We start from the raw sequence: 57,671 nt of genomic DNA, 5'->3' as shown, positions 1-57,671 counted from the left end.
TTCCTCCGCGACCGTTCTGCTGAACGCGTCGATCTCGGACTTCTTTCATCTGCCCTACGGGCTGGCCGCGAACGTCGGCGTGGCATTCCTGGCCGGGTTCTGCGCAGCCCTGCTGCCGGCCGGCCTGCTGCTGCACCGCTGCCGTCCGATCACCGCGTTCTACGTCAGTTCGGCAGCGCTTGCGGTACTCGGTATCGCCGCGAGCCTCAGCCCGGCGTTCTGGGTGCTCATCGTCGTCCGGTTCCTGCAGGGCGCGGTGTCGGCCGTGCTGGCGCCACAGCTGTTCCGGATCGCGCGGCAGCAGTTCTATCCCGCCCACCACACCGCGTTCCTCGGCACCTGGGGGCTGGTGGTGTCGGCATCGGCACTGTGTTCACCGCCGATCACCGCGGTGCTCAACGACACGTGGGGGTGGCGGGCCTTCCCGTACGAGACGGTGCTGACCACTGTCATGTCGATTCCGCTGCTGGCGTGGGGCGCGCGGGCGGAGGGACCCGAGCCAGACGCAGTGCCCGACAGCTTCCGCCGGGGTTCCGGTTTGGTTGTCGGTTCCGGGCTGGCGCAGGTCGCGATCTTCCTCGCGGTCGGGGCGACCACCGACCTCGCGACCAAGGTCCTGTTGAGCGCGCTCGCGACGGTGCTGGGCGTCGCCGTCATCGGCGCCTGCCGGTCATCGGCCGGCGACGGCGCCCGCCGCCCGATTCTGTATCGCAGCTTCCTGATGGTCTTCGTGGCGGGCATCGCGACCAATGCCTTCACCTTGGTGGTGATCTACGTCCTGCAACGGGTGCAGTCGTTCAGCTCCTACCGGGCCGCGCTCGTGCTGCTCCCCATGGCGGTGGTCGCGGGATTGTTGCCGATCTCGAGGTTCGGCCGGCCCGGCGACAACGCGAAGAACATCCGGTTGGTGGGTTATGGGGCGGCGTGCCTGGTGCTCGCCGGTTGCTGGGTCGCGGCGACCGCCGACCATGTGGGTTCGTTGCTGATCAGCGCGACGGTGATGGGCGGCGCCATGGGTTTCCTGTGGAGTTCACTGGCGACGAACGTGCTGACGAACTCCGGACGGGTCACGTTCGATTCCGCGGTGTACCACTACCTGCGGGCACTGGGGGCTGCCATCGGGGTGTCGTTCGGGGCGACGGCAATCGGCGGCTTCGACAGTGCGCACGGCCTGTTCGTCTTCGCCGGGGTGCTGGTCGCCGTCGTGGGCCTCGTAGCGTCCGTCGCGGCGCGGCCGGCCCTCTTCACTCGTGTGGACGTCGAACGGTGATGCACGACATCGCTTTCGCGTGGCCGCCCGGGCAGCTCACCGCGGACCCGCGCCTGGCCCACAACGGGATCTCGAAAACCTATGCGCGACAGGTGTTCGAGAACCTCGTCGACATCGACCCGGTGACCGCGCAGCTGCGGCCGTGGCTGGCGTCGGCCTGGTCGCGTCCCGATCCGCTCACGGTGGAATTGACCATTGCGCCCTGCGGGCGGTTCTCCGACGGGGTCCGGCTGACCGCCGATCTCGTGCGAAACAGCTTCTGTGACATCATGACTGATCTTGCGGGTAGCACTCCCCTACCGTCGGCGGTTGCCGCGCTCACCGGGCTGTCAGCTGTGGAATCGCGCGGCGAGACGGTGGTATTCCGGTTCGAACGGCACAATGCCGCGTTCCTGCACAGCCTCGCCGGTGTGAACTTGGCGGTCAGCAAGCCGTCTGCCGGTGACATGCGGCTGGGCACTGGGGCATGGGTGCCAGTGGACGCGGGGTGCCTCGCCAATGGCAGGGACCGCCTGCAGTTCTACGCGGGTTACGACGGGCTCGCCGATGTGCGCGCCGGTGCCACTGGCGGCTTTCTGACCGCCGAGATCCACAACCCGGGAATCAGTTACGGCTTGTGCCCCAACGTCTCCCGTGGTGCGCTCGCCGATCCCCGAATCCGGCGCGCCCTGTCGCTGCTGATCGATCGCGAGCGACTGCGCCCGATCCTGCAGTCGTGCGGCTACTCCGGGGCCAGCTCGGTGCTGACGCCGACCGCGCTGCACCACCTCGACTGCTCGGCGCAGCTTCGGCACGATCCTGCGACGGCACGGTGGCTACTCGACGCCGCCGGCGCCGAGGGATTGCGGTTCGAGGTGGTGTTCAACAGCTCGTTCTCCCCGATCGATGCCGAACTGTTGGCCGCGGTTGCCGACCAGTGGGGCGACCACGGCATCGAGTTGGCAGTCTGCGACGTCGACTTCGGCGAGCTCCGGTCACGGCAGCAGACGGGGGCCTACGATTTCCGGTTTTTCTATTACACCGCAATCGATCCCGACGCGCTGCGGTATCAGTTCGCGGTCGATCAACGCAACGCGATGTGTCGTACCGAACGCGATCACCTCGACGACCTGCTCGACGCGCAACTGCACTGTGCCGACCCCACAGAGCGCCGAAAGCTGGTGCACGACATCCAGCGACGGATCATTCACGACGGGCTGTGGCTGCCGATCGGCAACGTGCGCACCGTCGTCAGCCACCGACCGGACAGCGTGTCCCGACTCGCCCTCGACGCCGAGGGCCTGGCGCGCTTCACTCATCTGTAGAAAGGCACGCACCGTGTCAGACCACACCACCACCGCACCGGTCGTCATCGTCGGCGCCGGCCTCGGCGGCCTCGCCGCAGCGATTGCCTTGCGACTGGGCGGCCACCACCCCATCCTGGTGGACAAGACCCGTGAGCTCGGCGAAGTCGGCGGCCCGCTCGGCATCTCGCCACCGACGCTGCGGCTGTTCGGCAAGTGGGGCATGCTCGAGCAGTTCAACCAGATCTCCACGGCGACGCGCTATTTCGAGACGCACGACCAATCCGGTCAGGTCGAGTCCGTCACCGACTACGCAGCACTCCCGGAAATCGGCTCCGAACACGGCCGGTTCGGATACGCCGATGCCCAGTTGTCACCGCGCACCGTGCACCGGGCCGATTTGCATGCACTGATGGTGGCTCACATCGGCCGGGACCGAGTTCGCCTGCGCCACTTGCTGACCGGGCTCGTCGAGCACGACGATCACGTCGCGCTCACCTTCGCCGACGGAACCGTGCTGAACGCTCCGCTGGTCGTCGGCGCCGACGGACTGCGCTCCACCGTGCGCGGGCTTTTCAGCGATGACGAAATCCACTACTGCGGTTCGGTGATCTTCCGCGCGGTCAGCCCCGTCGACCGCATCGGGAACCGCCCCAACGACCGTCTGCGTTCGTGGCATTCGGCCGATTACGCCAAACACGTCATCGCGATGCCGGTGCGCGGAGGCCGGCAGGTAGCGGTCGACGCCACCCTCGGCATCGATGAACCGCCGCTGCATCTGTGGTCGGCACGTGCGGATGTGACAGCGCTGGCACGGCAATTCGACGACTTCGAGCCCGTGGTGGGTCAGCTGATCCGCGGTGCAACCGGTCCGGTGTACATGCACCCGGTCTACGACCGCGATCCCATCGAGCGCTGGACGTCCACGCGCATCGCCCTGCTCGGTGACGCCGCGCATCCGATGACGCCGTTCGGCGGGCAGGGCGCCAATCAGGCGATCCAGGACGGTGCCGAGCTGGCGCGTCAGCTGACCGATGCTCGGGACGGTGACGTCGCCGCGGCACTGCAGCGCTACCAGGCCGTCCGCACGGAACAGACGGCGGAGATTCAGCGCTCAGCGCGACAGCTCGCCTCCCGGCGCGCGACCAGCGCGCTACGACTGACCGAGGTACTGGTCGATGGCAGCTAGCATCGCCGGGCGCTGAGTCGCGCGGAGAAGATCCTGGCCTGCCTATCGCTTGTGGCCGACGCCGACACGAGCAATCCAGTCGCGGAAGAACGCACGCCGCGTTTGCTTCTCGTCGCCGGTCACGTCAACCCAAATCCCCGGCTCGTACGTGTTGGTCTGCGCAGACCCGGACCGAACGATCTCCAGAGAACCGTCGGTGTGCTTGATGTAGCGGTCGGCAAAGCGGGCAAACTCATCAATCGCACCGCCGTCCCGCGTTACGTGGACGGTCATGAGGGCAATCCAATCTATCGAAATATGTCTTTATCGTTGACCAGCTGGCGCCAATGAATTTCCCTGCAGCCAAACAGGTTCAGGACGAGTCAGGCGCGGCGCCACTTGACGTCAGCGCTTCAGGCCTCGTCGCGAAGTTCCGATCCTGACCGCGAATCGGCCACACTCATCAACTCGGCGACGAAACGACTTCGAACAGCCGTATGCGAAGTACCGCCGATTCACCCACCCTACGCCGCGTCGGGGACCCGTGGGCTCATTCCGGCGGCGCAACGGTATTGGGACCACTCGTCGCGGCGTGGCTGTTCGAGTCGGTGTGAGGACTCAAGGCCAGCACATAGATCATCACCACCGCCGGCGGCGCCAGCAGCGGCAACCACGGTAGGTCCAATTTCACCGCGGTGGCGACCACGCCGGCGAGCGTAAAGCCAAGCATGGCAATCAATGTCGGCCTGGTCATGGTGGCCACACCGGCACCCACCGCATGCCGCAACAGTAGGTACGCAGCCGCGGACAGTCCCGACAGTGCCGCGACCAGAGGCGGTGAGTCGGACACCGCCAGTGCCAGCACCGTCAGCAGCACAGCCCCCGTGGCCGCAGCCCGAAACACAACTCCGGCAACCACCGCCGCCAGCGCCACCATGGAGACGATTACCGCAGTGCCATGGGCCTGGACACCGGCGACCGCGACCATGAGGACGCCGAAACCGGTCGAAAGTGTCAGCGCACCAGGCTGATTCCGCCGGGTTGCCACGTCGGTCGTCATCGCGCGACCCGTCGGCGCATCGGCATCAGTCGCAGCGCCTGATCGAGGGTGACAGTCGACGGCCACGGCACGACGTCGACTCCGACGATGCCCATGTCGCGGTACATCGCATGACGCTGCAGCGCCCACATGCGGGCCAGTGTCGAGTCCTGCTCGGCGTCGAACGGGGGCCCTTCCAGCACGTCGACCGCGACGACGGTGTGCCGGCGGTTGCGCAGCTCGGTGAGCGCCAGGGCGAAGGCGGTGTCGAGCAACGTCGAGAAGGCGAACACGATCGCGCCCGGCGGCACGGCTGCGCGCGGCGCCAATGTGCCCGTGCTGATTTCGAACTCGTTGCCCACAGACAACGCGGCGTCGAGCACGCGGTAGAACTGGCGCTGGCCGATGTCCGCACCGATCCATCGCGGTCGAGCGCTACCGAGCGCGACGATGCCGGCGCGGTCGCCGTTGCGCAGTGCACTCTGCACCACCTGCGCGGCGCCGAGTACGACCCGCTCCATCGCGGCGGAGGCCGGGCCGGAGGGCTGCATGCTGGTGTCGATGAGCACGACGACGTCCGCAGCGCGGTGGGTCAGCCGTTCGGTGACATGAAGCCGGCCCCGGCGGGCGCTCACCGGCCAGTTGATGGTGCGCAGCTGGTCACCGGGAAGGTAAGCACGGACATCCGCGTACTCGACGCCCGGCCCGACGTGACGGGTGAGGTGCGTACCGAGCCGGTCGGGCAGTTCGATGCGCGGTATCGGTGTCGATTGCGGTGGGGCAACGGGAAAGACGAAGACTTCGGCAGCATCCACAGTGCCGGTCCCGGCCAGCAGTCCCCCGCCGGCCACCGCGTCGACCCGAGCCTGGATCGGATACCTGCCCCAGCGCTCGGCCCGCACCGCGACGGTCTTCAGCGACACGGCACTCCCCTCGAGAACTTCGACGTCCATTCCTGATTCGACGGACACCGTCACCTCGGCCGCGATGGTCGGCGCGTCCGTCGTCACCCACACCGTCAGCTGCGTCTCGTCGGTCTCGAAGCACCGGGTCAGACCGGGCCGCCCATGTACGTATGCCTTGGCGGACGGGCGCTGCCAGCTGATCGAGCACAGCACACCCAGCAGTGGCGCCGCGAAGGCGACGAGCTGCCACCGGCCGAGCACCGCCGCGGCGAGGGCGACACCGGCGCAGGTGGCAACGGCTTTCGTGAGCGACGAGGCGCGCCAATGCAATTCGACTTCACGGGGTACGGCCGCGGTCGTCACGACGGCCCACCACGCGTCCGCGGCACGGGCAGGCGTTGCAGTAGCTGTGCCACGATGTCGCTGCCGTGGACACTGCGGACCCACATCTCCGGCTTGAGACTGATCCGGTGCGAAATCACCGGAACGGCAAGCGCTTTGACGTCCTCGGGAATCACGTAGTCCCGGCCGAACAGCAGGGCACGCGCTCGCGCCAGTTGAACGAGGTCGAGCTCGGCCCGGGGGCTGGCTCCGACGACCACCTGAGGGTGACTGCGACTGGCCGCCGCCAGTGACACCACGTAGTGCAGGACGTCGTCGTGCACCGTCACCTGCTCGACCGACTCGCGCATGGCGAGCAGATCATGGGCATCGACAATCTGTTTCACTGTCGGTTCGGCGGATCCGCGTTCGAGGCGGCGACGCAGCATCACCGTTTCGTCGGCACCTGACAGGTACTTCAGTTCGACTCTGACCGCGAACCGGTCGAGCTGCGCCTCCGGCAGCGGGTAGGTGCCCTCGTACTCGATGGGGTTGTCCGTGGCGAGAACGATGAACGGCGCTGGCAGTCGGTGCGTTTCGCCATCGATGCTCACCTGGCTTTCTGCCATGGCCTCTAGCAATGCGGCCTGCGTCTTCGGCGGCGTCCGGTTGATCTCGTCGCCCAGCAGCAGGTTGGTGAAGATCGGTCCGCGCCGGAACTCGAACCGGCCGGACTGCATGTCGTAGATGGTCGAGCCGAGCAGATCGGCGGGCAGCAGGTCGGGGGTGAACTGCACACGGGTGAAGGCCAAGCCCAGCGCCCGGGCAAAAGACTTGGCAATCAACGTTTTTCCCAAACCCGGGAGGTCCTCGATGAGCACGTGGCCACCTGCCAGCACGGCCGTCAGGATGAGGGTCAGCGCGGCACGTTTGCCCACCACCACGCGTTCGATCTCGTCGAGCACCGCCTCGGAGTGGGCCGTCGTCAGCTCTGCCGGCATGGTCATGCGCGAGCCAGCTTCGGCGTCTCGCTGGTCGTCATAGCCGCTCCAATCGGTGCAGGATTTCATCGAGCGTGGCCCGGCCCGGGCCGGGCTCGCCACGGCTGGACCGACGGACATCGTGCGGGTCCACCCACTGCCACAACTGATCCCCGAAAACCATCCGCCCCGTGGCTCGCATCGCGGCCGGGTCCCTGGCCTGCTGCGGGCCGGTGGCCATGAAGAACTCCCGCGCCAACGTGGGCCGCAGGTGGTGATCCCAGTCGCCGCGCGTCGTCTCCGACCATTGGATCAGTGTCTCGGTGCGAACGATCCAGTCCCGCAACGACTCTTCCGCGTCGTTCACGGCCGGTTCGACAAACCTCGGTCCGCGGGAGGCCAGTCGGCGGCGGACAGCCCACAGCACGAGCGCCGCCGCCGCTGCAGAGACCCACCCGACGGCTCGGCGATCGCCGAGGAGCAAGGTGAGCAGTTCCGCCCCGATCACCAGCGTGATCCCCACGACCACAAGCCTCTTCATGTCAGGCTCCGCAGCTCGTCGAGTACCCGGAGCAGCGCGGCTGCGGCAATCTCGCGATGCCGCTCGGTCATGACGTGCGGGCTGAAGCGCGCCTCGGCGAACAAGGCGACCAGCTCGGTCGCGCTGCCCGCGTGCAGCGCATGATGTTCGACGGCTCGGGCGAGTACTTCAGACGGGGTGTCCGAGTCCTGCGGTGCGGCGCCGGGAGCGTCCGCGAGGGCCCGCTCCATCGCGGCGTAGCAGGCGATGATCGACTCGCGCGGCCCGCGGCTGCGGTCGCCGATCTCGGCAAGGCCGAATTCCGCCGCGCGCGTGAGGGATTCCGGTGTGGACTCCGCGACTGTCGCGTGCGGGCCGTCAGAGACCGGCAGCTGGGGTTCGGCAGCGCGCCGGCTCCTGCGGACCATGACACCCCCGACAGCCCACAGCAGCAGCATCACCACGGTGGCGGCGAGCAGGTAACCGAAAACGCTGGAGTCCCGTTGCCGGGGCGCCGTCGGCTGCGGTGTCGGTGCCGGTAATGGCTGCGGCGATGGCACCGCGCCGATCGGCGCCTTGTTCTGCGGGGGTTCCGTGAAGGGCAGAACGGGAAGCTGCAGCAGCTGCAGATGCGACAACACGAGGAGGATCACCAGCAAGACCAAGAGTGCGGTGGCGCCGATCAGCAACAGGCGGCGGACGGGCTTCCACGTGAGCTTGCCGTCGAACGATCCCGGCAGCTGGAAGGCCGCCGACGCACCGGTCGTCCTGGGACGCCGGAGCGAGGCGATGAAGGCGATCGCGACGATCAGCACCGAGACGACCAGTAAGGAGTCGATGCCCACCTGGCTCGCGGCGCTGCTTGCCGCCTTGTCGGGGTGTGGGTGATCGCTACCTGGCAGGTACCCGCGCAGCGCCAGGGAAACGACGAACAGCAGCGCGATCAGCGCGACCACACGCCCCGACGCCCTGCCGCTACCGTTCATCGGTACACCGCTCGATCGTTTGCCCTGTCTCCATCGTGGCACGTCACAACAAATTCGTGGCGACGTGTCGAATTGACCTAGCGCCTCCGCCCGCGTTTGGCCCGCCCAGCCCGGCCGACGGCGATCGACAGCGCGACGCCGGAGGCCGCAGCCAGTTCCGCCGAGCCGAGTAGCGCCTCGGTCGACGGCTGGCGGCCGGTCAGAATCCACACGGCGGTAAGGCCGACCACGGCAAGCGACGCGGCGCTGACCACCACCGTGACGAGCGCCCCCGCGCGGCGTCGGGCGTGTCGCAACGCGCGTAAGCCGGACTCGAGAAAACCCAGCGCGAACAATCCGAGCACCAACGTCGAGATCGCGAAAGCCGTTGTGTATGCCGGCTGTCGAGACTGAAAGGTGAAGCGATATGTCGCAGTCGGAACGTCTGCTCGCATGACGGTGACGATTCCGGTGAGCCTCCCGGCCAGCACAAGGGGGTGGACCGGCGGCGGCATCGCTACCGTCCCATTCGGGGACAGCCGCTCGACTTGCCGCAACAGTCGCACGCCAAGGACATCAAGTTCCATACCGACCGCGTCACCGTCGGGATGCGAAACCGCGATAGGGATCGGCTGAGTCAGATCAACCACTGGTGTTTGACCAGTAGCCGGGTCGACGCCGGCGACAATGAGCGTGCCCGGCTGAAAGCCGACCCCCCGTGCAGAGACATCCTCCGCGACGACCGCGAACACGACAGCCAACACGGCCAGCACCGTAGCGATGAGGTAGGGAATGCGGGGCGACGGATAGCTTTTCCCAGCAGAAGGAGGCGGCTGTTGCCCGGGCCCTCCCAGCGGAATCGAGACGAGCTGCCCACCCACCAGACCCTGGATCGGCGAGACGTACTGGACCGGAACGGTTGCGCCGATGTCGACCGGCCCCGTCGTAGGACGCGGGTATGGATCGGTGTGTTGCGCCGCGGGCGGCGTGACTGTGCCGTCCGGATAAACGGGAGCCGGACCTTCTTTGGCAACAGGCCGCTGCGATGTCTTCCTACCTACCGCCCAATCGGGGACAGTCGGGCGCCATCCAGGGCGTGGCGGCGGCTCTGGCGGTGGCGCAGCACGCGGCACCTCAACCTCAACCGTCGCCAGCGTGGTCAAAGGCGGAGGCCGGTCACGCGAGTCCGGGGCGGCGGCGCCGAGGCAGACGACAGTCTTGGGATGATCCACCACGCGAACCGGACGGTGTAACTGGTCGAGCAACGAACCCACCAATGGGGTGCGGGCGGCGCCACCGATCCGGTAGACGCATGCCACCTGATCCATCGTCAGCCCGGCTCGGTCGACCGTCGCGCGGAGTTCCGCGATCGTTGCCTCGATGTCGGCACGGATCACCGATTCCAACTCATTGCGAGTGACCAGCACCTCGTCAGTCAGTCCGGGTATGCGGATGGTTTGCTGGTTCTGCGCAGATAGGTCTTCTCGAAGTTGGCGGACGCCGAATTCGAGTGCGCGGCGCCGCGCACCGGCTGCGTGGTCGAACGGTTCGGGAGCAGAATACGTCCGCCACAGATCCGGCGCGACAGGCTCACAGTGCCGGGTGCCGAGATAGTTCAGCAATCGACTGTCGAGGTCGAATCCCCCGAGTGGGTCGATCCCTCCGGAGGCGAGCACCTCGAACTCCGAGCCTTCGTGTCGGAGCACAGTGGCATCGAAGGTGCCGCCACCCAGGTCATAGACAACCAGGAATTCTTCACCGCCAATGGGTATGAGGCTGGTGGCGTCGTCATCTTGATGACCGGAAGCGGGGCGTGCGTAGTGCGCGGCTGCGGCAACGGGTTCAGGGATGAACACGGGCTCGGGCAATTCGATGCCCAATCCGCGGGCAGCAATTTCCACCGCATCGCCGAGCACAGCAAGTCGCGCGTCCGTCCAGGCAACCGGGTGAGTGAGCACCAGAGTGGACGGTGGCGTGTTGTTGTGCTGACGCACCGCTTCTCCGATGATCGCCTCATACACCGCTGCGATCAGATCGGCGGGCCGAAATTCCTTGTCTCCCAACAAAACGCTCCGACGGCCGACACAACGCTTCGGTGTCGGTTCGTAACGGTCCGGCTCGTCTGCCGCAGCCCTGTCGGCGCGCTTACCCACCAGCAGCCCGGACGGGCCGGCAAAGACCGACGATGGCATGGTCGCCGCGCCGTCTGCCAACACCAAACCCGATATCGTGCCGTCGGGTCCGCGAACCGCCGCAGCAGTCGCTGTCGTCCCGAAATCCACCGCGAGGACCCAGGCGGCTGCGGACGACGCCGGCGCAGGGCGGGCCGCTGCCATAACGCTCCTCGGAGTCAAAGCGGACTTTCAGGTTATGTCGTGTAGGTGGCTAGTACCGATCTGCATAGCCCACCAATGTGGAGGCCTCCTCCAATCCGGCTACAGAAACGCTAACAAGCGGGTCACCGCCGTGGCGGTGGTTCCGGCGGTTTTCCTGAGCGGGTTGGGCAAATGAAAGTCGACTCTCCGCGAGGCGGACGGTAAACCGCCACAGTCACTATGGAGACGACCACGTTGTGGCAGGATGATGGACATCCGTCTGGCCGCAGGTTTTGGGGAGAGTTCGGAATGCAGCTGAAACCGGCGTTGCATGCGCTCTGTTTAGCCGCGGCGGCAGCTTCCGCTTTCATGCCCGCAGTGTCGGCGCACGCAGACGCGCTCAGCGAAGCCGACGACTACGTCGGCCGTTCCGCACAATCGGTGTGCGGTGGCCTTGCCGCTGCCGCCGACAGGGATGCTGTCGGAACCGAACTGGCGGCCATAATCGACGACAGCCGTAGGTACGCCGAGCAGCCGTTCAGCCGCGCCCAGGCCGAGTACATCCTGGCGGGCGCGGTCAACAGTAATTGCCCGACATTTCAGCCCCTACTCCAGTCCAACGGCGTTTACGACGCAGCCAACAGTTACGCGGCGGCCACTCGGCGGGGCACACAACAGGGCGGAACCTCGACACCGCCCGACCTGCCCGGCCTCGCTCAGGCCGTGCCAGGCCAACCCTGTACGAACACAGAGACATTCGTGTTCGGGATCACGCACGACGGCCAGACGCTGGCGTGCCTGCCGAGCCCATCGCCGTCGTATGGATTGAGCGCGCCGGTGGTGGGCGTTCGAACACTGGGGACCGCGTGTCCGGACAACGGCCAACTCGCGCAGGCTACTGATGGCGAACCGATGATGTGCCTGGGCACACCCGGCTCGTGGATGGTGTACCGCGATCTTTGATCAGCAGTGCCCGGCAGGCCACTGCCGAAGGTTCGCCGCGATCCAGTTCGCGATCGCATTGAGCGCGATTACGCCATCGTCAAATGAACCCGTTGCCGGTTCGGCGGCAACGGCGACCGTCAACGCGCCGGCAGGCGTTCTGATGATGCCGAACTGACGCACCAGATACTTTCCAGCCGGCGACGGACCCCACCCGCCTTTGAACGAGGTGCCCTGGATTGTGCCCAAGCCCCAGTGCTGGCTGACCTCGATGTGCGCCATCAGGTCCAGCACCGATGCATTGCGCGAATCACAAGCCGCCATCGCCAGAAAACGTTCCTGGTCGGCCAGAGGCCAGATGGTCTGGCCGAATGCGGAATACTCCGGCCTGGTTCGGCGGGCCTGGACGACTGTCTGGTCACCCGCTTCCCGCAATATCGCGTCAACTTTCTGTGCCGCGACCTCCGGCTCGCCAAGGTTGGCCCAAATCTGTTCTGCGGCAGCGTTGTCGGAGGCGGTGATCGCCTCCGACATGGTCGTCGTCGGCGTAGCGGTGTGCTGGTCCCGCATCGCCGCCATCACCACGGGAACTTTCGATGTGGACCATGCCGGACCCGAAGTCCAGTGCCCGAACACTTGAGCGCCAACCGCAGCACCGGTAGGACCGATGGCCAGACCGACATCCGCCTTCACCGATTGAGCAAGCGCGGCAAACGATTCCATCAACCCGTCAGCTGCAGCGGGTGCAATGGTTACGCTCGGCAAAGCGGTGGTCGAGTCCGTGGATCCGCCACTGCCACTTCTGCCGAATTGAGGAAGGGCACAGGCGCTGGCGAAGGCCAACGCTGTACAGCATGCCGCCAAGGCACCGATCTTCCGTGGCGTCGAAGCCGATCGGTACTGAACACCCCGCCGTGGATAGAGCGCTGGCTCAATAGATGAAGACGCGGGCATTCTTTCCGCCAACGCACGTTATCCAGGCTTCACCGTCCTGAGCGGCACATGTCATCACGAAAATCTCGCCTCTGCATTCACCACCGGTCGCGCTGCACGGCACCGTACCTTCAGCGGTGACTCGTTTGGGCTCTTTGGTGGGCGCCCCCACCTGTTCCCAGTACGCTTCAAGCACTCGCCCGGTGAAGACACATGACGTCTCCTTGGAACCGCGAAGCGAATGTGTACCAAATCCGTCGTGGCCCTTCACATGGAAGCCATCCGCACACCGCTGACCAGCACCGTCGGGATCGGCCACCGCTACCGGGATGTCCGCGCCCGGCACAGAGTCGGAACTCGCCACCGTTGAAGTGGACCGAGGCCTCGATGACCCGGCGAAAGGATCGGCACCGTTGGTCGACGAATCCTGCTGAGTGAACATCGCCCACACGATGGCAACGAGCAAGATGACCGCGCCGAAGACACCCAATCCGATCACCAAGGTCGCAGTCGAAATGCGAGCAGGCCGCTTTGCCGGTTCTTGCCAAGGGATCGCCGCAGGCGGCGGTTCGTCCAGCGGCAACTGGCTTGCAGGTGCCGCTCGAGTGGCGTCGGACCATGCCACCGCCTCACTCGAACCACCGAGATACTCGCCTTCTCCGGAGCTGGGAAAGTCATCGTGATAGGTCATATTCCGTTCCTGTCCCTGCGGAGAGTCCTGACGGCAAGCGTGGATGCATGTACTTGAGTACGCAGTAGCGGCTTACATTCACAGCCAAACTATTGCGGCGCAACAGGTTCCGGCGGCGGGTCCGGCGGCGACGGGTCCGGCGGAGGCGGCGGTTCGGGCGGTGGCGGCCCGGGCGGTTCAGGCGGCGTGTCCATACCCGGTGGTGGCGGGGGTTCCGCTCCAGGTGGCGGCGGAGCTTCTGCTCCCGGCGGAGCGGGCGGCGGAGCAGTCGAATCCGGCGGCTCGGGTCCGGGCTGTGGCGCCATGGCACTCGTCGGGAAGTAGGCCCACTGAGTGAATTGCTTGTGATTCCAAGGTGTGGCGCCGGCGCCGACTTTGATCGGGACGCCTTCGGTCGCGGCTTCGAAGCTGGTTCCGTCCGGCAGGGTGCCCGTCGTGTGGTGGTCATTCCAGCCCACCGCCAGGGTGCCGGGCGGCACCTCGGAAGGGCTGTTCACGACAATCGCTCCACGTGCCTGCAACCAACTGGCCTCATTGGGGGTAGCCATCCGGCTCTGACTCGGAGCGGCACCGGTAAACGCGTTGACGACCATCGACACCAAACCGGAGCAGTCTGCTCCGCCCTCGCCATGCCCTCCCCAGATATAGGGCTTGCCCGCCATCGAGTGCGCCATGTTGATCGCGGCCGACACCGCACTCGAATTATGCTGAACGGCTTGACTTTCGGGAGGTGGGGCACTGACAGGCGGCTCGGTCGTAACCTTCGCAGCATCTGCCACACCGTCCCCGACCGGGCTCGAGACGGACTTGGCCGCATCTGCGACAGGATGACTGGCGGGAGCGGGCACGTCAGTCGTCGTTCCCGGCACGAAGGTGTTCGGCCACGCCCCCGGACCTTGATTCTTCAAGGTCTGCTCGGCAATCAACATCTGCTGGTGCGGCGTGGCGAGATCCGCGCGTGGCGCGAACTTCAATCCGCCGCTCTCCTCCCACGTGGACTGCGTGAACTGCAAACCGCCGTAGAACCCGTTACCGGAGTTGATCGACCAGTTTCCACTGGATTCCTTCTGCGCCATGGCTTTCCAGTTGGCGTGCCACTGCTGCGGCGGTTCGTGCACGCCCGTATCCAGAAGCGCTGACGGTTTCGCGACGGTCGGGTCTACCGGTTCGGCCTGGTCACCGGATGTACCGGGCTCCGGCGCTGGTGCGGACGAATGCTGCGGCGGCGACGGATCCGGGTGAGGGTGTGGCTGAGCGGGGTGCGACACCGCTCCCCGAGACGGTGCCGCCGGGACGTCGGCACCGCCCGTCGCCGCTGCTGTGGATGCGACCGCAGTTTGGGGATTGACCGCGCCACCAGCTGACTTGGTGTGGTTACTACCGACGTCCGCAGTAGGCGAGGACGCATCCGACCGATTCGCAGATGCGGGCCCGGAGTCAGGGCCGACCGGCTCGACGACAACTGACGGATTCGGGCCGGCTGCCGGAGTCGACGAGGCCGGAGACACGGTCGACTGGTTCGCCGGTCCGGCTCCGCTCTGCGGCGTCACCGGTTCGACGACAACACCCGAATTCGCGCCGGGGTCCCCGGGAGTCGTCGAAACCGCCGACGAGGTTGACGGGTTCGTCGGTCCGGAAGCAACCTGCGGCGCCACCGGTTCGACAACAACACCCGAATTGGCGCCGGTGTCCGCTGCCTGGGGCGCGGCCACCTGGTCGGGACGACTTGTGGCGCCGGCGAATTGACTGGAACCATCGCCAGGGTGGGCGGCAGCGGAGCCCGCCGATGACCCCATTGCATGGTCCATGGCCGATGCGAATCGACCATCCGGTGAGAGAGCAGCCGACGTACTCGATGCCCCGGCGCCTGTCACACCGGGAATGGTGAGTACTTGACCGTCGACGATGAGGTCGGGGTCAGAAATCCCATTTGCCGCAGCAATTCTGGTGTATGCGTCGGGGTCCCCGTAAACACTTTGTGCGATGCTCGACAAGGTTTCACCGCGCTGCACCACATGCGTATCACTGGTACCACCGTCTCCGCGTCGGGCAGCGAGGAACATATCCGTGGTAGGCGCATGGGCATTCAGCGCGACGGGGACGACAACCGGACCTGGAGTCGTGACGCCATGGTGCGTAACCGGTTGATCGGTGACCAGTAGTTGGTTGTCGCCGGCTGCCCACGCTTGTTTGAACACATCAAGGGGCACGACTTCGTCACTGCCGTCAGGGTTGCCGGGGTCTGAAAGCGTGACAAGGTGGCGCGAGTCGTCGATTCCGGTTATCAGCAGGGCGTGGTTGGCGCGTCCGCTGGGATTGGCATCAGTGTCGTGACCATGCCAGATCTCGTCCGCATCGACACCGACGATGAGGGCCCGGCCGTCATCCAGGTAGTGCTCGAGATCGGACATGTTTGCGTTCGACGCGACATGCGACGCCACCCCGAAAGAGTCGAGTACTTTCACCGCATCAGAGAGCGTTTCACCATGTGCGGTAACGGGTTTTCCCATCGCGGCGAACCGCTCCGCCACTACCGACTCGTCGAGAAAGCGGTGCCCGGTAACCTGTGACAGCACTTCGGTGAGCGAGGCCGGTACACAGTACCCACTGCTGCGCTGGAAGAACCAGTCGTCGCTGATTATCGAGGGATCGCCATGAACGAGTCCCGGGTGCACGGCGCCAGTGTGCTGCAACGGCAAATCCAGTAAGGCCTCGTGCGCGCCGGCATTCCAATCATCGCTCTGGTGGAGGTCGGCATAGTGTACGTCGGGAGTGGCCGACCCCCCATGAGCATCACCATGGTCGATTTCGTGCGAATCCATGAAATCAGTCATCGGCGCACCTCTTCGGCAGATGTGAAGTTCACGAGGTTTGAGCGCGCAATACCATTGCAGGACAGTCGATCAGCCATTTCAACCAGCTCCTGAGGGCGGACCGGCCAGCAGCGCCGCACGCCGGACGCGAGATGCTTCTCGGAGCGGGTCGAGCTGAGCCTTGACCTTGTTGAGGCGGAGCAGGTCTGCGGCCGCGCGGTCACGGGCCCGGCCCAAATCTTTCCGGGCTTCCGTTGCGGTCTGCAGAGCATCAGACATGGCACTCGCGATAGTTTCCTGGAGGGTATAGGAAGCTTGTCGGAAAATTCGGTCCAGATCAAGAGAAATTTCGGCATTTGCACTGTTGAGGCATTCATTTATCCACGCACGCAGGCTGACGACGTCGCTCGCCCTTTCACGGAACTTCTTCTGCAGACGCCACCACACCACACCGACGGGCAACGCTGCCACGGCGCCGACACCCACCGCGATGATGCCGGCCCCCGCCACGTGGAGGGCTGCCGCCAAGCCGGGGGTGATCAACATGCGCGCGGTATTGGTGCCCATCATCGCCGTCGTCAGGCCCATCATCGTTGCCGACGGATCCTGAGGCGGGCCCGTTCGCTCCCGAAGAAACTCCGCGGGCGTCTCGCCGCGGGCCGGCAGCCGGTCGGCCAATGTCATTACCTCGCCCTCACTGCCGACAATTCCAACGAGCAGATGACGCGTGATCTCGGTGATGTGTTCGCGCACTGCGTCGTCGATCTCGTCTTGCAAGGCACAGAGGTCGGACACGATCGCCGATTCGATCTCCGGGATCATGTTCGGCTTGATCTTGTCCTTCATCGTGGCGTCGTAGCGGTCGCGCAACTGGCTCACCCGACGACGTAGGCGGGTGCGCGCCTCGTCACGCGCCGTGTCGATCTGCTTCGACAACTCCATCCGCCATGCCGAGTTGGCCTCGGTGAGTTCTGCGATCTGACGGGTTATCGCCGCGAGCGCCGCGTCGTCTTCTGGCGCGGATTCGAGCGTGCGTTTGCGTTCCGCCAGAATGATTTCGGCATCGGTGATGGCGGTGGCGATCTCCCGCAAGGTGTTCAGTTCCTCGAGCCGATGGTGCATCGCCGAGATTCTGTGCAGCTGGTTCCAGAGGTCTTCGATACCGCTGTGGCGAGCAAGGGTGAGATTGCCGCGGGCGGCGGCCATATTCGCCAGCCTCGAGCTGATGGGCACGAACACCACGTCGTCGAATCGGCCCGCCGGGAATCGGCGGAAATCGCCGCGGATCGTTTCGGCGTTCTCGGCGAGCACCTGCTCCCAGTCGGTGTACCTGTCGATCTTGGACAGCACGAACACGATCTGATCGATGCGAGTTGCCGCTTCTGCGAGGAATTTGCGCTCAGCAATCGAGATTTTCGCCGCCGCCGAGCAGACGAATACCAAAGCCGTCGCTTGCTGTACTGCGGTCAGGGTCAATTGCGCCAGGGCCGAGTCGATTCCACCGACGCCGGGCGTATCGAACAATGTCAGCCCGGACAGCCGCGGATCGGCCACCATGAGTTCGATCCGCTCGGGACGCTCATTGCCGCCCTCGCCGAGGAGTTGCGCCAGGTGTGCCTCGTCGCCGCTGGTCGTTCGGCCGTCCGCGTAACGGGCGCGCACCGACGGGTTTCGGTCGCCACCGATGGCGATATAGGCGGCTGTCGGCCTTGCCGGCAGCAGGTCAGCACGCCCGAGGAGGGCGTTGATCATTGATGTCTTGCCGGTACTGGGTTCGCCTACCACGACGATGTTGGCCCGAGTTCCCGCAGATGCGCCCGCATTTCCCGACAGCCGCTGCAGCGCCGCGCCCGCACCGACGTCCGGCAACAGCGTTTTCAGCGATTCTCGCAGCGCTGCCAAATCGAAATCGGCGGGTGCAGTCATGATCGCGCACGCAGTTCGGTACTCAACTGGTATGTCGACCAGTGCGCAGTGTCCGCGAGTTGGCGCACAAGCGCATTCGAGGAGGTGTTGGCGTAGGCACGCCACCATCTGCTGGCGTCCATCGCCATTCCGGCCAGGTGCTCACGAGAAGTATCGGCCGGCGCGCCGAGACGTGCAGCCGGTTCCGTCTCCTCCCACAGGCTCAGCGCCGTCTGCATGGTGTGACTGTCCGGCAACGTACACCGGCCCGAGTACAGCGCGGCCAGACACCGAAGTTCGGCCAACGTGTGCATGGCGGGGTGATCGCGCAACTGTTGAATCCGCTGCCGTACCGCCTGCCGTTGAGGCTTGGAAATCGCTGCCGCGGTGAGCGATCGATCCAACTCGGCCAGTGTCCGGGTCGCCTTGAGGACCGCCGCAGGCCGCGCATACAGCACGTTGAGCCGGCGCCACAGCGACGCGATGCCCGAAACCGACCGCAGTTTGCCATGCATCGCGGCCGCTGACGTCCCCGCGTCGGCCGTCTCCGTCAGCATCCGGATCCCGAAGAGATCAAGGCGGTCCAGCAGCACTCGCGCAGCCCCCGGCGGCAGGGCATCGATTGCCTCGAATGCGCCGGCCCACATCAGGGCCATTTCCAGGTCAGCCTCGTCGATGCCGGCCAGCGTCCGGATCGAATCAGCTTGGGACTCATCAAATGCGCCGGTTTCGGCGGTCTCGGCGATCTTGCCCATGACGGGCAGCACTCCGGCCAAGCCCGCCGCCAGATCAGCGGCGTGCCGGGTGGCAGTCGCGACGGCGAGCGGCCACGGATCGTCGCCGTCGCCGTACTGGTCGGCACGGCTCAGGATGCCCATGGCGTTCGGGAAGTCGAACGCGCCGCGATTCTTGGCGTAGAAGTCGTTGATGATCTTCGCTTCATCGGCGTGCACGATCTCGCCGAGAACGAACACCATCACGTCGATCTCGCCAGATGCGAGAAGGCGTTCGGTTTGGTCGGCGAGGCCGTCATCGCCGGACAGCCCGGGAGTGTCGATGACGATCACGCGCCGCAGCGGCGCGTACGACAGCGACACCTCCAGCCGGTCGATCTCGTCGACTGGCACGCCGAGCTCGTCGGGCAACTCGCCCTGCGGCCCGGTATATATGGGGACCGCGGCGCCGTCTCGGCGAATGACCCGAGCCTGGTTGGCCCCGTACTGATACCAAGTGACCACCCGCGTGCATTCGGTGGCACGCGTCGGCGCCACCCGGGCTCCGATCAGCGCGTTCACCAAAGTGGATTTACCCGCGTTTGTTCGTCCGACGACGGCGATCCTCAGCGGCTGCATCAAACGCCGCGCCATGGCGTTGATCCGGTCGTTTGCGGGACTGTCGAGCTGCTCTGCGACATCGGCCAGCAAAGCGCCAAGCTGCGCAAGCAAGTCCGCGTCGGAGGCATCAACACCGTCGGCCACGGCCGACGACTGCGTTGCTGACCCACTAGCGCCGGCCACGGAACTCGCCATCCACGATTGGTCGATCCCAGCTCATGGACACGTCGCCTCGAACTTGAAGTCCTTCTTCACCACCTGCTTGGTGGACGGGTCTATCCCCTGCGCCATGCCGACGATGCTGTACGTGTTGCCGGATTTTCGCGCTTGGGCCGGCACCGTGCTGCCATCGTTCTGGACCTGCAGGGGCACGCCCTCGACAACGCCGAGGTCCACCCTGACGACGGTGACATTCTCGTCTGGCGCAACCTGCGCGGTATAGCCCGGATCCGGGCCCACCTTTATGGTGCGGAAGCCGTTGGGCTCGTCGGTGCATTGCACCGGACCGGTAGCGGGCAGCGCGCTGTCACCCACAGTCACCTTGGGCGCCGAAGCTGCACCGGATCCGCCGGGCGCGCTGCTGCCGTTGGCCCCCGAGGAGCCGGACACACTCGCAGACGTACTGCTGGTGGCGCTCGTGGTGGTTGTCGTTGTGGTTGTCGTTGTCGTCGTGGTGGTCGTCGTGCTCGACGTGGATGTCGTCTTCGGCGGTGGCGGTGGCATCGGCTGGGTGCACGCGGCGACACCGGCGGCCGTAACGACAGCACCGACCACCGCAAACAGAGTGCCCACACGCCTCGGAGCCGCCATTCGCTTTCCTCCGTGTTACCGCCCAGAGCTCACCCGCGTCAGCCTGATTATGGACGAACCAGCCCTCGCGGCGCCCCGATCTCACCAACTTCACCCACAGTGCAATTGCTTGCTGGTTTCCCAATAGCAAAAATCCTAATTGTTATGCAGTCAATACTGCAGGATGAATCACATAGAAATCTCTCTTTTGCCACTTTCGGCGGGGTCCGAAACGGCGACATGTCAGCCACGTCGCTGATGCAGGCGCCCCGGCGCGCGGGCGAGTCGTCCGTCTTATCGAGATATTTCGCCGCGGCAACGCAGCGGGCACGTCGAGGAGAATGCCCGGCATTCGCAGCTGGGCACATGCCCCTTGTCGAATGCCGCCAGGCCCGGCGACGATAGACGTGGCTGACATCACCGGTACATCCCAACCTGCAGCCGGCAAAGATGGGGAATTTCTCCCCATGCGTATGAGCCAATGAACAGTCGATAATTGCCCGTTGGGGCAGGCCGATGGTCTCGCCATGGCCCGGTAGAGACCCGCGAAAGGACGCCACGGTGCACCACGACCACCGACGCAAGGACATTGAGTCGTGGCGCGCCAAGGCGAGGACAGACCGCAGCAATAAGTTTGCTGGATGTGCCGGAATTCTCAGCGTGAGCAAAGCCGATCGGGCTTCAATTAGCAACCTGACTGAAATTTGCTGACTGCGGCATCGCCGCACATGACAGGACATGGAGGATTCAACGTGTCGTTGAACAGATTCCGCGGGGTGCCTGTCTGGTATTTCGATCGCCCGGCAGTTACCGAACTGACGCCCGCCGATCACCGCACTGCGTTGGTCGGCTCGCCATAGGGACCGGATCGGCGACCACGAATGGGAGTTCCGAGACCACATCGGGCACAGACAATCCGGGCCGATGACGATCCGCCGGCTAGCACGAACGCACCGCGCGAAACGATGCTCGACTCCGTCCTTCAGGAGAAGCTGCGCGCACCTGAGGCGCGGGGGCTGATGCGTGAGCGGCTTGAGCGGCCCCTCATGTCCGCTGCCCCGGGAGGCCTCAATGTGGTTGTCGCCCCGGCAGGATCGGGAAAGACAACACTGCTCGCCCGAGTCGCCGCACAGATACCGGTCCCGGTTGGCTGGTACCGGGTCACCGCCGATGACGCTGCCGAGGACCGTCTCGTCGCCCACCTGCGGCGCGCTCTGGCGCCGGTCACGGAATTGGCCGACGCCACGTCGATGACCGACGTCCTCACCGGACTGGACCGCTGGAACGGGCCGGCGGGCGCATTGATTCTTGATGATCTTCACGAGATAGCCGATACTCCAGCCGAACGCGCGCTCGAACGCCTCGTGTCGCTGCGCCCCCCGCGTTTACACCTCGTTTTCGGTTCACGCCGGGTGCCTGGCGTCAACATCCCCCGGATGCGGGTTTCCGGATCGATACAGGAGGTCGGCAGCGACGATCTGCGCTTCCGGTCTTGGGAAGTCGAGGAACTGTTCGCGTCGGTGTACAACCAGCCACTTCGGCCTGAAGCGGCTGCGGCATTGACCCGGCGCACCGGCGGTTGGGCTGCCGGGCTCCAGTTGTTTCATCTGTCGACCGCTGGCCGCACCGTCGCCGAACGGCACCAGGCAGTGCTCGACCTTGCCGGTCGGTCGAAACTGGTGCGTTCCTACCTGACGCGCAATGTACTCGCCGAGCTGGCCGAGGATCGTCGTGTATTCCTGGTGAAAACCTGTACCCTGGGCCGACTTTCGGGTGCAACGTGCGATGAGTTACTGAACAGCAAGGGAAGCCACCGAATTCTGGAACAACTAGAGGACTCCCAGCTGTTCACGTCGACCGACGACGGCGGTTCGTTCTACCGCTACCACGAAATCCTGCAGACCCATCTCGAACTCGCCCTCGTGGAGGACTTCGGCATCGACGAGGCCCGCGCGCTGTACCACCGCAGCGGCCAGATTCTCGAGGCGTCCGGCGATCTGCGCGCGGCGGCCCGCGCCTACGCGAAGGCGGGCGACTGGGCAGCGCTCAGCGAGTTGTTCGGCAGCGACGGCGGTAGCGGCATCGACGCCTCGCACATGGACGACGACCATCTCCTTCCCGCGAGCACCTGGCACCACGACCCATGGCTCGCGTTGGCGAACGCGCGGCGACTCGTGCGAGAAGGTGCTCTCGAGTCCGCCGCCAACGCATACAAACACGCGCAAAGCCTGTATGAGGAACCCAATTTCCACCAACTCTGTAGTGACGAGCACCGCGTCGTCGCCATGTGGCTTCCTGGCGATCGGGGTCAGAGCAGAGTCGATCGGTCGCCGGCGCCAACCCACTGGAGTGCGTGGCTGCGGGCGGCCATCAAGCACGCTCCGGATTTCACGACGATCGTTGAACCCACAGGCAGCAAGCAGAGCCGAGCGCGTCTGTGCTATGCCCTCGCAGCAGTTCTTGCCGGCGAAATCGACCGTTCCCGAACGGCTCTGGCAGCGATCTGCGACACAGCTACCGGTGATTCGTTGGCCGCGATCGGTGCCGAGCTGACGCTCACGGTAATCAGTGTGCTCTCCGGCGAGTCCGAATACACGGAGTCAGCATTCAGTGACGTCGCCGCAAAGGCCGAACAGCAGGGACTCCCATGGATCGCCCGGTTGGCCAACGGATTTCACCGAGCCGCATCCATCTCGCCGGAGAACGTGGCGTGGTGGTCGAGGAGCTGCCGCGGTAACATCAGCCACTGCGAGGAAGTCGGTGATGCGTGGGGGGCGGCACTACTCACGGTCGCTGTCGCGATCAGTGGAAAACGGTGCGGGTACGCGGCTGCTGACGATGAATTTTCCTCGGCAGCAATACGATTCCAGGATCTGGACGCACCGCTTCTGCAGCTGTGGTGCGAACTGCTGCCCTTGCGCGGTGCGGGCACGGGCGATGATTTGCGTCGAGTCATCGCGAACAGCACAGCAGTAGACGCACGTAACGCCCATAGGCTGCTGTCGGTCATGATGACGACCCGTAAGACGAACGCCGCCGTGCCGCCCCGTGTCGACGCGACCCTGTCGACGCCCCAGCACGCGGTTGTCGACCCCGGCACCACGCCATCCGTCGCCATCAAGTGTTTCGGAAGCTTCCAGCTCCATGTCGACGGTCAGCTGCTGGATCTCGCCGCGCTGCGCCCGCAGGCGCGCAACATCCTCCAGTTGTTGTCCCTGGCACCGAATCACGATCACCGGTGCGAATTCCTGGAAGACGTGCTGTGGCCGGGCACCGCGCATTCAGTTGCGTCGCACCGTCTTCAAGTGGCGATATCGAGTGTGCGGAACGCAATGGACCCGTACGGAATCAGCATCGAACGCACCCGCGAGAAGTACCGAATGTCGTTGCCCGACAATGCCACAGTGGACGTCGTGGCATTCGACGAGCTGCTGTCGAGGGCGTCGGTCACAGCAGCGCAGGGTGACGTCGGCGGCCGAATCGCGGCACGGGAAAAGATCCTCGGCCTCTATGCGGGTGACCTGCTGACAGATTTCCCGCCTGCCGATCACGTCGACGCGGAGCGATGCCGGTACCGTCGTGGTGCAGCGGCCGCCGCCGCAGCCCTCGCCGCCGACTACCACACGCTGGGCGAGAACGACCTTGCCATGAAAGTCGCCCGGCGGTCAGTAGACCTTGACCCCGAGGACGAGTCCGCGTGGCTGCTCATCGCCGATCTGCATGATGCTGCCGGCGATCATGTTGGCGCAGAACATGTTCGCCGTGAACATGCCCTGATTCAGGCTGATCTGGGGGCTTGACCGCTGCCGGCTCCTCATATCAGCCGCGCCGCGCGGCGACGACTTCGATCCGATGTGGCACATGCGCGGGTTTGGTGGAGCCGACCAATTCGTCGAGACGACGACGATCAATGGCACCGGGATCGTCTGCGACGACCAATACCAGCAGATCGGGCACCGGCTCCCCACCCGCCTCAGAGTCGGGGGTCACCGACCATGTCGTCGCGCCCGATTCCACGATCTCGACATCGACCTCGAACGCCGCTCTGACTACATCGCGGATACTGCGCGCATTACCGCGCTCCGCCAGCACGGCAGCACCCATTTCGATGCACGCTCGTTTGCGTGCCGGACCGCCTTCATCGCTCAACGTCAAACCTATCCAGCCGCCGAGCCAGTCAAGCATGTCTTCTGGCGCGGTGCGCGCATCCAGATACGCCGGAAAACAATCCAGAATCGCGAAGATTGGCGCCAGTACATCATCGAAGGAGGCGCACAGCTGTTGGGCGAAAAAATCGCCCAGATACACCGACGGCAACGTGCCGCCGAGCGGGTGCGGTGTGGCCATCGCCGGTAACTCGCCGCTCATAAGATGCGTAACGATGGTTTCAGCGCGAATACCAGGCCGTTTCGCGGAAGCATGAGCCGCGGCACAGGCTCATCAGCGGTGACTCCCGAGGCATCGTCGGCCTCGAATAGTTTGAGATCGACTTCCTGGCTCAGATCGACCCCACCGACCCAAGCCAACGCAGCTGACACCTCATGGGGCTGGACGGCCCGGCCCAACGGCCAGCCCTGTCTATCCGGCCCCCCTTTGAGAGGATGGAACAGTAGGTTCAACGCTCGAATCACATTGTCACGCAGATGTTCCCGATTGAATCCAGGCAGCGCACTCAGCCGAACTGCGATTTTGAGCCCACGGTAGACCGGGGGCTCGATCACGAGCCGAGTGCCGACGACGCGCCGTTGATCGAGATATTCGGCAACCCGCCGCACGGTATCGGGCAGCGGGTTCAGGTCGTCACGGCGTACCTGCCCGAAGGTGTCACTGGCGACATTCGGAACCACCAGGACCCGTACGACGCCGGCCTGACCTTCGTGCGTGGCGGTGAGGCACTCGGCACGGCCGATCTCAGGAGCCACTTGCAGAGTGAGTTGCTCAAAATCCTTCGCCGTCACGGCCTTCCCCCGCGTCTGCAACAACAGCGGGCCGCGGGCCTTCACCTCATCGATGGTCTCGGCATCGGCGCCACCCACCGCAGCCCGTCGGTTCTGCACCCGCGACACGTACGGCACGCTCGTCTTGAGTACCCGAATCTGGCCAATACTGACATTGCCCTTCCGGCCGCCGCCGGTCCGGTACGCCGCCATCTGAAGAATCGCAGATTTCGGCGGAATGGCACCGTACTGCTTTACCGTGCCATCACCTTCACGGACCGCGGGACCAAACTGCACCTCGCCGCCGACCTGGCTGATGGTGAAGCACGGGGTGGATTCGTCCGCTCCGGCGAAATTGTCGACCTGGTGCCACTCGGTGGTTCCGTTACTGTCGGTGACCGTAAGCGCGGTGCCGGTCCACGGCAGCGCCGGCTGCTCCTGCAGGGCCAGACGCTGTCCCGGGGTGCCGTCAGAATTGCCCAAGACCTCGTCACGAACGACACGCGCGTGGATGATCCGGGCCGTCCCACCGACTGTGCATGCGCTGATAGAGCTGATCAGTGGCGATTCCCGATACGACGGCCGGAGTGGTGACTTCTCCAGTAGTCGGCATCGGAGCCACCCCTTGGGCAGGCCGCTGATCCCGGCCGGCGTGCCGTGGCTATGGCCTCGTGGCACGTGCAGAATCACATCGCCGGGGCGGTTGAACGCGCGGGTTTCGTCACGGTCGACTTCGCAGGGCTCCCACGTCGATCCCCCGGTCCAGGCCTCCCACACATACGGCGGATTGTTCGGATCGACACCCACGCCCGAGACTCTGCAGTCGAATCGCAGCAGTACCGCACAAGACGGCACCGCGTCACTCAGCCCGATCAACAGGGCGTCGCCCGGGTTGGGCGTGGCGGAAAAACTGGTGAACGCAGGGCCCGACCCGTCATTGCGGCGCTCAATAGCCTCGGCGCCCTGCGCGACCGTCGCCACTCGCCCCTGATCCAGGGAACAGGGCACGATATCCAATTGTTCGGTTGTCGAAAACACAATGGGCTCTTCGACATCAGTGCGGTCGGTGCTCACCTCCGTCTCCGCTCGGACCGTCACCACCTGGGGCTGCGGGGCCGCCAGCCAGAACGTCACTTCAGCCTGAGCGGCACCCGGCGGCCGCAACTGCAGGCCGAGGAGGTCCAGGAATTTGATGTAGTGACGATCGGGAACGCGGTTCAATCGATAGATCAACTGGTCGACCATCATCGCGAAGGTTTCGATCAGTGTGATCCCGGGGTCGGAGATGTTGTGATCCGACCACTCGGGGCAGCGCAGTCGTACCAGCCTGCGCGCGTCGTCCACCAGTTCCTGGAACGTCCTGTCGTCCAGATTCGGCGCCTGCAGCATGTCACAGCCCTCCCGAATGCAGTTCCGCAACTTCTTTGTCGGCAACACGTTTGGGCTCGTCTGGAATGACGTAGAACGGGAAGACCAGGTTGCGTTCATCGTTGTCGCCACGGATCACGTAGACCACGTCGATGTAGAACGTGCCCAACTCGGCCTGATCGAATCCGACACGGACGTCCTCGACATCGATACGGGGCTCCCACCGGACCAGAGCGGCACGCACATCACTCGCGATTGCCGCGGCCGTTACCGCATTCGTCGGGGAGAACAGGTGATCCTGTACACGGCAGCCGAATTCAGGACGCATCGGCCGCTCCCCCGGTGACGTACGCAGGATGATCTCGATGGCCTGCTCGATGTCTCGCGCCTGCGTCGCCAGCGCCACCCGGCTGGTCGCGTCGACGCTCAACGGAAAGTTCCACCCCGCGCCGATGAAATCCGCAGACATGTCGTCAATCCCTCTTCCCGACTCGCGCTGGTGGCATCATCTCGGCACCCTTCAGTTGATCTGGACAGTCGTGCCCTGCACTGTCACCGGCCCGGCAGTCTTCAGCTCCAACTGGCCGGCTCCCCCTTGCACCGAAACTCCTTGTTGTGCAGTCATCTTGATCTGGCGCCCCTTCATCTCCAGATCTCCGGACGAGGATTCGATGACGATGCCGTTCTTTCCATCGATCTGTACCGTGCCATCGCTGTGCACTGTGATCTTCGTACCGACCGCGTCCAACGTGACCCGCAACTTGCCATCGCCGGTCTGCACGTCGATGCCCTCGGTCTTCCCACTGTCATCAAGGACGTCGATACGGTGCCCGTTGCGGGAGATGAACGATCGGCGGTTGATGGCGCCCGAGCCCGAATCGACGACGGCGATGCCGCCGCTTTTGGGTTTGTCAACCCCGTTGAACAACCCGCCGATCACGTAGGGGCGCGCAGGGTCCTGTTGCTCGAATGCCACCAGAACCTCGTCGCCTACTTCGGGCACCACCATCGCCCCACGATCTTTGCCCGCGCCCGTCTGGACGGTGCGGGCCCAATCACTGACGTAGTCGTCGGACAGCCAAGGAAAAGTCAGCTTCACCCGGCCCTGATGTTCGGGGTCGTTGACGTCACTGACCTGCGCGATGACAACCCCTCCCGCCGTCCGATTCCGGCCCGCCGCGCCGGAAGTCAGACCGTACAGACTGCGCTCCTGGCGGCCGGTGACGGCGAATGCGGTGGTGTATCCGGTGGTCGGCTCGTAACGATGCCGCACGGTTGTCAATGTGTACTTGCCGTCGAATGGTTTACCGGCGTGCTCGATGCTGATCGCGACGTCGGGGCGGAGCTTTGGATTCCCCCTTGCCACAGCGTCGATTTCGGCAAACGAGCTGCCGATTTCTTCGACGAGTGCTTTGACAGCAGTATCGGCCTCAGATTGTTTTCGATACGCGATATCGGAGGCAACGTATTTCGGGCTGCCGAAGGGCTTGGCCATGGCCGCCGGGTCCGCCGAGTCCAACTTGACGTTCTTGGTACCTGCATCGGCGGTGCTGACGATCTTCTTCTTCTGCGCGATGTCCCACCCCCGGACCTCGACCTTGCCGACCTGCTCGGCCGCGGTGATCACTGCGCGGAATCGCAGGATGTCCGCACCTAACTGCAGGACAAGCGGATTGGAACCGGGATCACCGGATGCCGAGGGCGCCGTGTCAGCTGTCTCGCGGGGCCCGAAGTCGAGCTTGTTGTCCCGGACGGCGACTTCGTACCCGATCTGCTTGGCCATGCCCTCGAGGAATTCCCAGTCGGTCTGTCCGCACTGGCCGATGTGGTCGTGCACCGTCGAACTGGACTTCACCTGGCCAGTCGACAGCCCCGCGCGCTGAGCCACTTTTTTGGCCGCATCCGACGCTGTGGCCTGGGTGTAGGACTCGGTATGCCGTCCTCGGAACAACCGGTGCGCCGGATCGTATCCGCGTATCACAGTGAATGATCCGGTTCCGTCAACCTCGGCTTCCAGCGAGGTCACTTCGGCCGAAATCAGTTTCTCCGGCGACGGAGCGGCATCGGTGGCGACAGAGATTTCGACCTTCGAACCGATCTCCACGCCGGACTTTTCAACGACGATCCGGCCGGGATCGCGGAAGCGCAGCATGAACGCATCGGGTAGTCGCAGGCTGCAGTCGACGTACGCCGATACCAACAATGCTGCCGCGTCACCGGGCAGGTCACTGCCACCGACCTTGACCACAAAGCTTGCGCTGCCCGGCATTCGAGTTACCGACCTACCCCAGCAATGATTCCATGCTGGGGAGCAGAACCTGTGCTCCATTGCGGATACGCATGGGATCATCGATGCGGTTGTAGGTAGCCAGTGGCCGCCACAATGCAGGGTCGCCATACTCCCGATAGGCCACAAGAGCCAACGTGTCCCCTTCGATCATGGTGTGTGCGCGATCGACCGCGAGCACGCGCGAAGTCGGGTTCTGTCCACCCTCCTCGGAGGGCATCTCCTCCAGGTTCACCGTGCAGACCGCACGAATCGGCACTCCATTGGACGCGAAGCGCGTGTATTTGGCGTTCACCTGGGTGACCACCGCCGGAAAGCTGGTGACGCCGCCCCATTCGAAGACCACCAGCGGCGGCATCGGATGCTTGTCCTTGCGGGTCTTGTCCAACGGCACGCAGCAGCCGAACAGCTTCTCGACCGAATCCACCACGCTCACATCGGATTTCAGCGTCGAATCGAAGAACATCTCCAACGTCATCTTGCAGGCGTCAGCACCCTTGTATTCGGGTGGTCCCGCCGTCTTGGCGCCCTTGGCGGGTTTGCGCTCCCATTTCGCGGATTTGCTGATCGTAACTTCTTTCGGGTTGAACTGAAAGTCGATCTTCCCCAACGACGTTCCGGTTGAGCTACCGCCTTTTGCCGACTGCGGTTCGAACATCTTCAGGCATGCGTGGGCGTGTGACGCCCCCGAGTTCAGGACTGTCGTCGACGACTGCTCGGCGGGGCTACCCGAGCTCTTCAGCGCAATGGCGGTGCCCATGTCTACGCTCCACCGTCAATAAAGCCATGGTGGGCGATTTCCAAGGTCTCGGTGAATACTTTGGGCGAGTCCAAGTTCAGCGATGGTCCCGTCCACCGTACCGGTACGACGCCGTTCAGAGACCATCTGGCGACCTTTTGCCCGTCCGCGGTCAGCGCCGAGATGACAGCGGTGATCGGCTCCACACTGTGTAGCGCCTTGGTGATCCACTTCGTCAGCTGGGGGCTGTCCGGGCCGACCGGCCGGGTGAGTTTGATGTTGCTGTACTTCATCCGGGTGGGCAGCTGCCAGACCATCATGTTGTTGCCGCCTTCTTCGCGCTGCTCGAGTACCACCTCGAGGCCCAAGCCCTCGCAACTGTTGAACACGCCGATCGAGGTCTTGTCGACCTCAACGACGAACGCCACGCCCACCATCAAATCGTCATCGGCCATCAGTTGCCCTCCTCATCGGTGCAGACCCATCAAGGCACCGGCCCGCTCACGATCCAGCCAGAGCTCGGCCCGGAGCCGAGCTGCCAGCGGTTCGTAGAGTCTGCCGACCAATTCGTCGACCTCCGCCGGCGATGACGCGTGCCCTGACGCCGCAGCGGCAGGCGGCGCACCAGGCGCGGGTGAATCATGCTGGGGTGGTGCGCTCTCAGCCGCGGCCTGTACGACGGGGTCCGGGGCAGACTGCATTTCTCTTTGCGCGACAGGCGAATCGAATGTCACCGTTTGCGACGACGAATGCTCGCTGTCAGCGGATGGGTGCCGGGTTTCTGGTTCCGGCACGGGTTGGGCAAAGTCACCGAACATGCGTTGCAACGACATTGGCCGCGCGCTGTCGGCGAGTACCTCGCGGGGCTGGGCAGGCGGCTCAGGCTGCTCGGTTCGTACCGGAGGAAGCAACACGATGCGCCCCGGTTCCGCACTGCCGACCGCGCGCTGCGTGGTCATTGGTGTACCGGGCGCGGCCACTGCCCTGGACAAGGTCGGCGCCGCGCCGAATTGCACTGGGAAATCGTCTGATTCGCCGGTAACGGCACGCTGGACCGTGGTCCACGCACTGGGCGGCGGCGCCGCATTGCTGATGCGAGCTTCCGGGACACCGCGGCTTTCCGGCATCACACTCCGCTGTGCGATAGGCGCCGCGATGCCTACCGGCGGATGAGGCAGGGTTGGCGCAGTCGGGATCACCGAGTTTCCGGCGAGCTGTGCCGGCTCGCCGGAATCAGCATTACCGCAGTCGATCGATGGCTCGAATACCGTTGGGGCCCAGCGTGCTCCCAAGTCTGCCGGAACTTCCGCCACCACGGGTGATGCGGATACGGACGGCGCAGCGACGGTACTTTCAACGGGATCGACATGGGCCATTGATCGCTGCATCTCGACCGGCGCGCCTGACCCGGTTGGCGAACCGTCACCGGAAACACTTGTCGCAGCCCGAGGGTCGTTCACGGCTGCTGGCACGGCGGCCAACTGGGCACTCGCCACGGCATCGGCTGCACCAACAGAGCGTTGCACCGCGTTCACCACCGGCCCACCAGAAATCGGCTCAAAGGACCGTGGCTCAAAAGACACCGGTTCAAACGATGGAGTGGCGGAGCCGGAAATCTGCGAGGCGATCGGCTCGGCGATCACCGACTGGCGAGCTGGCGCAGATGTCGCTGGGCCTGGATTTTCGGCGAACCGTTGCACCTTCGCGGGCGCCTCCGGCACTTCGACCCGCCCCGCGGCCGTCACCGTCGAGCTCAAGTCACCAAGTTGGCTGCGTTGCAGTTCTTTTGCCACTGGCTGCGACGTCACCGGCACGGCCGTGGAGATCGGCGACGGCGGGTTGTCGGATGATGGCACCGAGAATGTCGGCTGAACCGGATCACCGGCATCCACCCGACTGAACGCTGCATCGGTGTGTGCGGCGCCACTGTCAGACTGACCGGGGTTGATTACGGGCGCGGCGCGCGGTGAGTCGAGCGCCGGCGCATCGTCGACCGCGGTGCGCTGAATGGAACTGGTAATTGGTTGAGCAACAACCGGATCTGACGCCATGGCCTCATGCGATGCCTGCACGTGCGGAGGCTGCGGGCGTGCGGTGCCGGTAGGCACTTGCGCCGCGCCAAGGACGACGTCGGCGACTACATCCAAGGTTGCACGCTCGGGCTGACTGAACTCGACCGCCGACGGCGGCTGGGGCACCTCCGGGGTGGCTGCGGTAGCAGGGCTGACTGGCGAGGCTGGCCTGACAGGCGAAGACGAGGTGACTGGTGCAGGCCCCGTCGCCGTATGTTCGGCGGCCCGTTGAACGGCACTCGGTACCGCGGGTGCACCTGCGCTCGGCTCGACAACCGGCGGCACGGACGGCAGCGCGGAGTGCGTCGGTTCCGCGGATTTCGCCTCACCTGCGTTAACAGAAGCAAAACCACCCGATTCAACGTTCCGCTGCAATGCCGGCGTTCCTGTCGCACCTGCCACTGACGGTGCCGGCCGGCTGGGCTCAACGTGGTCGACAATGGGAACGATCCGCGGTGGTTCCGGCGCGGTGGCCGCGACCAAAGACGTTGACGCAGTGGCGTCGTCGGCGTACGGGACCACGGCGCCATCCGCCATGAACGGCTGGGCGGGTGGAGGTAGGGGCGACGGCTGGGCGCCCAGCGATGCGCGCTGCGCATTCAGCTGCGGCATCCACTGACGTGTCGAATGCGACGCCGGTGACGGCTGCGGTTGCGGCTGCGAGACAGCGGGATCGGGCTGCTGTTCCATTCGCAGTACGGAAACCGGAGAGCCTGCTGTGAGCAATTTCGGCCGGTTCGGTGTAATCAACGCAGGGTCCTGGGCAGTCGCCAGGGATGCGGCGAAATCACGCGGGCTTGCGGTGAGCTCCATCTCGCCGAGCGTTCGTTGCACGGGTGGGACAGCGCGCCAGCCGGGATCCGCAGATGTCGGTGTAGCGGACGATCCCGCGGTCGCGGGGACCTCTTCCCCCACGACCGGACGAGATCGATTCCACGGCCACGTGAACGGCATTGTTCAGCCAGCCTTTCCGCTCGCCAAGGCGAACTCCCTGACAAGACGTAGATAACGCCGACGATCGGTGTGCTCGAGGTCGAGCAGATCGTTCAGCGACCAGTGCAGGTGAAATGCCAGGTACGAGACCTCTTCGTGCAGCCGGTCGGCCCCGTACGTCATGATTCCCCCAGGCGACTCCCGGCGAAGTCGACGGCGAATTCGCTGCCGCAGTTCGGGCATGCCACGCGGGCATGGGTGTGACCGTCGAGATTGATGCGGCGGTAAAGGTCTTGCAGGAAGGCAAGATCCGAGGCGAACAGATTCTCGATGACGCCGGCATGAATATCGTCGAGACCACCCAATTCCGTCACCACCCGGCTGATCAGCACCACTGACAGATAGTCGGCGTTCTCGCGCACCCGGTCGTCGCGCTGCGACACGAGCTCGTCGCGGGCCGTCGCGAGACGCATGACACCTTCGCGGTGCACCGTGCCGGACGTGTCGACGTAGCCACGGGGTAAGACAAACCGGAACGCCGTCTCCAGCCGGGGCGCCGGCGGCGGGGCGGCCTCCTGCGGCTCGGCGAGGGCCGCCGAGCCGCGGGACGGTCCTCTACGCACCGTCGACTTCGATCTTCTCGTACGTCAGCGTCAGCTTCTCGGTCAGCACGCTGGTGTCGCCGGCCTTGAGGCTGCTGACCTCCAGACTCTTCGGCCAGGCGGCAGTGATCTTGTAGCGCTTCACCGAGTTGCCCTCGTAGTCGTACACGATGATCGCCCCGCCCTTGCGGACGTCTTTCATCTTGCCGAGTTGAGAGTCCTTGACCCACTTGTCGAAGCTGTGGTCATCGGTCAGTGGCCGGGTGAGCGTGCACTCGCCGGCCTTCCAGCGGCCGGGCAGCTTCTTGATCTGGTATTTGCCGTCCTTGGTGTTGGATTTGTACTCGATGACGTCCTGCTCCATCTTGAGGCCGCTGACCTCGGTGATGCTCTTGATCTGGATGCCATCGAACTCCAGGCCGAACGAGTGGCCGACTGAGCTGTCATTTTCGGGAAGTGCCATGACTTACCTGCTTTCTCAAGTATTCGGGGGGTTATTCGGCGACCAGGCTGGTGCCGCCGGAGAACTGCGACAAACGGAAGATGACGAATTCCGCCGGCTTCACCGGTGCGACGCCGACGACGCACACCACCTCACCGACGTCGATCCCCTCCGTCGGGTTCGTTTCTTCGTCGCATTTGACGAAGAACGCATCGTCCGGCGTCAAGCCGAACAGCGCACCCTTGCGCCACTCGTTCACCAGGAACGCGCTGATGGTGCGACGCAACTTGGCCCACAGAGCGTGGTCGTTGGGCTCGAAAACCACCCAATCGGTGTTCTGCAGGATCGACTCCTCCAAATAGTTGAATAACCGACGGATGTTGACGTAGCGCCAGGCCGGGTCGGAGGACAGCGTGCGCGCGCCCCATACCCGGATTCCGCGTGCCGGGAAGGCCCGAATGCAGTTGATGCCAACGGGATTCAGCAGGTCGTGTTCTTTGCGGGTGATCTGGGTTTCCAATGCGATTGCGCCACGCACGATTTCGTTCGCCGGGGCCTTGTGCACACCGCGGGTATCGTCATTGCGGCCCCAGATGCCGGCGATGAAACCCGATGGCGGCAGGTATTTGTCGCCGCCCTTGGTACTCACCCACGGCCAGTAGAGCGTGGCGTACTTCGAGTCGTAGCGGGCCTTGTCGACGCGCCACTCTTTGATCTGCTGGGCGTTCAGGCCTGGCGGCGGATCGAGGATGGCCATGCGGTCACCCATGAGTTCGCAGTGTGCGATCATCGCCGTCTGCACCGACTGCACGGTGTCGAGGTCGATGGCGCCACGCTGGTACGCCGTCATCAGGTCCGGCATGCACACCATCGTGATTTCGTCGATGGCTTCGAGCCCCGACACGCCTGTGCGGTCGGCGGCGTCGCCGATGTAGTCGTCGCCAGTCAGCCTTTCAGGCGGGGTCGCGATCGCATCGGCAGGCGGCGCCAGCACTACGTCCGTGCCCGCCTGTAAATCCAAGGCTGAGCGCCCTGAGATCTGTTCGAGTCGGATCACTTGGGAATCGGCGTTGACGACAGTGACGACGTTGGTCTTGCCGCGCGCCGTTGTGACGTCCAAGTGCTCCTCGACGACCTTGCCGTCCTTCGAGACCACAAGTTTGACCGCCTTTGTGGGCTCCTGACCTTCACCGGCGTCCTTCTGGTATTCGACGACCTCGACTTTGATGCTGTCCGCAGGTGCGGCTGGGTCGAGTGCCATCACTCGCAGGTTGGCCAGCATGCCCTGTGCCACTGCCGCTGCGATCGCCTTCGGCGCCGAGCCATTGCTGCTGGCGGTATCGCCGATCCGGACGATGTACGAATTACCGCCGCCGTTCTGGAAGTACGCGAATACCGATTCAGCCAAGCAGGCTCCTTCGATGAACCCGCCGAATGTGGCCGTGAATTGCGTCCAGTTGCTGATCAATGTGGGCTGGTTGAACGGCCCCTTCTCCGCCAGGCCGATGAAGGCCGCCACTGCCGTACCGACGCCCTCGATCGGACGCGAGCCGGAATCGATCTCTTCGACATAGACACCCGGTGACAGATACGTCGGCATGTGGCCTCCTCGGTAGGCACGGTGAGATTCGTGGGCTGACGACGATGCTGCGCCTTTAGGCCGTTGCGCGGCAGGGGCTCTCGGACGGCCGGTTGGGCATCAATGTGTGCCCGTTGGGGCAGGGTCCGGGCATGTCCCGTCGCGGGTATCACCGACCGCCAGTCGCAAGTGCCCGAAGGGGCAACATCTCATGTCCGAACGCGTAGTCGTTCGTATCTTCCGCCGAACGCATCAGAGGTGGATTCTGGATGGAGACCCAATACGGCAAGCGAGGGACTGCATGCATACCCATGATGGCTTCGACCAAGAATCCAGCCTGCGCCCCAAGGCATCCCGAATGGAGGAGACCGAATCGGCGGTCGCGATGAAAGCCGCGATGTCCGGGCGACTCGACGCCGCGGGAGCGCCCGGGATGATGGGGCTTCAACGCGCGATCGGCAATGCGGGCACCGCCGAGCTGATCGAGCAGGAGCGTTCACCGGTTCACGACGTGATCGGCTCCGGCGGCTCCCCCATGGAACCGGCACTCCGGGCCGATATGGAGGGCCGGTTGGGCCATGACTTCGGCGACGTGAGGATTCACACCGACGCGGCAGCACACAACTCCGCCAAATCAGTGAATGCCCAGGCCTACACCGTCGGCTCCGACATCGTCTTCCAGCAGGGCAAGTACGACCCTGGATCACAAGCCGGCCAACACATGCTCGCGCACGAACTGACTCACGTTGTGCAACAACGCAGTGGACCGGTAGACGGGACCGACGCCGGCGGCGGGGTCAAGGTCAGCGATCCCTCCGATCGATTCGAGCGCGAAGCAGTCGCCAACGCCGATCGCGTCATGTCCTCGGCCCCCGCCGCCGCGACGCACGATGTCCAGCGGTCCAATGGGAGCGCGACGCCGATGGTGCAGCGCGAGGAGGGGGAAGAGGAGGAAGACCCCGGCAAGGCCTCCGCACAAACCTACGTCCAGCGGCACGAGGACTGCGCTGATCACGATTCGGTCTAATGACCCCGCCGAGGCACCGAAACCCGCGATATAGTCCGCTGACCACGGTGACGTTTCGACCCTCGCGGACGGGTGATGACCGAGCACGTATGTGATGACTGCGGCACGCCGAACGCAGCGGACGCACGCTTTTGCGTCGGCTGCGATGAGTACCTGGGTTGGGATTCCGCGAACAACAGGCCAGATCCCGACAAGACGAACGTCATGCCGCGAATGGGCGCACGTCGACACTGGGCCCCGGTCGACACCGAAAGCCGCGCGCAGGCGCCCGAAGTCAAGCTCCCCGATGCTGCGGCACTGCTCGATCCGGAGGCCGACGTCGCAGTCCAGATCCGCAACCCGTCAACCATCGTCGACGCCTACACACTGACCGCTGTTCAGGCACCCCCCTGGCTCACATTGAGCCATCCCGAGATCACGCTCATGCCGGGCACCACAGAGCTTGCCACCGCAACGTTGGGAACCACCCCAGGATCGCTGATCCCCGCGCAGACCCTCACCATCGGATTGCGCGTCCGCTCGGAGCGCGATACCACTCGATTCACTGACGTGCCGATGACGGTGACCGTCCCGCAGCACGGCCCCGCAGTCAAGCTGACCGCGCGGCCGACGGCAGTGCGCCTGGTCGATGTGACCACCGGCGGCTTCGAAGTCCTGCTCGACAACACCAGCAGTAATTATCCACACAATGTGGCCCTGGCCGGGACCGATGCAGAAAGCAAAGTCAACTTCACCTTCTCGCCACCGTGGTTGGTGGTCGAACCCGGCCAATCCGCCACGGCCCTGGCCGAATTCAGCGTGCCAGAAATCCGGCCGGGTGAAACGCAGGTTCGCCGACTGACGATCACCGCGACCGAAGATAACGCCGTTGCGGAAGCCACGGTGGTCGTCAATCAGGAGCGCACCGTTGCGCCTCCCCTGCGCTGCCGGATCGAGCCGAGTTCACCACACGTAAGGGACGCCGAATCTGTCGTTGTCACGCTGGTCGTCGACAACCGCGAATCGGCGACCACACGTACGGTGCGGTTCGACGGGCGCGATCCGGCTGGGGCCGTGCGCTTCGCGTTCGCCAACGCCAAACTGTCGGTGCCGGCCAACCGGGCGGTCACCACGTCGGTACGAATCAGCGCAACACCACCACCACGGGGAGAGGAATACACCAGGCCGTTCACGGTGGTGGCGTCCTACGGCGACGGTGAGATCGAGGCACCCGGAACATTCGTCCAGTCGACGTCAGTGACGGCCTATTCGGTGTCACGGCTGGTCGTGACACCGGAAACCCTGAGAACCGCTGAGCCACAGGGGGAATTCCAATACTGCATCGAGAACCGTCATGAAACGCAGTGGCTGCAGGCCGGCATGTCGGGTTCCGATGTCCAGGGTGTGGTGCAGTTCGAGTTTTCTCCGCCGGGTTTCGACGTCCCACCAGGCGGAGCGGCCTGGGGCGTGGTGTCGGTTACCGCGCCGGCACCGGTCAAACGAGGCGAAGAAGCGACGCGCGACCTCGAAATCAGGGCGTCCAGTGGTGACGAATCCCTGACGACCAAAGCAACTTTCATCCATTCCGGATGGAACTGGATTCCCATCGTCCAAGCCGCGATGATCGTCTTCGGCGGGGTACTGGCGATGTGGGGTGCGGCGGAACCCTGGGCGTCGAACGTGCGGTTGTTCAACGGTAGATGGCTGATCGAATCGAGCTGGTGGTCAAACTCCACCAACACCGGGCTGATCGACAAGATCAATCAGTACGGAATCATGTTCCTGTGGCACCAAACGCCTGACCAGTTCGTCGCTTTCTCGCAACCGCCTGAGCGGATATCGATTTTCGTTCTTGCCATCGCATTGGTCGTGACCGCCTTCGCCAGCATCGGAAGATGGAGCATCCTGGTCGCGCTTCTGATAGCGGCATTGGCTGTCGGGTACTGGCTGCTGCTCCTCATTTCCCTGGCCTGGCAGCACGCCTCCGCGGGTTTCCCCAGCTACGGGATCATGCTGGTGCTACTCGGCGCGGCCATAGGGTTCGCGGGTGGAATGTGGGCGCGCGTCACCAACCGCTAGTCATCGCGAAAACTCAATCGTCGCAGTCGAGGTCGATCGGCCGATTGAACGGATCGATGGCGGCCGAGAGTGCCTCGGCATCGGAATGTCGTTGCGCCTCTTCGGTATCGTGAATTTCCTGGAGGTGGTCTTGCAGCGCGGCGGTCCCGCACCCGGTGAAGTCGATGGGATGCGTCGTCGTGCCGTTGTACGTGCGGAATCGCCGAGCATGCTCGTTCTCGTGTGGACGGAGCACGTCGCGCAGGAATGCACGTACCCGGCGCTGCTGGCATTCCGATAGTCCGTCGGGAACGTCCGGCATCTTGATGGTCACGTTGGCGTTGTAGGTGACCTTGAATGTGCCGACCGCATGCAGGCACGGATTGTCTTCGGGACAGTCGGTGCAGTCCTTGGCGCGCTTCATGGACCTGGGCGCCCATTTCGAGATCCCGCCGTCGTATTCGGCCGTGGTGTCGCCGTGCAGCGAGACGCTTGGCCCGCCGTGGTGCACGGTCGGGCTCGATTGCGGCGGCTGGGTCACCAGCTGAGACGCGGCGGCGTTACCGATGGTGCGTTGAAGATCGAGCATCAATCGGGCACGCATGATCGGGGTGGCCTGCCGGAGTGCTGACGCGAGATCTGGTTGCCACGTGAACGTCCACGGCTGCCGGGACCGACGGGGCGACGACGGGTTCGCCACAGTTCTGGCCGGCAACGAGGTCCGTCGCATGCTCATCGTTCTAGTGGACGCCTGCTGCCGTCAAAAGTCCACCGCTCCCATTGGTTTGACGGTATTCCGGGGCCGTCGTTCCGCGCGTAGAGTCGACTGTCATGGCAGGCCAGGTAGTCGTGAATGGCGCGATGCTGCAGTGCACTTTCGGTGCCGCGCCGTCTGCGCTGACGGTGTTGCCGACGCCCAGGGTGATGGCGTCCTCGCAACCGGCCGCGACGATCATGGACTCACAACCGATGGCGAACATCAGTTCCTTCGGCGTGTGCGTGACCCCGTCGAACCCTCAGGTGGCTGCTGCGACCGCCGCAGCGTTAGGTGTATTGACTCCCCAACCCTGCATTCCAGCGACGGGAACACCCTGGACACCCGGCTCCCCCACGGTCTTGATAGGCGGGAAGCCCGCATTGACGAACGTATCGACGTGCATGTGTATGTGGGGTGGCGTGATTTCGGTGACCGCCAATCCGAACATGACGGTGCAGGCGTAGGGCAAGCGACTAAATGCCCTGCGGAACGAGGCTGTTGAGCCCTGTTGTATCCGCAGCGTGACGACAGGAATTTCCTGATCTTTGCCGAACAATTCCATGTTCGAGCGCAACTCGGCAGAAGTCGCGTCAAGTCGACGAACGACAGGTGCAGCCCGGTCGATGGTTCGCCCATTGACATTTCACGTCGCGATACTGGAAGTAAGAACGTGATCTTTTAGCGCCTAGTCGAATTCAGCACTCAATTCTCTGGGGTACGCCGAACGGGCATAGGTCACGGGAATAACGTCCTTGTCTGGTCATTATCTGTCGAATCCGCCGGATAGCACGACGGTATGGACGACGTTTGTGAGTAAGACCTTCAATCTGCAAGGTCGGCGGCGAAGCTCGGCAGCGGAGGGGCATCCCCATCTGGAAGTCGGTAACCGATCGCCCAAACTAGCGCAGTCTCCATTTTCATACGCTCCCGGGCGACGATCTCTCGTTGCACCTTCGGCAGACCGCCCTCAAGTTTTCGAAGCAGCTGAACAGCACGTTTGCATTTGTCGAAGTGTGTAGTGCCCTCAACGATGGCTACGGCAGGTTTGCCGCGACCGCCACGGTACTGCTCTGCAACCACAAGGTAAGCGCTGCTCTTGTCACCAATGGTGGCTCCAGCCCGGTAGTGCTCGTTCAACTCGTCCTGTGCCGCGTCGATTGTCTGAGCTTCCAACCGGGTGAACCGCTGCGATCGGTTGGTGACGAGCGTGATCGCGGAAGTTCCGCCGTCGACGCGCACGGTGGTGTCCCGAGGTTCTGCACTCGGGTCGCGGAAGTAGGTGAAGAGGTCATTTACCCACTTCGTCAGACTGCCTTTTGAACGTCGTCCAGTCGGAGCCACCACCGTACGTGCTTCCGCCATCTCCGCTGGACCGATGTTCCGCGGTGTCTTCTCAGCCGCAAGCCTCTGATTAGCTTGGCTGACCGCGGCAGCGAATTGCTCCTCGTACTTCGGGTCTTGCAGCTGCGCTTCCAGGGTTTCCTCCGCCGTAGGGTTGATCACCCCGCGGACGCCCCAGCGGTCGCCTTTCTCAACGAGTTCCAGCGATGCCAGTCCATACCGCAGCCGAATCGCCGACATCAGCGGTGTGAGAACGGCTCTAGACGTCACCCGCCCTCCGAAGCGATCGCCAGCCGCCTTGGCGGCTCTCATCGCCGCGTCCAGTCGCTTCTGCTTACCTTCAGCACTGTCGTCGCCGCCGTAGACCTTGCCCTTCACCCACTGCTTCCCCGCTTCAACCTTCCCCTTCACCCACGCCTTGCCCGCGGCGACCTTGGCCTTGACCTTGCCGCTGATTCCCTTGATCCCGCGGATGATTGGGCCGGCGAGCTTTAGCCCCGTCTTGATCACGAAGTCGATGGCCTTGGTGACCGGCTTCTGCAGCTTCTCGATGATCTCGCGGACCTTCTGACCGATGCCGCCGATACCGATCACGCTCGCGAGGAAGCCGATCAGGATGGGCACCAACTGGCCGAGCACGTCCTCGATCTTCGCGACGACGCCTCCGATGTTGCCGCGGACGATGTCGGCTGCCGAGTCGATCACCGTGTTGACGAACTTCAGAATCCGCTCGGCGTTGTTGACGAAGAACATGATGATGTCGTAGATCAGCTTGCAGGCCTTGATGAATGCCGCGGCCGGGTTGAGCAGACCGATCAGCCACGTGATGCCCGCCGTGATGATCTTCGTGATCACGAAATCCTTGACCTGCTCGAGGATCATCTCCTTGATGTCGCCGAGCTTATCCATCAGCATCTGCCACAGCGCGCCGACACCGCCGGAGGCGAGGAGCTGGAACACCTCGACACCCTTTTCGATGGCGGCCATGGCCGGCTCGCCGATCTGTTTCACCAAGCGGTTGCGGATGTTTCGCCATGTCAGCCCGAAGATCGACGCCAGCAGCTTGATGATGCCCTGCAGGTCAAACTTGTCGGGCAGCTCGATACCGCCTTCGGCCAGGGCGCCGAACAACCATGTCATCAGGCCCTTGCGCAAGTGCGTGAGGATGTTGTCCTTGAACCTGATGATGCCGCCCTTGATGCCCTCAACGAGGTTGCCGAGGAATCGCACCGGGTGCTTGATGATGTCGCCCACCACGTGCGCAACGCGGGCGAGCGTGTCCATCAGCATCGCGGCCAGCTTGCGAATCGTGTTGATGACGGCCTTGATTGCGCCGATCGCCTTGTCGACCAGGCCCTTGTTCTCGGCCTGCAGCTCTTCGATCCGCTCGTCGAGACCCTTGCGGGCTTCGACGTACTTGGTCGCCAGGGTGTCGACGACGGCGTCCTGCTTGGACTTGACGTCCTCCTCGAGCTGTTCGAATTTGTCGGCGATCTCCTTCGACGCCTCCGCGCCGACCTTCTGTAGGCCGGCCGGCAGACTCTTTACATACGACGCGATCTCCGTCTTCCCTGCGGCAATCCGCTTCTTGGCCGCGGTGAGGTCGCCACCGACGATGTCCGCGACCCGCGAGATGACGGTGTCCATCTGCTTGAGGTACAGCTCGCGGCCGGCCTCGTAGAACTCGTTGACCTTCGACGGCATACCGAGCAATTTGTCCTTGGCCCAACGGAGTCCGCCGAGCCAGCCGCCGTAACGGTCCTTCTTGTAGGCGGACATCTTCGCCGAGACGTAGGTCTCGAACGTCTTCCGCGCGGCGGCCTCGCCCTGGTCGAACTCCTTCTCCACCTTCGGGTCGATGCCGTCGAGGATCTTCTTCACGTCCGCTTCGGTGGCGGCAAAGATCGACTGGATCTTGGCGGTGACCTCGGCGCGCTTCTGTTCGTCCTTGGACTTCGTCTTGCCCTTGTCCGCAACGAGTTGGGCCAGTGCCGTCGCTTTGGCACCCTGCATCCCCGTGACGCCCGCCTTGGTCTCTGCGGCAGCTTCGACGTGGGCTTGTGAAATGGTGTCCTGCTCTTGCTTGCGGTACTCAGCCGGCGCCGTATCAGCATGGGCGGCAGCTTCTTTCTTGTCCGCCAGTGCCTGGTTGAACTCGGGCTCGTTGGAATCGGCGAGCTGCTTCTCATCGACGTTGGCGTCGGCCATCTCCTGATTGGCTTGCTGCTTTCCGGCTTCGAGGTTCAGCTGCTCCGGCGGCGCCGGCTTGGGCACCGCACCACCGGCGGGAATCGACGGGGCGGAGCCTTGCTGCTCGGGCCCCATTGGGGTCACGGGCTTGGCGACGGCCTTGGACGTGTCCGGTGCGGCCTCGCTGGCGGCCTTGATGTCATGGGTTTCGCCGTCCTTGTCCTGGTTCACCAGTCCCTTGACCGCGCCCTTGACTTCACCCGCCTTACCCGATTTGGCGTAGTTGTCTGCTTCTTTGAGCGTCTTCGGCGACTTCGCTTCGATGGCGGCCTTGACTGCGGCGATGAATGCCTTCTTGTCGAACGAGCCGGCCTGCTGCGCGTCCATCGTGTCGACTTTGGCGGCCTTCGCCTGTCCGGCAACATCATCGGTCGGTGCGAGGGCCGCATCCTGCGCTTCCTTGGCCTTGGAGGCCGCCGGTGGATGCGCACGCTTGTCCTTCGCGAAGGTTCCGACATGGTGGGTGACAGCGGTGAATGCCGGGTCCTCATGTGGTGCAACATGTTGCGGTGCCACGGGTGGCTGCAGCAGCTGATCGGCCGACAGCGGCGGGGCCGCCACCGTCGACGCCGCGGGCGCGGGCGCCGGCTGTGGCGGCGCGCCCCCACCGGTTCCTCCGACGTGCTTTGCCGGCTTCGCCGCGGTGGTACCAAGCCGGCTTTTCGCCGGTACCGGTTTGGGCGGTGGCACCGGCTTCTTGGGTGCGACAGCATTGGGCCCAAAGCCGGTCATGTTCACCGCCAGCGCCGACGCGGGCGGTTTCGGCCCCTCCAGTTCGACGGGTACGCCGACGGATTTGGCTGCTTTCAAACCTTTTTCGACGACGTCGACGGCGGGCTCGTCGTGCCGCATCTCATGCAGCGCCGCCTCGATCTCCTTCTTGTCGGGCGCCCGGAACTTTCCCATCAGCAGCGCGTTCACCGCGGCATTCCCCGCGGCTCTCTGCAGGCCGATCAGCGCGGCCGGGGTTTCCGACTGCCGGGAGTTCTCGGTCCGCCGACGAGCCTCCGCCAACGCATCGTTGACAGGTCGAGTCGAGCGCGCAGGTTCGGTCATGATCCGGTTGTCGGCAACAGCCGGCCCTGTTTGCGGTACTCGCGGTGTATTGCGGCGGTCAGATGCTCGACATCGATGTCGCGGCCGGATCCCGCCGCCATGTAGGCGGCGGTGATCGCCGCCGACCGAATATTGCCTCCGGCCAACGGGAATGCATCAGCGAAGACGTTGAGCCGAAGGTCGGTCCCCGCCGGGACCGGCCCCTCCAGGCACCGCTTCCACAGCGCCAGCCGCGCCTGTTCGTCGGGCATCGGAAAGTCGACAACCATGTCCAGCCGCCGGGTGAACGCGTCGTCAAGATTGGCCCGCAGGTTGGTGGCCAGAATGGCTACGCCGTCGAACGACTCCATCCGTTGCAGCAGATAGGCGCTCTCGATGTTGGCGTACCGATCGTGCGCATCGCGAACCTCACTGCGCTTGCCGAAGATCGCGTCGGCCTCGTCGAACAGCAGCACCGCCGACACGTTGGATGCTTCGGTGAAGATTCGCTCCAGGTTCTTCTCCGTCTCGCCGATATATTTGTCGACGACCGTCGCGAGGTCCACCGCATACAGATCGAGCCCGAGGTCGCCGGCGATCACTTCGGCCGCCATCGTCTTACCGGTGCCGGAGTCCCCTGCGAAAAGTGCTGTGACACCGCTGCCTCGGCCCCCGCCGGGGCGCATCCGCCAGTCCCGCAGCACCCGTTCCCGATACCGTGCTCGAACCGTCAACTCCTGCAACTGCTCGAGCGTGTTGTCAGGCAGAACCAGGTCGTCCCACGAGACGCCGGGTGCCACGCGACGAGAGAGCCGCTCGAGCCCCGCCGCATTCTGTAGTCGTGCACCGCGGCGCAATTCAGCATTGGTCGGTGTGCCACCATCGAGTCGCGCCGCCGCATGCGCCGAATCGATCGCCGCGGCAACCTCTTTCGGCCCGAAGGCAAACTGGGACGCCAGATCGTCGACATCGACGGTATCGGCGAGCGCTCCGAGCTGTCGCTTCCACAATTCCGTGCGCTCTGACGTGGTCAGCCGGGCCGTTTCCACGACCAACGGGACATCGTCGGACCATGCGGGGTCCCATGCCGACGTACCGACGAGCACTACCGGCACCGGTAGCCGAGCCAGGAGCGGCATGACTCGCGCAGCGTGCTCCGACAGTGGCTCGACCGGCGAGATCACCAATCCCGCACCGCCAAGAACTGCCTCGCGCCCCAGCACGGCGACGGCTATCGCGGGATCACCAGCCGCTACCAGACGACGTGCGTCGCACAGCAGGACCGGTCGGTCGGCCTTGTACAGACCGTCGGCCGCAATCGCGGCTCCGGAACAGCCTCCGGTCTCTCGCAGGTAATAGAACCGTTGCCCCGCCAGCAGAGCCTTCGCGAGCGCAGTCGATTGATCGGTGACGTTGCGGTGCGGTTCGGTGAGCAGCCCGGTCAATGCGGAATCGGGCTCGTCGTCGCCCAGCAGGTGCGCGCTGACTCGATCCGGGACACGAAGGCCGCGGGTGAGGAACGGCCGCTCTTGTTCCTCGATGAGCACCAGCGCGAGGTCGACGAGTGGCGCCCCGGGCGACAATCGCGCCCGCGCCGCTGCATCCAGCGGCGAGAGGTCGGCCAACTCCAGTGCCAATCCGACCGTCGCACGCCGCCGCGTCACATCGTCATTGAGGTAGCCGTAGAAGCGCTCGAACCGAGAATCCAAGTCGGGAAGCAGCGCGATGACCAACAGCTCGACGTCGTCAGCTGTCAAACCTGCAGTGCGTGCCAAAGCCCGCAGTCGCAGGACGGCGCCCGCCGCTTCAGCGCTATCGGCGTTGCTCTCCAAGAGGTCTCGACGGGCCGAGTCGAACCGCGGGGGTCGCTGCCGCTCCCCCAACAAGGCATCGACGGTGGCGTCGCTGATGTAGAGACCACGAAACTGGTCGTCTGGCGTGGGATCCACACTTCGCCGGTGGGCGACGAGAGTCCTGACCCGTTCTTCCACGACCGTCGCCCAGCCGAGCAGGTATGCCCGGCTGTCCATGGCAACGGCCGCCGATCCCGTCACTTTGTCGGCCCTCCGGAATTCGGCCGCCGCTTGCGCATCCGGATTGACATGTCTGAAGCCGCCGACCCACTCGCCGTCGACGCTGACGACGTGTCTCCTGCCGCCGCGGCTCCGGCAACTCCTTCGGAACCCGCTTGTCCTTGCCCTTGCCCGGCTTGTCGCTTCCCCGCGTATTCTCTCCGCGCCGAATCTGTCTGTGCCGGATCGGCGTCGGTCGCTCCCACCTCGTCGGACACGCCCAAGGCGGTCTCTGTCAGGCCGCGCTGCCGCGTCTCCGGCGGCGCACTGTCGGCAAGGCCCTGCAGGGTCAGCGTGGGCGGGAACTTGACCGGCGCGGCGGCCAAGAAGTGTCGACCCGTATCGATCGGAGTGGTCACCACCACATCCAGTGAGGGCTTCAATTCACCGCCGAGTGCGGTCCACACGTCGGCGAACGAGCGGTCCTCCGGAGGTGGCAGCGCTACGCTCACGGGCACCGGCAGGCCCATCCCACGCAGAGATTCACTCAGTACATGCTGAGGCAGCGCCTCGTATCGCAGGAAACAACGCAACAGCGATGCCAGCAGCCGATGCTCATCCTCGGGACGCTGGGTCCACGCCGCGACGAGATACGACAATTTGAAATATCGTGGGGGCAAGTGTCTTGAGACGACGATGTTCTCGCGGTACTCATTGATCATGCCCCGTTCGCGCCGGCGGAGATCCTCGCGAATGTCGTACAGATAGACATCGATGGTGGGTCCGCTGCGCCGCGCAGCCCAATCCTTGGTCGGTGCGTCGAACACCACTTCGACATCAGCATGGTTGACCGCTTCACTGCTGATCAACTTCTTCAGCGCCTCGTCGACGTCAGAAATCACAGTCATCACCGTCGCGCGACGGGAGCTTCCGCGGAACGGGCACTGGTTCCGCCATCAGGGCAGGAATTGTTGCCCGAAAGGGCAATTCAGCACTTAGATCAGTCCAGCACGGACTGCGTATGCCACCGCATGCGAACGGTTGCGGAGCTGCAGTCGCGTCGTGACGTCGTGCAAGACGTTCTTCACCGTTCGTTGGCTGTAGCACAGCTGCTGGGCGATCTCGTTGGTGTCGTGGCCATCCGCGATGAGGCGCAGTACCGCGGTTTCCCGGTCCGTGAGCCCAGAGAACGTCAGCCCCTGCGGCGACAACAGCTGCCGCTGCAGCCGGCCTACCTGGCCCAACAGCGTCCCGAGCAGGTCAGAGGGCAGCACCCCGTCGCCATTGGCCACCTGCTGGATGGTCCGCACAAGTACGTCGGGGGTCGCGTCCGACCGCCGCAGCAAGCCACTTACGCCCACCTCAGCCGCACTTACGACCGTGTTGTCATCGATGGCACTGGTAACCAGAACGGTGTGCTCGATGTCGGCCCTCTGCAAGGCTTGTAGGACGCGCAGCGTCTCAGCGTCGAGCGAGTCCGCGACCGCGACCGCGACGTCTGCCCGGCTCAGCTCAGCGGCCGCCACGATATCGATTTCCGGCCTCTGCCGAAGCTGACTGACCACACCGGCCTGCAGGATCGGATCATCGGCGTATACGTATGTACAAACTCGCTGCTGCATCGATCAACCTTCGATTTGAGCGGTCGGACGTCGAAAACAACTATCCGCAGCGGGCTCAACGTGCACTCAACGCCCGGCCGAATCTGCTCAACAAACGGTCAACGCGCAGGTCGCGAGGGCGCACCCGGGGTGCTGTCGTTGAGCCTGATGGAGGGACTTACGCATCAGGCGCTCGCCGAACCGTCAGTTGGGCAATCACCCGATTGCCGAAATACCAAAGCCCAATGGTCAATAAGACCAAGATGATGATCACCGCGGAAAATCCATTGCCAACGGTGCTCATCAACACGACCGGCAAATTGCGCACCTGCGACTGCGCTGACGGCCGAATCCTTTCCGGCTCCCTGATCGGCGACTCAATGACCGGCACAGTCACAACTATCGGTTCAGTCTGCGGAACCGAAACCGGCTGCGGCGACCATCCCCCGGTGGCTGATATGGCGGAAGGCGTTGGTAGCACCACAGGAGGTATGTGCGGACACGAGCAAGGCGGTGCCTGTACCCACGGCGACCGACTCACCTGTCCTATTGCACCGCCGACGGCGGACACCCCGCCTAACCAATCTCCGGGCCCACTCTGGGGAAGATCGGTGCCCAAGCGCAATTTGACCCTGATTACCCCAGTAGTGCTGCTACTGCTCGTACCCGAGCCAGACGAGCTGTTCGTGGTAGAGCTAGAGCCGGACGCGGTTGTTCCGGACGAACTTTGACCGCTGGATACAGACGTCGTGGAACCGGACGTCGTCGAACTTGACGTCGTCGAACCGGTCGTCGCCGAACTAGATGACGAGGAACCACCAGTAGTCGAACCGGTCGTCGCCGACACCGTGGTCGTCGTGTTCTGTGACAGCGAGATGCCGGACGAACCGGACGTCGTGGAACTAGACGTCGTGGAACTAGCCGTCGTGGAACTAGACGAAGAGGAATTCGACGTAGTCGAACCAGACGACGACCCGGTAGTCGTCGTGTCCTGGGACCCCGAACTACCCGACGAACCAGACGTCGTGGAACTCGACGTCGACGAATCCGACGTCGAGGAATCCGACGTTGAACTCGCGGTCTGACAGGTGATGAAGTTGCAGACCAACGTAGTTCCGGAACCCCAAGACGGCGACCCGGGACCACCGGCGGTGGTGCCGGCACCGCTCGATCCAGGGGGGCTTACCGGAGGGCCTGTGGTGGTGTGGAGTGGCGGAGGATTGTGTGTGGTGCACGAACAGGCGTTTGCCTGCGGCGAAAGCACGACGATACCGGCTGTGGAGCAAAGGATTACAGGAAAGTACAGCAGGACCGCGATAGGTCTGCGTCCGCGCATGAACCTCGCGCCGGCCTTTCCGGGCGGCGCGTTCTGCGTTCCAGACACCGTCGGCAATACCGCGTTGGTGGTCGTGCGCACAGTCGCATCCTTCCGTGCGGAGCATCAGCCACTGTGAGACCGAGTAATCCCAGGGCGTAATTATCAATTGTCAGGCAGTCCGAGCACATGGGGATAAATTGCCCATATTTGCCGCAAAGCCAGGGGCCACCCTCGCTGATTATCCTGTAGCCCAACGAAATTGACGCCATTGACGGAATTCTTGGGAGCGTCCGGCAATATCGAAACCAAAGCCCGCCGAGGGACAAAGAAGTCCTGATAATCATCATCGCAGATGATTTTTATCCATTTGCGCTCGAACCTCAGGGCACACTCTGCACTTTGACGCTTGGAACAGTCGGCTGGACCGGCCCCGCACCAGCCGCTATTTTGACTGGGATGAGGTTCGAGTCGGTAGGAATCACTGTCGACTGCGGCGCTGATGCCGTCGACGCACTTGCGGAATTCTGGTCCGCCACTATGGGCTACACCAAGATCCTCCCGTGGGTGCTCGTCGACCCGACGGGCGTCCACCCGCGGATACTGTTCCATGCCGTGCCGGAACCGAAAACGGTGAAGAACCGGTGGCATCTCGATCTGTATGTCGACCACCTCGACAATCTGAACGCCGAGATAGCACGACTCACGTCGCTCGGTGCCACGCAGGTGCGCTACTACGACGACATCTCGCACGGGTTCACCAACACCTTTGCCGTCATGACCGACCCGGCCGGCAACGAGTTCTGTGTCTGCGCGCCGCACATACCAGTCGGGTCAACGAGCAACGGCTGACGTCACTACGACGAATTTGCGAGTAGGCAATCGGCACAATCGATTACGGTCTCGCGTACCGGCCTCGGCTCCCAGCCGAGTGAGCGGGCCTTGGCATTCGAATAGGTGTAGTTGCGCTCGAGAAACGGAGAGATCGCTCGCATTTCGGGGTTCACCTTCGCGAGAGCCTTGATGACGGAATTGGGGATCGTGCGGGTCGGAACGTTCTTGGCCCGATCACCCAGCTGGGCACGCAGGTACGCGGCGATCTCGGGAATCGACATCGGCCCGGATACCGCGAGGTACCGCTGACCTATTGCCCGCGGGTCCGTCAGCGCGCGAATATGCAGATCCGCGACATCACGCACATCCACGATGTTGAGCCCTATATTCGGCACGCCCCGCATCCCGGTGAGCATCCGGCCGATGATGTCGACGGATGCGGCGTTCCGCATCGACAGCAGCGGTCCGAACACAACACCGGGCAAAACGGTGGTCACCGCGAGTCCGCGTCTGCGGGCAACGTCCCACGCGGCACGCTCACCGAGGACTTTCGAGACCCGATAAGCGTCACTCGCGGCTGCCTGTGGACCCGACCACAACGTTTCGTCGAATACACCGCTCTCACCACTGTCCGGCGTCGCCGCCGCACTGCTCGACGTCACGACTACACGCGAAATACCGGCGGCTGCAGCAGCTTCCAAAACTCGCGTGGTTCCGTCGCGCGCCGGTGTCAGCATGTCGTCGCCCGTCAACGGTGAGGCGATATGTAGGAGACGATCAATGCCGGCCATCGCAGAAGCCCAGCCCTCGTCGGCCGTCAAGTCCGCCACGGCACACGTCACTCGGTCGGCGAAAAGTGTCCGCAGGTGCTCCGCCCCATCGATGCTCCGGACGGTTGCGCATACTTCGTATCCCTGAGCGAGGAGTGCAGTAATACACCACCCCGCGATGAAACCGGTGCCCCCGGTTACGAGTACACGCATTGATGCCCTTCCGATTTGCGAACCGATGGTTGGTGGACGGCGCTGATACACAGCACCTCATCGAGTGTTGCGGTACGGAAGCCCGGAGCTGAAGAGCGATCGTGGGGCCCGCTCACGCGGCCAGTGTCCGTCTGATCGAATCGGGAAAGGTCGAACATCGACGGTCCGCTCGACGAGGTGTCGGTCAGCACGTACCGCCCCGCGTCGCCGCCACGCTGCACGACAGCATCTGGCGCAGTCCTGCCGGTCAGTTCATCGGCATCCTCGAAATTGATCCCGACCTGGACCACGCCTGGTTCTGCCTCCAGCACCGCCGTGAGTCGGGTGATGAGACGTTCAGGCGCGAAGAACCGCCAGCCTTCGCCGAGGTGTAGCCAGTACCGACCGTTGACCCGACGCCGAATCTCTGAAAGTTGATCAACCCCAACAACTTTGCCCGGCTTGAAGTCGAGGAACGGATAGCGTTCGGCGAGCACCTGACGGTCCCGATCAGACAGACCGACATCGATGACCAGAAACCGGCCGACCACCTCCACATCTTGACAGCACCACACCAGCGAATTGAGAGTCAGTTCGGCGACCTCGCGATCCGGGCCGGCTACCAGGCTGACCGTGACGTCGCTATCACACGGATTCGCCGCCAACCAGTGCACGCGTTCGCTGGGATACGCGGTGACTGCCGTCAGCAAGGCCGGCACCTCGACGTCGCGATTGGCCGCTATCCGAGCACGCTCATCACCGGGGATCGTCTGCCCTGCGACCACGTTCGCGCATTGCTGGGCGATCTCCAGTTCTCCGCTGCCCAGCAACTGCCGGCACAATGTGAACGCCTCAAGGTGCTTTCCGAGCATCGACGCGCATACCGCCTGCTCGTCGATTGCTCGCCATGTGTAGACCTCATGGCCGACAAAGAGCGATTCACCCTCCGGAAATGGTATCCGGGCGGCGCGTTCGGCGAACAAATGCCCGGGGTGATACCGCTCCTGCAGACGGTACTGCCGGGCAATCGCGTGGAGAGGCTCAGCGCGGGTCGGCCGGAACTCCCACGCCCGCAGATACGCGTCCTGCACTGCCGGCCAGGGCATACCCAGCTCAGACATCGCCTCCGCAACCCGGAAAAGGGAGTAGTAGACCTCCTCGTCCCAACCCCCCATCTCGACACGTTTGGCATACCAAGAGAGTGCGTTGGCGTGGTCCCCTAGATCGAAATAGCTTTGCGCCAAATAGAAAACGGACCTGTCGTCACCGGGATTACGTTCGACCGCCGCCAGCAGCAGATCTCGGTCGCGCGCATATTTCAGCGGATCAAGGCTGCGGGCACCGAGACGCCGAGACGCGACGTAATAATCACCTTGGATGCGCTCCTCAACGAGCCCGTCAGAGCAGGCGGCGTATTCGTGGACCACTCCCTCGAAGCGGCAGCAAACCCCGTCACGGAATAGCTGGCGACGCCAGTAGCTCTGGCCATCGCGGATGCGCAGCCAATAGACATCGGCGGTCAGGCCGCGAAAGTCGGGAGCACCGACCAACAGGTCATCGGCGTCGATGGTGAGGATGTAGTCGCCGTGCCCGCGTGCGAGATTCAGCGCCTCTGTTCGGTTGTGTGCGGAACTGAGCCAAACCCGTTCGTGCAACTCGCCGGGGATACCGAGTTCCGCCATGTGGCTGCGGATGACATCCTGCGTACCGTCGGCGGAGCCGGTGTCGACCACGACCCAAGACGTGATGTACGGGGCAACGGAGTCGATGACTTCGCGAACGATATGCGCCTCGTTGCGAACGATCATGTTGAGGCATATCGCCGGCATCATTGCCGCGCCGTCAGACATGTTGCGGAGCAATGTATTTCGAGGTACGGCACATCGACTGCGAGAGGCACCGCCTCGTCAGGCGGATGGCTCGCCGTGATGGGCCGCAGCGACGGGCACCGTCTGGTGGTTCACGACGTCGACGCCGGTCAACAGCGCAACGGTGGTCACTGCTCCGGTTTCTCCCTCGGCTCCCGTTGCCTCCGCTACCTCCGAACGCTCTCCATCGTCTGCGTCCTGCTGTTCGGCCGCATCGTCGTCGTCCTCCAGAGAGGGACGCACAGTCAGATAGCCTGCGGCGAAGAACGCTACCGCCACACCGGCCGAAACGATCAGCCACACCGATGTTCGTGGAACCCAGATGCGCAACACCGTCGCCGTGAACAGCAAGACCAAGCCGACCCCGACGCCGGGGGTCAGCAGCCGCAAGCCGCGCAACACACGATTGCCCGAGAGACGATTTCGCTTGAGCGCCAACGCCGCATCGATCGATGCCAGCACCGTCAACACCAGCAACGCAAGGCCGAAAAGGCCGTATACGCTGACGAGCGACCCCTGGACATCGCTCACCATGGGCAACGATGCCACCCGGTGGCCGTTGTCATCGGTGACCGCGACGTCACCGCGCATCAACCCGGTGGCCTGGCCGGCCAATCCGATCAACCGGAATCGGTATTGCACGGTCTGGGTGGCACCGGGTGCCACCGTGAGGTCAAACGGCGCCATGTAATTGAAGAACACCAGTTCCAACACCCGGCCCGTCAAGTCCAGGCGCGCGAGATGTACCGGATGATCACTGTTGTTCACCACGCGCAATTCGACGTCGACCCATTGATCGGGCACCAACCGCAGCGGCTCTCCCATGGTGCTGGTGGAAACGTCGCGACCGTCGACCTTCGCCGAGACCGCGGCAACACCGTCGGATTCCGCCATCGCCGGCCCCACGCCGAAACACACCACAAACAGCATCCCCACAAGGATTGACAACGACTTACGCATTTCGTGGTTCCCTCGTAGTCAATTGGGTGATCACCCGATTGGTGAAATACCACAACCCAATAATCAGCAAAACGAGAATGATGATCACCGCGGAAAAACCCTTCCCTACGGTGGCCATCAAGACGACGGGCAAGCTGCGCACCTGCGGTTCCATGGGCGGCGGAGGAATCTTTACGGGCTCCGGAATCGGCGCCTGTGGAGGCGGCGGCGCCGCAACCACAGGCTCCGGCTGGGGTGGCGGCTTCCATACCGGCGGCGATATCGGCCCCGGCGACGGCACCACCACCGGGGCCGGCGGTGGTGGACAGCACGGGGGCGACTCAAACCAGGGACCTGACGTGGGCAAGCCGCCCAGAACTCCTCCGACGGCCGGCATACCGCTCATCCAACCAACGGGGCCGCTTTCCGGTGGCACGCCGCCACGTAGGAAAGAACCACCACTGGAACCACCCGAACTACCGCCCGAACCAGAATTGCCACCCGAGGGTTTTGGCTTGTTCCTACCGGGCGACCCGAGTCCAGAACCACCAGTCGAACCGCTACTGCCCTTCGGCCCCGTAGGGCCCGTGGAGCCTGTGGTGCCCGTGGAACCTGTAGAGGGCGGTTTCTTCACGCAGGTGCAAGCGTGGGCCTGGGGCACGTCGATTCCGGGCACGACGCCGAGAACGACAGGAAAAAGAAGCGGGATGGCAGCTGGCGCGACCCTTGAAAAGGATCGCGCATGCCCTAGAAGGCGACCGTCTACGCTGTCGCGGGAATTGTTCGCATTCGCGCTCACAGCCAGCTCCTTCCCGTGAGCAGTATCGGCCACTGGAGGGCAGCCGAGCCGTCCCGGCGCGTAATTATCAATGTTCGACCGGCCGAGACGCATCGGGAGAAATTGCCCATCTTTGGCCGGCTGGACGACTCTGACGATTTACCGCATTGATGTAATGGCACCGGTCCCCCGATCTGGTTTGAGAATGTCTCGCACCGCGTTTCGATTGGTGACACCAAGTTTGGTGAGAACCGACGCGACGTGGTGACTCACGGTCTTCCGGCTGATCACAAGGATTTCGGCAATCTGTTTGTCGGTGTGCCGCTCGGCGAGCAGAGTTGCGACCTGCTGCTCACGGGCGGTGAGGCCAAAGGGATGTTCTTGCGTGGAACGGCGCTGATGACGGCGGCGCCTGTGCTGGCGAGCACGGTCGACGGCGCCGTGCGCCCCGAGTGAGTGCAGTTCAGCTATCGCCGCTGCGGCCAATTCCGGCGTGTCTGAGTGGATTGCAGCGATAGCAGCCTCATAAGCACAGCCCCGATCCCGCCATTCGGCGGCTGCAGCGGCCCATTGCTGATCAATCTGTAACGCGTACTGGCGGTCCTCGCTACGCGGCAGCGGCGCCGAAGACACTCCGGCGATGGCCGCCCAGGCAGTGACCTGGCCACGAGTCCCGGCATCGGCGCGGGGCGGCAGAGCCGCCAGCGCCCGACGTGCTTCCTCCCGTGCGCGCCGGTGATCACCGGCGAGCCAGGCCGCTTCGATGCGTGCTACGAGAACCGTTCCGGTCAGATACACCAGGGAAGGATCGAGGCCGTCGAGAGCCTCATCGAGAAGTGGCCCGACCGCGTCGTGTTGGCCGGTACGTGCGTAGACGAGCGCGAGGACGACCAACGGGCGCAACCGGAACACCGGTGGCAACCCAGTCCTGGCCAATACGGCATGCGCGACGGCGGCGGCGTCCGCGTAGCGGCCGCGGTGCAGCAGCTGCGTCGTGCCGATGCCCCGCGTGAAGTAGCCGAGGCCCGTGAGGTTGTGGTCACGGCAGAACTCTGCAGTCACCGTCAAGTAGCTGTCAGCGCGGTCCAACTCATATCTTGCGGTGGCGAACCAGCAGGCGACCACACCACCGACCGCGGCAGCCTCGACGGTTCGTGGGTCGTCCCTGGCGACGGCCCACCTAGCGTCGAACTCGTCCCAACCATTGCCGGCAAGAACAGCCGACAGCGCCGCGAACGACTCGGCCCAGGCCACCTCGGCGACGACGTCCAGTTGTTGTCCGATCGCTGCGGCTTTGGTCGCGTAATCGACAGCACTGTCATGGTCGAACACCACGCAGCACAATTGCGCGGCATTCGCATAGGCCCCCGCCAGTTCGGCCGTAGGTCCCAGCGGTTCTAGTATCCGGACTGCGGTATGTGCGGCCTCGCTGACTTGTGCCAGCGGCGCCCCGGCAAAGAGCCAATGCGACAGCCACCGGTGATCGTCCCCTTCACGCAGCGCATCCCCGGTTTCGCGTCGCAGTGCGATGGCTTTACCGATCAGTTCAGCCGCTGCAACGACCTGGCCGGACATGTATACCGCGCGCGCCTGGCTTTCCAACCAGGCCGCCCGGGCGTCAGCTGGCTGTCCGTGGCTGTGCCGGATCGCGCGGGCGTACTGCTCGGCGGCTTGAGCGAATGCACCGAGACGCATCGCCCGCTCGGCGGCCTGAGTCGCGTACCGGAGGACAGCATCGGCGTCACCAGCTTCTTCGGCATGAAATGCCAAGTGCGCCAAGGAACATTCCTGTCCGCACGCAGTCAGTGCGGCCAAGGCGGACGCATGCAACCTGCGTCGGCCGAAGGTAGGGATGGTCTCAAGAACAGCTTGGCGCGTCAGTTCGTGCCGAAACCCGACGACGTGCCCGGTGCGTTGCAGCACGCCCGCGGTCACGCATGCGGGCAACTCCGACGCCGCACCGTCGACCATGGCGGCAAGTACATCGACCGTGGCGTCGGATCCCAGCACGGCCACCGAATCGATCACCGCCCGCGCCGAAGGGCCGAGCCGAGCCAACCGTCCGATCACGTGATCGGATATCGTCTGCGGCACAACACCATAACGGCCAGCCGCCAGCGACTCGACCACCAACAACGGGATTCCGCCCGTCGCCTCGTGTAGCCGATCGACGTCGAACCCGGGCCGCGACGCGGCAAGGGTGACGACGCCGTCACGGGTCAGCGGCTCCAATTCAGTCCGCCCCGACGCGTGGGATTCTGCGATGTCAGCCAGGAATTCGCTGAGCTGGTGTTCCCGGCCGATCCCCTCGACGCGGTGGGTCAACACCAGCAACAGCGGAATAGTCGCGATGCGGCTGATCAGATAGCGCAGCACATCCAGCGTCGCAGCGTCGGCCCAGTGCACATCCTCGATCAACCACACTGCCGGACCCGAATCCGCCAGTGCCGCAACGACCGCCTCCGGCACCGCAGCCGGGCCGTGTGGGTTGTCCAGCGCCGTGGCCACGCGCACCGCACCCGACAGGGAAAGCGCGTCACGCAGCTCCAAGACCGGACCGAGCGGCACCGGAGTCGACAGCGGATCGCACGCGCTGTAAAAGACGCGGACACTCACAGGCAGCGCCGCAACAAACGCGGTCACCACGGCGGACTTACCGATTCCAGCTTCCCCTGATACCACCGCGACACAGCCGGATCCTGCGGCTGCCGCCTGCAGCCGGCCGTCGAGCCACCCGAGTACCCCATCGCGCTCGACCAGATGATGTGGAGATCGCATCGCACCGATAGCCTCCGGGGTGGAAATCAACGGACGTTCAGTTGGATCACGCGCTCATCGACGCCCAGCAACCGACGGCGTGCCGCAGCGCGAGTGGGCACACCCAGCTTGGCCAGAATCGCCGAAACGTGATGGCTGGCGGTCTTGGGGGTGATGAACAGTGCGTCCGCGATTTCGCGGTCGGTGCACTGCGCGACGAGCAGTTCGGCAACCTGCCATTGGCGGCTACTGAGTCCGAGCGTTTCTGCGCCGGTCGCCACGCAGAGGGCATGGGCCCGCAACAGCGGCCGAGCCCGCGCCACGGCGGCACGTGCGCCAAGCGATTCGAGCTCCGCGAGGCCGGCCTCGGCGGTACGGCGCGCGCCGGAGTGCAGGCGTGCGATCGACGCCTGATAGGGACAACCCAGCCGGTCCCACTCGGCGGCCGCGCCCGCCCAGTCACCAGCGAGCTGACGCGCATACGGCCCGGCAGAGCGGGCCGGCAATTCCGGACCTTCGATCCCGACTATCTGCGCCCACCCACCGATCCGACCGATCAGCCACGCGTCGACCTCGTCTGTCAGCTTCGACAACGCGCGCTCTGCCTCAACCCTCGCGGACGCTTTGTCGCCCGCCAGCCAGGCCGCCTCGATCCGCGCCGCCCACACGATTCCGGCGCGCATCATGTCGGCGGGATCGTGACTGCCCAATGCCGCATCAAGAAGCGGCCACACCTCGCCGCGACCAGTCCGTGCGCGCACGGTAGCTGCGGCCACCTGAGCCTGCAAATAGTGCAAAGGAGTGAGTTCGGCACGGTCGAGGACGTCGACGGCCAGTGCTTCCGCCTCTGAGTACCGGCCGGCGTCGAGGGCCATCAGCGCGAGCGTGCCCTGCCTGATCAGGCGAAAGCCTGTCAAGTTGTGTTCACCGAAAAAGTCTGTCGGGTCAAGTAGATAACCGGCCGCGGTCGCTCGGTCGTGGTGCTGCATCGCCACGAACGCCGCCATGACAGCAGCCAGCCCCGTG

The 57,671-nt window shown here is 64.3% G+C and carries 50 protein-coding genes and 1 pseudogene (2 of these 51 running past the window's edge); 15 read left to right on the top strand and 36 right to left on the bottom strand.

Annotated elements, in window-relative coordinates; translation table 11 throughout:
* The 3 genes in view from QRN63_RS16665 to QRN63_RS16655 are tightly spaced (at most 13 nt apart) and all read left to right on the top strand, a layout consistent with a single transcriptional unit that may run on beyond the window.
* A protein-coding gene (locus tag QRN63_RS16665) for an MFS transporter (protein WP_285031784.1) crosses the window boundary here: on the top strand, positions 1–1,270 show its 3' portion. The gene continues 65 nt to the left of window position 1, outside the view; the window shows 1,270 of its 1,335 coding nt (coding positions 66–1,335); the start codon falls outside the window, past its left edge; the stop codon is at positions 1,268–1,270.
* A complete protein-coding gene (locus tag QRN63_RS16660) occupies positions 1,270–2,574 on the top strand; it encodes an ABC transporter substrate-binding protein (RefSeq protein ID WP_285031783.1) in 1,305 nt (434 codons plus the stop codon). The genes QRN63_RS16665 and QRN63_RS16660 overlap by 1 nt, the downstream gene beginning before the upstream one ends.
* 13 nt (positions 2,575–2,587) lie before the next feature.
* Positions 2,588–3,742, top strand: a complete 1,155-nt coding sequence (locus QRN63_RS16655) for an FAD-dependent oxidoreductase (RefSeq protein ID WP_285031782.1) — start codon at positions 2,588–2,590, stop codon at positions 3,740–3,742.
* A 42-nt stretch (positions 3,743–3,784) separates the two neighbouring features.
* Here QRN63_RS16655 and QRN63_RS16650 read toward each other — a convergent pair whose 3' ends face one another.
* From QRN63_RS16650 to QRN63_RS16620, 7 genes are all read right to left on the bottom strand, one after another.
* Positions 3,785–4,015 carry a hypothetical protein gene (locus QRN63_RS16650; RefSeq protein ID WP_267316195.1) on the bottom strand — a complete coding sequence of 77 codons (231 nt, stop codon included), beginning with the start codon at positions 4,013–4,015 and terminating at the stop codon, positions 3,785–3,787.
* A 256-nt stretch (positions 4,016–4,271) separates the two neighbouring features.
* Positions 4,272–4,781 (bottom strand): hypothetical protein, encoded by a 510-nt coding sequence (locus QRN63_RS16645; RefSeq protein ID WP_285031781.1) that lies wholly within the window; start codon positions 4,779–4,781, stop codon positions 4,272–4,274.
* Positions 4,778–6,028 (bottom strand): DUF58 domain-containing protein, encoded by a 1,251-nt coding sequence (locus QRN63_RS16640; RefSeq protein ID WP_285031779.1) that lies wholly within the window; start codon positions 6,026–6,028, stop codon positions 4,778–4,780. Before QRN63_RS16640 ends, QRN63_RS16645 begins: the two co-directional genes overlap by 4 nt.
* A complete protein-coding gene (locus QRN63_RS16635) occupies positions 6,025–6,993 on the bottom strand; it encodes an AAA family ATPase (RefSeq protein ID WP_267316192.1) in 969 nt (322 codons plus the stop codon). Before QRN63_RS16635 ends, QRN63_RS16640 begins: the two co-directional genes overlap by 4 nt.
* 31 nt (positions 6,994–7,024) lie before the next feature.
* Positions 7,025–7,507, bottom strand: a complete 483-nt coding sequence (locus QRN63_RS16630; RefSeq protein ID WP_267316191.1) for a hypothetical protein — start codon at positions 7,505–7,507, stop codon at positions 7,025–7,027.
* Positions 7,504–8,472 carry a DUF4129 domain-containing protein gene (locus QRN63_RS16625; RefSeq protein ID WP_285031776.1) on the bottom strand — a complete coding sequence of 323 codons (969 nt, stop codon included), beginning with the start codon at positions 8,470–8,472 and terminating at the stop codon, positions 7,504–7,506. The genes QRN63_RS16630 and QRN63_RS16625 overlap by 4 nt, the downstream gene beginning before the upstream one ends.
* A 77-nt stretch (positions 8,473–8,549) precedes the next feature.
* Positions 8,550–10,787: an Hsp70 family protein gene (locus QRN63_RS16620; protein ID WP_285031774.1), complete on the bottom strand. Its 2,238-nt coding sequence runs from the start codon at positions 10,785–10,787 to the stop codon at positions 8,550–8,552.
* Positions 10,788–11,135: 348 nt separating this feature from the next.
* Here QRN63_RS16620 and QRN63_RS16615 point away from each other — a divergent pair, with 348 nt between their 5' ends.
* On the top strand, positions 11,136–11,729 hold the full coding sequence (locus tag QRN63_RS16615; protein WP_285031773.1) for a hypothetical protein: 594 nt from the start codon (positions 11,136–11,138) through the stop codon (positions 11,727–11,729).
* Here the strand turns inward: QRN63_RS16615 and QRN63_RS16610 are convergent, their stop codons facing one another.
* The 3 genes from QRN63_RS16610 to QRN63_RS29740 form a co-directional block, all read right to left on the bottom strand.
* On the bottom strand, positions 11,730–12,551 hold the full coding sequence (locus QRN63_RS16610; protein WP_285031772.1) for a serine hydrolase: 822 nt from the start codon (positions 12,549–12,551) through the stop codon (positions 11,730–11,732).
* 88 nt (positions 12,552–12,639) lie between these two features.
* Positions 12,640–13,332: a hypothetical protein gene (locus QRN63_RS16605; RefSeq protein ID WP_285031771.1), complete on the bottom strand. Its 693-nt coding sequence runs from the start codon at positions 13,330–13,332 to the stop codon at positions 12,640–12,642.
* Between the two features lie 89 nt (positions 13,333–13,421).
* Positions 13,422–14,450, bottom strand: coding sequence for a transglycosylase family protein (locus QRN63_RS29740; RefSeq protein WP_502888152.1), 1,029 nt, complete (start codon positions 14,448–14,450; stop codon positions 13,422–13,424).
* 250 nt (positions 14,451–14,700) lie between these two features.
* Between QRN63_RS29740 and QRN63_RS16590 the strand changes: the two genes are divergently transcribed.
* Together QRN63_RS16590 and QRN63_RS16585 are read left to right on the top strand one after the other, a co-directional pair.
* Complete coding sequence (locus QRN63_RS16590) at positions 14,701–15,078, top strand: hypothetical protein (RefSeq protein ID WP_285031770.1); 378 nt, start codon at positions 14,701–14,703, stop codon at positions 15,076–15,078.
* A gap of 269 nt (positions 15,079–15,347) precedes the next feature.
* Complete coding sequence (locus tag QRN63_RS16585; protein WP_285031769.1) at positions 15,348–15,494, top strand: hypothetical protein; 147 nt, start codon at positions 15,348–15,350, stop codon at positions 15,492–15,494.
* 63 nt (positions 15,495–15,557) lie between these two features.
* On the opposite strand, the pseudogene QRN63_RS29735 reads toward QRN63_RS16585, so the two are convergent.
* From QRN63_RS29735 to QRN63_RS16560, 5 genes and pseudogenes are all read right to left on the bottom strand, one after another.
* A pseudogene (locus tag QRN63_RS29735) lies at positions 15,558–16,154 on the bottom strand (C39 family peptidase); the annotation flags it as partial.
* Positions 16,155–16,244: 90 nt separating this feature from the next.
* Positions 16,245–18,071, bottom strand: coding sequence for a dynamin family protein (locus QRN63_RS16575; protein WP_285031767.1), 1,827 nt, complete (start codon positions 18,069–18,071; stop codon positions 16,245–16,247).
* Positions 18,068–19,528, bottom strand: coding sequence for a GTPase (locus tag QRN63_RS16570; protein WP_285031766.1), 1,461 nt, complete (start codon positions 19,526–19,528; stop codon positions 18,068–18,070). Before QRN63_RS16570 ends, QRN63_RS16575 begins: the two co-directional genes overlap by 4 nt.
* Before the next feature lie 72 nt (positions 19,529–19,600).
* Positions 19,601–19,918, bottom strand: coding sequence for a lipoprotein LpqH (locus QRN63_RS16565; RefSeq protein WP_285031765.1), 318 nt, complete (start codon positions 19,916–19,918; stop codon positions 19,601–19,603).
* Complete coding sequence (locus tag QRN63_RS16560; RefSeq protein WP_285031764.1) at positions 19,911–20,120, bottom strand: hypothetical protein; 210 nt, start codon at positions 20,118–20,120, stop codon at positions 19,911–19,913. Before QRN63_RS16560 ends, QRN63_RS16565 begins: the two co-directional genes overlap by 8 nt.
* A 1,018-nt stretch (positions 20,121–21,138) precedes the next feature.
* Between QRN63_RS16560 and QRN63_RS16555 the strand changes: the two genes are divergently transcribed.
* A complete protein-coding gene (locus tag QRN63_RS16555) occupies positions 21,139–23,973 on the top strand; it encodes an AfsR/SARP family transcriptional regulator (protein WP_285031762.1) in 2,835 nt (944 codons plus the stop codon).
* A gap of 19 nt (positions 23,974–23,992) precedes the next feature.
* Here QRN63_RS16555 and QRN63_RS16550 read toward each other — a convergent pair whose 3' ends face one another.
* Genes QRN63_RS16550 through QRN63_RS16520 form a run of 7 tightly spaced genes read right to left on the bottom strand, consistent with a single transcriptional unit; the run spans position 23,993 to position 31,576 of the window.
* Positions 23,993–24,520 (bottom strand): phage tail protein, encoded by a 528-nt coding sequence (locus QRN63_RS16550; RefSeq protein ID WP_285031760.1) that lies wholly within the window; start codon positions 24,518–24,520, stop codon positions 23,993–23,995.
* 17 nt (positions 24,521–24,537) lie between these two features.
* Positions 24,538–26,499 (bottom strand): putative baseplate assembly protein, encoded by a 1,962-nt coding sequence (locus tag QRN63_RS16545; RefSeq protein ID WP_285031758.1) that lies wholly within the window; start codon positions 26,497–26,499, stop codon positions 24,538–24,540.
* A gap of 1 nt (position 26,500) precedes the next feature.
* Positions 26,501–26,947, bottom strand: coding sequence for a gp25 family contractile injection system sheath assembly initiator (locus QRN63_RS16540; protein ID WP_285031756.1), 447 nt, complete (start codon positions 26,945–26,947; stop codon positions 26,501–26,503).
* Positions 26,948–26,998: 51 nt separating this feature from the next.
* A complete protein-coding gene (locus QRN63_RS16535; protein ID WP_285031754.1) occupies positions 26,999–28,747 on the bottom strand; it encodes a VgrG-related protein in 1,749 nt (582 codons plus the stop codon).
* Positions 28,748–28,760: 13 nt separating this feature from the next.
* Entirely contained in the window at positions 28,761–29,525 is a 765-nt protein-coding gene (locus QRN63_RS16530; protein ID WP_285031752.1) for a CIS tube protein, read from the bottom strand.
* Between the two features lie 2 nt (positions 29,526–29,527).
* Positions 29,528–29,959, bottom strand: a complete 432-nt coding sequence (locus QRN63_RS16525; RefSeq protein ID WP_285031751.1) for a phage tail protein — start codon at positions 29,957–29,959, stop codon at positions 29,528–29,530.
* A gap of 12 nt (positions 29,960–29,971) precedes the next feature.
* Positions 29,972–31,576 (bottom strand): hypothetical protein, encoded by a 1,605-nt coding sequence (locus tag QRN63_RS16520; RefSeq protein WP_285031748.1) that lies wholly within the window; start codon positions 31,574–31,576, stop codon positions 29,972–29,974.
* 439 nt (positions 31,577–32,015) lie between these two features.
* On the opposite strand from QRN63_RS16520, the gene QRN63_RS16515 reads away from it, so the two are divergent.
* Positions 32,016–32,195, top strand: coding sequence for a hypothetical protein (locus QRN63_RS16515; RefSeq protein ID WP_285031746.1), 180 nt, complete (start codon positions 32,016–32,018; stop codon positions 32,193–32,195).
* Positions 32,196–32,533: 338 nt separating this feature from the next.
* Here QRN63_RS16515 and QRN63_RS16510 read toward each other — a convergent pair whose 3' ends face one another.
* The 4 genes from QRN63_RS16510 to QRN63_RS16495 are packed head-to-tail and all read right to left on the bottom strand — an operon-like array spanning position 32,534 to position 35,153.
* Complete coding sequence (locus QRN63_RS16510; RefSeq protein ID WP_285031745.1) at positions 32,534–32,692, bottom strand: DUF6760 family protein; 159 nt, start codon at positions 32,690–32,692, stop codon at positions 32,534–32,536.
* The gene (locus QRN63_RS16505) at positions 32,689–33,132 is read right to left on the bottom strand and encodes a phage tail assembly protein (protein ID WP_285031744.1); all 444 of its coding nucleotides are present in this window, start codon (positions 33,130–33,132) and stop codon (positions 32,689–32,691) included. Before QRN63_RS16505 ends, QRN63_RS16510 begins: the two co-directional genes overlap by 4 nt.
* Entirely contained in the window at positions 33,125–33,574 is a 450-nt protein-coding gene (locus QRN63_RS16500) for a phage tail protein (RefSeq protein ID WP_285031743.1), read from the bottom strand. Before QRN63_RS16500 ends, QRN63_RS16505 begins: the two co-directional genes overlap by 8 nt.
* A gap of 31 nt (positions 33,575–33,605) precedes the next feature.
* Positions 33,606–35,153, bottom strand: a complete 1,548-nt coding sequence (locus tag QRN63_RS16495) for a phage tail sheath family protein (protein WP_285031742.1) — start codon at positions 35,151–35,153, stop codon at positions 33,606–33,608.
* 280 nt (positions 35,154–35,433) lie between these two features.
* On the opposite strand from QRN63_RS16495, the gene QRN63_RS16490 reads away from it, so the two are divergent.
* Together QRN63_RS16490 and QRN63_RS16485 are read left to right on the top strand one after the other, a co-directional pair.
* A complete protein-coding gene (locus QRN63_RS16490) occupies positions 35,434–36,159 on the top strand; it encodes an eCIS core domain-containing protein (protein WP_285031740.1) in 726 nt (241 codons plus the stop codon).
* Positions 36,160–36,789: 630 nt separating this feature from the next.
* Positions 36,790–38,217, top strand: a complete 1,428-nt coding sequence (locus tag QRN63_RS16485) for a hypothetical protein (protein ID WP_285031739.1) — start codon at positions 36,790–36,792, stop codon at positions 38,215–38,217.
* A gap of 13 nt (positions 38,218–38,230) precedes the next feature.
* On the opposite strand, the gene QRN63_RS16480 is transcribed toward QRN63_RS16485, so the two are convergent.
* Positions 38,231–38,932, bottom strand: a complete 702-nt coding sequence (locus QRN63_RS16480) for a hypothetical protein (protein WP_285031737.1) — start codon at positions 38,930–38,932, stop codon at positions 38,231–38,233.
* 95 nt (positions 38,933–39,027) lie between these two features.
* Between QRN63_RS16480 and QRN63_RS16475 the strand changes: the two genes are divergently transcribed.
* On the top strand, positions 39,028–39,417 hold the full coding sequence (locus QRN63_RS16475) for a DUF4280 domain-containing protein (protein WP_285031736.1): 390 nt from the start codon (positions 39,028–39,030) through the stop codon (positions 39,415–39,417).
* 358 nt (positions 39,418–39,775) lie between these two features.
* Here QRN63_RS16475 and QRN63_RS16470 read toward each other — a convergent pair whose 3' ends face one another.
* From QRN63_RS16470 to QRN63_RS16455, 4 genes are all read right to left on the bottom strand, one after another.
* A complete protein-coding gene (locus QRN63_RS16470; protein ID WP_285031735.1) occupies positions 39,776–43,600 on the bottom strand; it encodes a phage tail protein in 3,825 nt (1,274 codons plus the stop codon).
* The gene (locus tag QRN63_RS16465) at positions 43,597–45,633 is read right to left on the bottom strand and encodes an ATP-binding protein (protein WP_285031734.1); all 2,037 of its coding nucleotides are present in this window, start codon (positions 45,631–45,633) and stop codon (positions 43,597–43,599) included. Before QRN63_RS16465 ends, QRN63_RS16470 begins: the two co-directional genes overlap by 4 nt.
* Positions 45,630–46,499: a Pvc16 family protein gene (locus QRN63_RS16460; RefSeq protein WP_285031733.1), complete on the bottom strand. Its 870-nt coding sequence runs from the start codon at positions 46,497–46,499 to the stop codon at positions 45,630–45,632. The genes QRN63_RS16465 and QRN63_RS16460 overlap by 4 nt, the downstream gene beginning before the upstream one ends.
* An 87-nt stretch (positions 46,500–46,586) precedes the next feature.
* Entirely contained in the window at positions 46,587–47,213 is a 627-nt protein-coding gene (locus QRN63_RS16455; RefSeq protein ID WP_285031732.1) for a response regulator transcription factor, read from the bottom strand.
* A gap of 224 nt (positions 47,214–47,437) precedes the next feature.
* Between QRN63_RS16455 and QRN63_RS16450 the strand changes: the two genes are divergently transcribed.
* The 4 genes from QRN63_RS16450 (at position 47,438) to QRN63_RS16435 (ending at position 49,359) form a co-directional block, all read left to right on the top strand.
* A complete protein-coding gene (locus QRN63_RS16450; RefSeq protein ID WP_285031731.1) occupies positions 47,438–47,923 on the top strand; it encodes a hypothetical protein in 486 nt (161 codons plus the stop codon).
* An 18-nt stretch (positions 47,924–47,941) separates the two neighbouring features.
* On the top strand, positions 47,942–48,277 hold the full coding sequence (locus QRN63_RS16445) for a hypothetical protein (RefSeq protein WP_285031730.1): 336 nt from the start codon (positions 47,942–47,944) through the stop codon (positions 48,275–48,277).
* A gap of 141 nt (positions 48,278–48,418) precedes the next feature.
* Positions 48,419–48,646, top strand: a complete 228-nt coding sequence (locus tag QRN63_RS16440; protein WP_285031729.1) for a hypothetical protein — start codon at positions 48,419–48,421, stop codon at positions 48,644–48,646.
* Between the two features lie 320 nt (positions 48,647–48,966).
* On the top strand, positions 48,967–49,359 hold the full coding sequence (locus tag QRN63_RS16435; protein ID WP_285031728.1) for a VOC family protein: 393 nt from the start codon (positions 48,967–48,969) through the stop codon (positions 49,357–49,359).
* Between the two features lie 5 nt (positions 49,360–49,364).
* On the opposite strand, the gene QRN63_RS16430 is transcribed toward QRN63_RS16435, so the two are convergent.
* From QRN63_RS16430 to QRN63_RS16410, 5 genes are all read right to left on the bottom strand, one after another.
* A complete protein-coding gene (locus QRN63_RS16430; protein WP_285031727.1) occupies positions 49,365–50,324 on the bottom strand; it encodes an NAD-dependent epimerase/dehydratase family protein in 960 nt (319 codons plus the stop codon).
* Positions 50,309–52,153: a glycosyltransferase gene (locus tag QRN63_RS16425; protein WP_285031725.1), complete on the bottom strand. Its 1,845-nt coding sequence runs from the start codon at positions 52,151–52,153 to the stop codon at positions 50,309–50,311. Before QRN63_RS16425 ends, QRN63_RS16430 begins: the two co-directional genes overlap by 16 nt.
* 57 nt (positions 52,154–52,210) lie before the next feature.
* Positions 52,211–53,131, bottom strand: a complete 921-nt coding sequence (locus tag QRN63_RS16420; RefSeq protein WP_285031724.1) for a hypothetical protein — start codon at positions 53,129–53,131, stop codon at positions 52,211–52,213.
* A gap of 916 nt (positions 53,132–54,047) precedes the next feature.
* Positions 54,048–56,666 carry an ATP-binding protein gene (locus tag QRN63_RS16415; protein ID WP_285031723.1) on the bottom strand — a complete coding sequence of 873 codons (2,619 nt, stop codon included), beginning with the start codon at positions 56,664–56,666 and terminating at the stop codon, positions 54,048–54,050.
* Between the two features lie 26 nt (positions 56,667–56,692).
* Positions 56,693–57,671, bottom strand: partial view of an ATP-binding protein gene (locus QRN63_RS16410; protein WP_285031721.1) — the final stretch only. It continues 1,637 nt past the right edge of the window; only the last 979 of its 2,616 coding nucleotides appear in the window; its start codon lies off the right edge, out of view; its stop codon occupies positions 56,693–56,695.

The organism is Mycolicibacterium sp. lyk4-40-TYG-92 (assembly GCF_030209435.1).
In the GTDB taxonomy this organism is placed as follows: domain Bacteria; phylum Actinomycetota; class Actinomycetes; order Mycobacteriales; family Mycobacteriaceae; genus Mycobacterium.
The sequence above is the reverse complement of the archived record's forward strand: the minus strand, read 5'-3'. Positions and strand labels throughout refer to the sequence as shown.

Bases quoted from the DNA above. Each gene is read 5' to 3' on its own strand.
- QRN63_RS16540 (WP_285031756.1), bottom strand. From the start codon at position 26,947: ATGTCTGCGGATTTCATCGGCGCGGGGTGGAACTTTCCGTTGAGCGTC.
- QRN63_RS16550 (WP_285031760.1), bottom strand. From the start codon at position 24,520: ATGGCCACACCGCACCCGCTCGGCGGCACGTTGCCGTCGGTGTATCTG.
- QRN63_RS16625 (WP_285031776.1), bottom strand. From the start codon at position 8,472: ATGAACGGTAGCGGCAGGGCGTCGGGGCGTGTGGTCGCGCTGATCGCG.
- QRN63_RS16545 (WP_285031758.1), bottom strand. From the start codon at position 26,499: ATGCTGCAGGCGCCGAATCTGGACGACAGGACGTTCCAGGAACTGGTG.
- QRN63_RS16435 (WP_285031728.1), top strand. From the start codon at position 48,967: ATGAGGTTCGAGTCGGTAGGAATCACTGTCGACTGCGGCGCTGATGCC.
- QRN63_RS16510 (WP_285031745.1), bottom strand. From the start codon at position 32,692: ATGACGTACGGGGCCGACCGGCTGCACGAAGAGGTCTCGTACCTGGCA.
- QRN63_RS16425 (WP_285031725.1), bottom strand. From the start codon at position 52,153: ATGTCTGACGGCGCGGCAATGATGCCGGCGATATGCCTCAACATGATC.
- QRN63_RS16630 (WP_267316191.1), bottom strand. From the start codon at position 7,507: ATGAAGAGGCTTGTGGTCGTGGGGATCACGCTGGTGATCGGGGCGGAA.
- QRN63_RS16415 (WP_285031723.1), bottom strand. From the start codon at position 56,666: ATGCGATCTCCACATCATCTGGTCGAGCGCGATGGGGTACTCGGGTGG.
- QRN63_RS16575 (WP_285031767.1), bottom strand. From the start codon at position 18,071: ATGACTGCACCCGCCGATTTCGATTTGGCAGCGCTGCGAGAATCGCTG.
- QRN63_RS16495 (WP_285031742.1), bottom strand. From the start codon at position 35,153: ATGCCGACGTATCTGTCACCGGGTGTCTATGTCGAAGAGATCGATTCC.
- QRN63_RS16475 (WP_285031736.1), top strand. From the start codon at position 39,028: ATGGCAGGCCAGGTAGTCGTGAATGGCGCGATGCTGCAGTGCACTTTC.
- QRN63_RS16500 (WP_285031743.1), bottom strand. From the start codon at position 33,574: ATGGCACTTCCCGAAAATGACAGCTCAGTCGGCCACTCGTTCGGCCTG.
- QRN63_RS16650 (WP_267316195.1), bottom strand. From the start codon at position 4,015: ATGACCGTCCACGTAACGCGGGACGGCGGTGCGATTGATGAGTTTGCC.
- QRN63_RS16470 (WP_285031735.1), bottom strand. From the start codon at position 43,600: ATGACCGAACCTGCGCGCTCGACTCGACCTGTCAACGATGCGTTGGCG.
- QRN63_RS16555 (WP_285031762.1), top strand. From the start codon at position 21,139: ATGCTCGACTCCGTCCTTCAGGAGAAGCTGCGCGCACCTGAGGCGCGG.
- QRN63_RS16615 (WP_285031773.1), top strand. From the start codon at position 11,136: ATGCCCGCAGTGTCGGCGCACGCAGACGCGCTCAGCGAAGCCGACGAC.
- QRN63_RS16480 (WP_285031737.1), bottom strand. From the start codon at position 38,932: ATGAGCATGCGACGGACCTCGTTGCCGGCCAGAACTGTGGCGAACCCG.
- QRN63_RS16430 (WP_285031727.1), bottom strand. From the start codon at position 50,324: ATGCGTGTACTCGTAACCGGGGGCACCGGTTTCATCGCGGGGTGGTGT.
- QRN63_RS16620 (WP_285031774.1), bottom strand. From the start codon at position 10,787: ATGGCAGCGGCCCGCCCTGCGCCGGCGTCGTCCGCAGCCGCCTGGGTC.
- QRN63_RS16490 (WP_285031740.1), top strand. From the start codon at position 35,434: ATGCATACCCATGATGGCTTCGACCAAGAATCCAGCCTGCGCCCCAAG.
- QRN63_RS16525 (WP_285031751.1), bottom strand. From the start codon at position 29,959: ATGGCCGATGACGATTTGATGGTGGGCGTGGCGTTCGTCGTTGAGGTC.
- QRN63_RS16605 (WP_285031771.1), bottom strand. From the start codon at position 13,332: ATGACCTATCACGATGACTTTCCCAGCTCCGGAGAAGGCGAGTATCTC.
- QRN63_RS16515 (WP_285031746.1), top strand. From the start codon at position 32,016: ATGGGAACGATCCGCGGTGGTTCCGGCGCGGTGGCCGCGACCAAAGAC.
- QRN63_RS16420 (WP_285031724.1), bottom strand. From the start codon at position 53,131: ATGCGTAAGTCGTTGTCAATCCTTGTGGGGATGCTGTTTGTGGTGTGT.
- QRN63_RS16460 (WP_285031733.1), bottom strand. From the start codon at position 46,499: ATGACTGTGATTTCTGACGTCGACGAGGCGCTGAAGAAGTTGATCAGC.
- QRN63_RS16450 (WP_285031731.1), top strand. From the start codon at position 47,438: ATGGTCAATAAGACCAAGATGATGATCACCGCGGAAAATCCATTGCCA.
- QRN63_RS16585 (WP_285031769.1), top strand. From the start codon at position 15,348: ATGCGTATCACTGGTACCACCGTCTCCGCGTCGGGCAGCGAGGAACAT.
- QRN63_RS16645 (WP_285031781.1), bottom strand. From the start codon at position 4,781: ATGACGACCGACGTGGCAACCCGGCGGAATCAGCCTGGTGCGCTGACA.
- QRN63_RS16530 (WP_285031752.1), bottom strand. From the start codon at position 29,525: ATGGGCACCGCCATTGCGCTGAAGAGCTCGGGTAGCCCCGCCGAGCAG.
- QRN63_RS16455 (WP_285031732.1), bottom strand. From the start codon at position 47,213: ATGCAGCAGCGAGTTTGTACATACGTATACGCCGATGATCCGATCCTG.
- QRN63_RS16535 (WP_285031754.1), bottom strand. From the start codon at position 28,747: ATGCCGGGCAGCGCAAGCTTTGTGGTCAAGGTCGGTGGCAGTGACCTG.
- QRN63_RS16660 (WP_285031783.1), top strand. From the start codon at position 1,270: ATGCACGACATCGCTTTCGCGTGGCCGCCCGGGCAGCTCACCGCGGAC.
- QRN63_RS16635 (WP_267316192.1), bottom strand. From the start codon at position 6,993: ATGACCATGCCGGCAGAGCTGACGACGGCCCACTCCGAGGCGGTGCTC.